This window comes from Alteromonas sp. ABH4_457 (genome assembly GCF_056160625.1).
In genome coordinates, this window is sequence record NZ_JBSWXN010000005.1 from 403,467 (window position 1) to 461,137 (window position 57,671).

Below are 57,671 nucleotides of genomic sequence, written 5' to 3' on the forward strand. Positions count from 1 at the left end.
TACCAACAGACAGTTAGTGGTTTTTACCACCGGTACCGCGGCGTCATTTAAGGTAAAGCCCATCATCGGGCCGCCCATGATGACCTGTGGCGTTGTCTGTTTTTCACCGAGGTAACCCGCCTGAGACAACACGTGATTCACTGGTGTCCCAAGGCGAACACGATAGTTTCCGGGGCGTTTAACTGCCTGACCTGTGACAGTGACGATCCTTTCGATCAGGGGTTTACCTTCAATAATGGCTTGTGCAACTGCAAAGCAGGTACCCACATTGAACATGGTCACACCCACATCAAGAGGTAATCCTTTGCGGGGCACTTCACGGCCGGTTACGACCTGAATAAGTTGTTTTTCACCGCCGGCAGGATACTTTGTCTCTACTGTTGCCACACGGATGTGGGGCAGGGTTTCAATCTGTTTTGATAAAACCCTGATGGCTTCTGGTTTGTTGTCTTCAATGGCGATCACCACGCATTTGGGTGACAGCAGGTGTACAAGAATTTCAATACCGGCCATGATGCCGTCAGCGTGCTCACGCATCAGCCTGTCGTCAGACGTGATGTAAGGCTCGCATTCCACGCCGTTGATGATCAGAAACTCAACAGGCTTGTTGGTATTCACCTTAATGTGGCTGGGAAAGCCGGCGCCCCCCATACCTGAAATTCCTGCATCACATAACTTTTCAGTCAGTGATACCTTTTCTTCTTTTGCATAGTCGGGGCAGGGAGAAAGAGGATACCAGGTATCATGGCCATCGGCTTTCAGCGTAACGCAAAGTTCATCCAGACCACTGGGATGAGCGGTAACATGCTGCGCGATGCCGGCTATGGTACCGGAAGTTGGCGCATGGACAGGCACAGAAAAAGGCTGGGTGGACTGGGTCAGTGGCTGACCCTTGAGAACCTTATCGCCCGGGCGCACCAGTAAGGTGCCTTCTGTACCAATATGCTGCCGTACCGGCACAACGTATTCCTTTGCCAGCGGCAGATCCACTATTTGTGTCTGGTTCGAAAGCCCTTTATGACCTTCAGGATGTACGCCGCCGGGAAAGCTGCTGAGCTGACCCTTATCCAGCCGGGCCAGAACATCTTCATAAACAGGAAACATCACGATTACGACACCATCTTAATTGGAATATCGCCTTTGGGCGTTTTATCAAAATCCCATTTCCATGACGCCGTTGTGGTTTCAACGGGCACCATGTCGATACAGTCAACAGGGCAGGGGTCCACGCAGAGATCACAGCCCGTACATTCCTGAGTAAGTACAGTGTGCATATGTTTTGCAGCGCCCAGAATGGCATCTACCGGACATGCCTGAATACATTTGGTACAGCCGATACATTCATCTTCGCGGATGAAGGCGACTTTTTTCACATCCTCTTCACCGTGGGCTGAATCGAGGGGTTTGGCTTCTTTGCCGGTCAGGTCGGCAAGTTTTTTAATCGTGGACTCGCCGCCCGGCGGACATTTATTAATGTCATCACCGTTTGCAATCGCTTCTGCATAGGGGCGGCAACCCGGATAGCCACACTGACCACATTGTGTTTGCGGTAAGATTTCATCGATTTGCTCAACCAGAGGGTCGGCTTCAACTTTAAAGCGGATGCTGGCATAGCCTAAAAGCAGGCCGAATGCGACCGCAAGCACGCCGATGGCGATAAGTGCTACTGATATCGTCATTATAATTTCACCAGACCGCTGAAACCCATAAATGCCAGCGACATAAGGCCGGCGGTAACCATGGCAATAGAAGCGCCTTTAAAAGCCACCGGAACATCTGCCGCGGCCAGACGTTCACGCATTGCCGCGAATAAAATAAGCACAAGAGAAAAACCAACAGAAGCACCGAAGCCGTAAATCAGGCTCTCAATGAGATTGTGTTGCTCTGTCAGGTTTAGCAGGGCAACACCCAATACCGCGCAGTTGGTAGTGATAAGAGGCAGAAATATTCCGAGTAGCCGGTATAAGGTCGGGCTGGTCTTGTGCACGACCATTTCAGTGAACTGAACCACGACGGCAATAACCAGGATGAACGCCAGTGTTCGCAGATAACCGATGCCCAGGGGCACAAGCAGCCAGGTTTCGACCAGATAACTGGTGACAGATGCCAGTGTTAAAACAAAGGATGTCGCCATGGCCATGCCAATGGCCGTTTCAAGTTTGCCGGACACGCCCATAAAGGGGCATAAACCCAGAAACTTAACCAGCACGAAATTGTTAACGAGTACTGTACCCACAAGGAGTAACAAAAAATCTGTCATAGTAAAAGCAGTGAACGCATATTGGACATTAGAAAATTTAAAAAAACAGCAGTGTCTGTCACGTTGCGTATTATCGCTTTTTGTCGCGCGATTAACAACTTAATACAAATGAGAATAATTTAAAGAAATGAATTTCTGCGATGAAACAAAGAGGGGAAATAAGAGTGGCTCCCCCTCCCCGACTCGAACGGGGGACCTGCGGATTAACAGTCCGTCGCTCTAACCAACTGAGCTAAGGGGGAACCGGATTTGTCGAAAGTTGGCTCCCCCTCCCCGACTCGAACGGGGGACCTGCGGATTAACAGTCCGTCGCTCTAACCAACTGAGCTAAGGGGGACCGGCTTTCAACGGAGGCGAATATTAATGACGTATCTTGTCACTGTCAACAAACGTTTTAAGGTTTTTATTCCGTTCGCTCAAAAAATAGCTTTTTTCTGATTTCCGAGACAAAAATTGCTCAAAGCGCTTAAAAAATACACTTGTTTACACCAGGTACAGACAGGTTGTTGAAAAATAAGTCAGATTTTTGACTATGCCTGAAATCGAATAAACACAAACAAAGCTTATAACTAAAAAGTTAGTCGAGTAATTTAAAGGGTATTAAAAATGCTTTGACTACTGTATTAAAGTACAGTTATTAATGTAACGGTAACGTGCATCAGCCAATCATAAGGTTAGTCTTCACTTACAAAAAAATCGGCGGGATCCCGGAAAATACACGTGAATACTGGCCTTTACGCACTTATCCACTAAATCTGTGGATAACTATGTTGATAGGTGAGGGGATCGTTGGAATTTGCAGCAATAAATCAGTTTGATTCGTTGATGCGATGGCGTAAGTTTGTCTGGTTTATTTATTAAATTCAACTGCTTATATTGTTTGATCGTGCCCGGTGGATAATATGATCTGCATTGGTCACACATTAACACACTTGTGTGTTAATTCGCTAACAGCGGTTAATAAGGCAACAGGATTTTGACGATCTTTTTTAGTGTTAACGGATAATTAACATAGTTCGCCGGATCCGCACAGGGATTAAAAGGGTTTTCCCACGCCGGTTATATGACACAAGCTGTCAAATAGCTGTCATCCCACTGTCATTTAAAATTGTGGAAAATCATAGGTATTTTTCATTTATAAAAGACGAACTTTTGACGGCTTAGTGACTGACAAGGCGATAAACCAAAATCTGTCAAATAAAAAAATAAAAATATTTCTTAAAAAAGAATAAAGGATAAGACGGGGGTTAGCCGTGGCGGATAGTCGTGCAACCGGGCAGTCACTCAAGTAGACTAAGCCTGTTTTATTTCCCATCGTCACTTCATGGCGAATCAGTTAAGAGACCGACGTGACCGAATCAAAAAATAACACGCGCGCTTCCAGTTTAACGCAAGGTAATGTAGCTACTATATTAAAGCGAATGACCGTACCGATGATCATGGGTATGGTTATGATGATGAGCTTTGGCCTTGTTGATACGTTCTTCGTCAGTTTACTGGGCACTGAACCTCTGGCAGCCATCAGTTTTACGTTTCCGGTTACCTTTACGGTTATCAGTTTAAATATCGGCCTCGGGATTGGTACGTCAGCCATTATCGGTAAGTTGCAGGGTAGCGGGAGTTATTCTGAGTCCCGGGAGTATGCAACCAGCTCGATAACCTTGTCTTTCGTGATGGTAGGTTTGCTTGCCGTTGCAGGTTATTTGTTGATTGACCCGATATTCAAAGCACTGAACGCCAGTGAAACCTTGATGCCCTACATTCATGACTATATGTCGTTGTGGTACTTATCAAGTGTGTTTCTGGCGCTTCCCATGGTGGGGAACAGTGTGCTGCGGGCATGCGGTGATACGCGCACTCCCAGTATAATTATGGCGGTTGGCGGCGCATTGAATGCAGCCCTTGATCCCATTTTTATTTTTGGCTGGGGACCGGTACCTGCGATGGGGATTCAGGGAGCGGCACTGGCGACGTTCCTCGCCTGGGTGGCGGGAGCCAGTTATATCATCTGGTTGCTGGCAGTGAAACGAAACCTGATGGTCCCCCGTTTATTGACCATTGCGGAACTGCGCAGAAGCTGTGCGCCCATCCTGAAAATCGGTCTGCCGGCTGCAGGGGCGAATATGCTCACACCTGTTGCCGGTGGTGTGATGACCGCAGTAGTGGCAAATTATGGTGCAGAGGCCGTTGCTGCATGGGGAGTAGGGAACCGGCTTGAGTCCATTGCGTCTATCGTTATTCTGGCATTGTCCATGACCCTGCCACCCATCATTTCGCAAAATGTGGGGGCCGGTTTGTATCAACGGGTTGAAGAAGCTTACCGGTTAACTGTGAAATTTGTGATTGGCTGGCAACTTGTCGTGTTCGCTCTCATGTGGTTGCTTTCCGGCTGGATAGCCCAAATGTTTGCTGAGGAAGCTGAAGTGGCCTGGCTCATTCATCTGTTCCTGATGATAGTCCCGCTGGGATATGGGATGCAGGGTATTGTGATTTTAACGAATTCGTCATTGAATGCCATGCACAAGCCAATGGCAGCGTTGATCCTGAGTGTCATCCGGCTGTTCGTTTTTTACGTACCTGTATCCTATGTGGCAAGTTTGTTCTTTGGTTTGAAAGGCTTGTTCTGGGGCGTCGTCATTGCCAATTTGTGTATGGCGACCATCTCTTATGTTTATTTTAATCGGGCGCTGTCTGAGCATCGCCGGCAACCGGGAGAAGAAGTAGCACAATGAGTAAAGGCTTCGAACTGGAATCCAAATATCAACCGGCAGGGGATCAGCCAAAAGCCATAGAAGCTCTGGTAGACGGGCTGGAAAGCGGTCTTGCCAGTCAGACATTGCTGGGGGTTACCGGCTCCGGTAAGACCTTCACCATGGCGAACATTATTAAGCAGGTGCAGCGTCCGACACTGATCATGGCGCACAACAAAACACTGGCAGCCCAGCTGTATGGTGAAATGAAAGAGTTCTTTCCGAACAATGCGGTGGAATATTTCGTTTCCTACTACGACTATTATCAGCCGGAAGCGTACGTTCCCAGTACCGATACTTTTATTGAGAAAGATGCGTCAATCAACGACCACATTGAACAAATGCGGTTGTCAGCGACAAAGGCACTGATGGAGCGGCGCGATGTTGTTATCGTGGCCAGTGTGTCTGCCATCTATGGTTTGGGTGATCCTGAGTCCTACATGAAAATGCTCTTGCATTTGCGCCAGGGCGATACTATGGATCAGCGGGATATTCTGCGCCGTCTTGCCGAACTGCAATATAAGCGTAATGACCTGGCCTTCGAGCGGGGCACATTCCGTGTACGGGGAGACGTGATTGATATCTTCCCTGCGGATTCAGAGAAGCAGGCCGTGCGGGTAGAATTGTTCGACAGTGAGATTGATAAAATCAGCCTGTTTGACCCGTTGACCGGTGCGGTGGATAAATCGGTGATCCGTGCCACGGTTTTTCCTAAAACCCACTATGTTACACCCAGAGAAAAGATTCTGGCAGCCATTGAAGATATTAAAGTTGAACTTAAAGATCGCAAGGCGCAATTGCAGGAGAGTAACAAACTACTTGAAGACCAGCGCATTTCACAGCGCACCCAGTTTGATATCGAAATGATGCTGGAGTTGGGTTATTGCTCGGGCATTGAGAACTACTCACGCTATCTCTCCGGCAGAGCGCCGGGTGAACCGCCCCCGACACTACTGGATTACTTTCCTGCTGACGGCCTGATGTTTATAGATGAATCGCACGTCACTGTGTCGCAAATCGGGGCGATGTACAAAGGCGACCGTTCGCGGAAAGAAACTCTGGTGGAATACGGTTTCCGGTTACCATCTGCCCTGGATAACAGGCCTTTGAAGTTTGAGGAGTTCGAGCAGATCTCTCCACAGACGATTTATGTTTCCGCGACGCCGGGTGAATATGAGCTGAAAAAATCTGACGGCGAAATTGTGGAGCAGGTGGTACGTCCCACCGGCTTGCTCGACCCTGAAATTGAAGTGCGTCCGGTGGCGACGCAAGTCGATGATGTACTCTCTGAAATTCAGAAAAGGGTTGCGGTAGACGAGCGGGTGTTAATTACTACGCTGACCAAGCGCATGGCCGAAGATTTAAGCGAATATCTGAATGAACATGGCGTGAAAGTGCGTTATTTGCATTCCGATATTGATACCGTTGAACGTATTGAAATTATCCGCGATCTCCGTCTGGGTAAGTTCGATGTGCTGGTGGGCATTAACCTGCTCAGGGAAGGTCTGGATATGCCCGAAGTGTCGCTGGTTGCGATTCTTGATGCGGATAAAGAGGGCTTCCTCCGCGCTGAGCGCTCACTGATCCAGACCATTGGCCGTGCAGCCCGTCACGTCAATGGCCGCGCCATCATGTACGCAGACGTGATCACCAAGTCGATGAAAAAGGCCATTGATGAAACTAACCGGCGCAGGGAGAAACAGGAAGCCCACAATAAGGCCAACGGTGTAGTGCCTCAACGGTTAAACAAACCCATTACGGACATTATGGACTTAGGTGACAGTGCCCATCCTGCTTCCGGTAAAGTGAAACTGCGTAAAGTTGCCGAGAAGAAAAAGGAAATGCAGGCTGCCAGTGCCACGGAGCTTATGGCGCAAATTGCTGATCTTGAAAAGAAAATGTTTGAGTTTGCCCGTGAGCTTGAATTTGAAAAGGCCGCATCAGTGCGTGATGACATCGAAACATTACGAAAGCAGGTCGTCGCCGTGTCTTAAGAGCTATGTCAGACATATCAGAAGCGTCCTTCGGGGCGCTTTTTTTGTTTCAGTTTAATTAAATCGTTAATTCCGGTGAATAAACTTGCAATTTGCCGTTGTAATCGGGCAAACAGTTACCTATTATGATTCTAAAGTATTTATAACTATACCTATAATTTCACGGATTGCGCCATGTTGAATCGTTTACAAGAATCAGATATTAAGCTGTTACGGGTGTTTTATGCGGTTGCGAGTTGTAATGGATTTACTGCCGCTGAGCCGGTGTTACGTATGCAACGCCCTAATATCAGTGCTGCGATTAAAAAATTAGAAGAACGTCTGGATCTGGTGCTGTGTCACCGGGGCCGTGGCGGTTTTCAAATGACAAAAGAAGGTGAAGTGGTTTTCCAGGAAACCAAACGAATCTTCAATGCATTCGATAACTTTGTTTTTAACTTGAAATCGCTTCACGACGATTACTCCGGTCACATTACCCTGGTAATGATGGCAGGCCTGCCGCTTTCCATGCATCTTGCAGTCAGTAAGGCTGTTAAGAGCACCATGAAGAAATTTGATGATATCCATGTCAATATTCAGACCCGACTTTACAACGAAGTAGAGCACGTTGCGTTATCCGGTGAGTGTCACCTGGTGATTTCTACTTACGACATGGTGAAACCCGAATCTGTAACGTTCCATCCGGTTGGTATTTCCTGCAAAGGCCGCCTGTACTGTTCACCGACGCATCCACTGGCAAAATTCCGCGATGTGTCACTGCCGGAAGACGTAAAAATTGGTGAGTATCCGGCTATCGGGATTTCCGGTCTGTCATCTGCCAATTATATTGAAGATGATCAGCGTCTGGCTATTCAGACGTTCTCCGATTCTTTCGAGGCGGCGCTTTCTGCCATTATGACCGGTGAATATATTGGTCTGCTGCCGGACTATATTGCTAAAGAGCAGGGCGCAAGTTTAGGACTGGTGCCTATTGCTAAAGGCAGTCTGTTTAACTTTGACCACGAGCTGTTTGTGATGAACGGTAAAAATACCCGCCTGAACCCGGTACTGCGTCACTGTATCAAAGAACTGACTTACTTTATTTCAGAAAGTCAGAAATAACAGGCATCATGCCGGTCAGATTGAATTGAAAAGGCCCCGCAATATTGCGGGGCCTTCTTCTTTCATTTCAGGACAACATTACTCATAGGTGAGAGGGTCCACAGCACCGTTATCACGAAACGCTTCCAGACGCTCCTGACAAGCACCGCAACCACCGCAGGCATGCTCTCTGCCGTTATAGCAGGTCCAGGTTTTACCGTAATCCAGTCCCATTTTAAGACCATCGGTGAGTATGGCCGTTTTGCTCACTTTGAGATAAGGGGTGACAATTTCAACCGCTTCATAATTCGCAATGGCACACACGTCATTCATTTTCTCAACGAATTCAGGGCGGCAGTCCGGATAAATAGCGTGATCACCGGAGTGAGCACCGTAATAAACTTTGGTGGCATTCTCGCTGACCGCATAACCTACTGCCAGTGACAACAGGATCATATTTCTGTTCGGCACCACGGTGGTTTTCATTGACGGCTCTTCATAATGTCCTTCCGGCACATCAATGTCGTCAGTCAGTGCCGAGCCGCCGACCAGTGAATTGATGGCAGAAATATCCACCACTTTATGAGGCACATTCAGCTCATTACACACGGCTGCGGCGTAATCGAGTTCTTTTTTATGCCGCTGACCGTAGTTAAAAGACAGGGCATAAGGTTTTTTCCCGTCAGCAATGGCTTTATGCAGTACGGTGAAAGAATCCATACCGCCGGAATAGATAACAATGACTTTTTCAGACATAAGTTCGTTTTTTTCGCGAAAAGATGCCAGAATTTTATGTGATTCTTGGTAAAATCCCAAGCCGAATCAACAACAGGTACACCACATTGCATCACACCCGTCTTAAAATTAATGAAATGTTCGAAACGATTCAGGGCGAAGGCGTAAAAACCGGCGTTCCGTCAGTGTTTGTGCGTTTACAAGGGTGTCCGGTGGGTTGTCCCTGGTGTGATACCAAACATACATGGACGCTGGACGAGGCGTTTTTGACAACATCAGATGAAGTCCTGTCGAAAACTCAGGAGAGTGAAGCGTGGTTCAGTATTGAAGATGAAGCGTTACTGACCTTATTTAAAGAAAACGGATATCAGGCCAAACACATCGTGATCACCGGCGGTGAGCCGTGTATGTATGATTTGCGTCCGCTCACCTCACTGCTGCATGCGCGGGGTTACACCACGCAAATAGAAACCAGTGGTACCTTTGAGGTACTGTGTCATGAAGATACCTGGGTTACGGTATCGCCTAAAGTCGACATGAAAGGCGGAATGCCGGTGCTGACTCAGGCGCTTGAGCGGGCGGATGAAATTAAGCATCCTGTGGCTATGCAAAAGCATATTGATGAGCTGGATAGTCTGCTGGCACGGCTGGACGGAAAATTACCGGCGCATATTTGTCTGCAACCTATCAGTCAGCAGCAACGTGCGACGGATCTTGCTATCGCCACCTGTATTGCGCGAAACTGGCGCTTATCGTTACAAACACATAAATATATCGGCATTGAATAGATTTATGCTGTCTGTTCAGGCACGACACTAAGGATTTTAACGATGGGAAAATGGTTGTTTCCGGTTCTTCTGCTCTTAAGTGCGAATGTGCATGCTGCACTATGGTCGATAACCTATCCGCGGCCCATAGATGAGCGTGATTTGCGCACTGAATATCCGCTGGCTTTACTTACCCTGGCGCTGGAAAAGACAGGCGTAAAATACAGTTTACTGCCGTCAGACCGGATCATGCTGCAAGGGAAAGCACTGCGTCAGCTGCGGGAAAACCGCGAAGTGAACGTCGTCTGGAGTATGACAGATGCCCAGCGTGAAAAAGACCTGTTACCAGTGCGCATCCCGCTGGCGAAAGGGCTGATTGGCTGGCGCGTATTTCTGATCAATGAAATGAACCGCAGCCGCTTTCCACAAGCGCTGAGCAAATCTGCCTTGCTGAAACTTGTGCCTATTTCCGGTGAAGAGTGGCCGGATACCAAAATTTTGCAGGCGAACGGGTTTAACGTGTTCACTGTGCCGGCATATGGTGATGCAGCGGAAGTACTGGAAACGAACAAGGCTGACTTCTTCCCCCGTTCAGTGATGGAAGCGCTGAATGAGCTTGAGAAGGGGAATTTGTCTTCAGACATCGTACTGGAAAACAATACAGCGATTTACTATCCCACGGCGTTGTATTTTTTCGTAAATAAAGGCAATACCACACTGGCACGGCTTATCGAGACGGGTCTGCAGATGGCAATTGAAGATGGTTCTTTCGACGCTTTGTTTTTGTCTACCTATGAAGATACGCTGAACGCACTGGAGCTCGAAAAGCGCACCACGATAGAGCTGGATAACCCGCTTTTACCACCCCTGACACCTGTGCAAAACGATGCCCTGTGGTATAAGCCCGCCAGTATTGATGCCACCATCGATGCTACGGAAGAGAATCCCTGAAATCTGGTGAATCTGGCAGTCAACGCGCCGGATTTAAACAGAGTTTGTTATCAAGCTGATACAAAAAAGCCCGGATTCACCGGGCTTTTGCATTTTTAACTCATGAATCAGTGGCTTTTGCCTGAGTGCACGTCTTTCATCGAACGACCTGAAGGGTCAGCATTATTCTTGAAGCTTGCATCCCATTCCAGCGCCTCAACGGTACTACAGGCGATGGACTTACCACCCGGAACACAGCGTGCAGCGCTTTCCTGCGGGAAGTAGCCTTCAAAGATAGTGCGGTAGTAATAACCTTCTTTGGTATCAGGTGTGTTCACCGGGAAGCGAAATTCTGCTGTCGCCAGTTGCTGATCAGACACTTCTGTTTCTACGAAGTCACGGATAGAGTCTATCCAGGAGTAACCTACACCGTCACCGAACTGTTCTTTCTGACGCCACAGTACTTCTGGTGGCAGTGTTTTACCGTCGTCGAAAGCTTTACGCAGGATCCATTTCTCCATACGGCCATCAACACACATTTTGTCCTGCGGGTTCAGGCGCATTGCTACGTCCATGAAGTTCTTGTCGAGGAACGGTACACGGGCTTCAACACCCCAGGCGCTGGTCGCTTTGTTGGCGCGGGCACAATCGAACATGTGCAGACGATCCAGTTTACGTACCGTTTCTTCGTGCAGTTCTTTTGCGTTTGGCGCTTTATGGAAGTACAGATAGCCACCGAAAATTTCGTCAGAGCCTTCACCGGACAATACCATTTTGATACCCATGGCTTTGATCTTACGGGTCATCAGGTACATCGGCGTTGCCGCACGGATGGTGGTGGTATCGTAGGTTTCCAGATGATAGATAACGTCACGAATCGCATCCAGACCTTCCTGAATCGTGAAGTGGATTTCGTGGTGAACAGTCCCAATCATATCAGCAACCTGTTTAGCTGCTTTTAAGTCCGGTGCACCTTCAAGGCCAACGGCGAAGCTGTGCAGGCGTGGCCACCAGGCGTCAGACTTGTCTTCGTCTTCAACACGCTTGGCAACATACTGGGCTGCAACGGCAGAAACCAGCGATGAATCCAGACCACCGGACAGCAGCACTGCGTAAGGTACGTCAGACATCATGTGCGACTTAACGGCTTTTTCAAAAGCCACTTTCAGGTCGTCCAGATTCGTTTCGTTATCTTTTACTGCATCGTAGCTCATCCAGTCGCGCTTGTAGTACTTAGTCAGCTCGCCGGTTTTGCTCCACAAGTAATGACCCGGAGGGAATTCACTGATGGTTTTACAGATAGGCGCCAGCGCTTTCATTTCTGACGCAACATAGAAGTTGCCATGTTCGTCGTAACCGGTATACAGCGGGATAATGCCGATGTGGTCACGGGCAATCAGATACGCATCCTGAGACTCGTCGTAGAGGATAAAAGCAAACATGCCTTCAAGCTCATCGATAAACTCAATGCCTTTCTGCTCGTACAAAGGAAGGATTACTTCGCAGTCCGAGCGGGTTTTGAAATCATAAGGCGTTGCCAGATCTTTGGCGAGTTGCTTGTGGTTATAGATCTCACCGTTAACGGCCAGGATCTTATTATTATCCTGGCTGATGAGCGGCTGTGCACCAGTGTCTACATCGACGATGGCCAACCGTTCATGGCACAGGATGGTATTGTCATTATTCCAGATACCCGACCAGTCAGGGCCGCGGTGACGCAGCAACTTTGTATAATCCAGCGCTTGGGTTCTGAGTTCAGACACATCGGTTTTGATATCAAGGATACCGAAAATACCACACATAAAACGGGTTCTCTCTTGTCACTTGTTGAAAAAAAGGATTGTTTATTCTGTCGGGTCGCTTAACGCGGCCGCGGGTGAGACTTTATTGTTTTTGAAGGGTGCAAACTCCGCGTCTGTTGAATGTGCCAGTATGAGAGAAAAAAGCAAGGAATAACTTGCCGGAAACTCAAATTATCCGTTATTCAGGGCGGGTAGTGGCGATTTTCGCGGAATATTGAAAGAAATGTTGCAAAACGGATGACTAAAAAAGTAACAGGCTGCCCGGAGGCAGCCTGTTTGCGTAAGTGCTTAGCGCTGGAATTCGCTGGCTGCATTCCATTTCGGCCAGCTGTCAGCATTGGCCACATCGGTACCCACTTCAAACAACATTTGCGTATCCTGGGCGATGCCTGATAAATCCCACTCCTTGCGGAATTCATCACAAACCTGATGATAACAACCGGTTACGATGACATTCATGCGTTTGCGGTAGCTAGCCGTTTCAGCATCCCAGGGTTCGTCTCCGCCTTCTGCGTACAGAGCCGGTACGCCTTTCTTGGCGAAGCTGAAGTGATCAGAACGGTAGTAAGAGCCGGCTTCCGGACGGTCTTCCTGTGTCAGATAACGGCCCTGACGGGTTGCTGCTTTTTCCAGATAGGTTTCCATTTCTGATTTACCCATACCGACAACACTGACATTTTTCGTTTTACCCAACACGTTCATGGCATCCATGTTGATGTTTGCAACGGTTTTCTCCAGCGGGATTACAGGATGATCAGCATAGTATTTTGAACCCAGCAGACCTTGCTCTTCAGCAGTCACAATCAGAAACGTTACTGAGCGGGCAGGGCGGGGCGTCAGTTCACCGAATGCTTTCGCCATCACAATAGCGGCTGCTGAACCGGTGGCATTGTCATGGGCACCATTGTAAATCTGATCACCTTTCAGGCTTTCATCTTTACCCAGGTGATCCCAGTGAGCAGTGTAAATGACGTGTTCATCAGGTTTTGTAGCGCCGGGAAGGGTGGCAATCACGTTATGGCTGACAGATTTCTGAAAGGTGTTCTTCACTGTCACAGATGCGGTTAAGCCCATGTCTTTGTGATAGGGCCCCTGCAATGCTGCCTTTTTCTCAGCATCGAAATCCAGGCCTGCGTCGGCAAAGACTTTCTTTGCCGCATCCAGTGTGAGCCAACCTTCTACTGCAACCCGGCTGGCGCCGCCATCCTGAGATACCAGGCCGTACTGAGGGCCACTCCAGCTGTTGGCAACAACTGACCAGCCGTAAGAAGCTGGTGCTGTTTCATGCACAATAATCGCACCGGCAGCACCCTGACGGCTGGCTTCTTCATATTTGTAACTCCAGCGGCCGTAGTAGGTCATGGTCGTGCCCTGGAACTTACCGGACTGAGGATTTTCGAAACCCGGGTCATTCACCAGAATCACCACAGTTTTGCCTTCTACATCCAGACCTTCATAGTCATTCCAGTCATATTCCGGTGCATTGACACCATAGCCGACGAAGACGAGTTCGGAGTCTTTCAGATCGATAACTGATTGTTCCCGTTTAGAACCGGCAACCATGTCTTCTTTATAACGGAACGTGTTATCACCAATGGTCATCGTCATGTCGGGATCGGCAGTGATTTCCATTAAATCCACAGGTTGCAGATAGCTGTCACCGTTACCCGGTGCTAGCCCGGCGGCTTTGAATTCTGAAACCAGAAAGTCCAGTGTTTTCTGTTCACCCGGTGTGGTGGGAAGGCGGCCTTCAAACTCATCAGAAGCCAGTGTTTGCAACGGTCCGCTGATGTCTTCAGCAGTGATCCCTGCGTATACGCTGTCAAAATTGGCTGTGCTGCCAGCCTGCGCGGTATCCGCCGGTGCGGGTTGATCACTGCTGCAGGCAGAAAGTCCTGCTGCAGAAAGACCGACCAGCGCCGGTACCATAAATGGCAAAAGAATTTTTTTCATTGTTAGTCTCTGTTTGCTCTACAATAACGTCCCAGTATAGAGAATCAAACACACCGAACCAATACATCGCTTATGAATTCCACCGCAGAGAGTTGGTCATCTGCCATAAATCGTTCCAATCTTGCTTTTTCTGTCCGTGAGCTGTTAACCCGCACCGGCCTTGACGTTGAAACAGAATTTCCGTCAGCGGCTGTTTTAAATGACGTTGTCCGCCGGCATCACCCTGTGAACTGGCCGGGTCCTGAATTTAAAGGGCAGTCTTCTTTTGCGCTTTCTGAACAACGTTATTATGAACAGATCATCTTTGAAGATAATGTCGTGCCCACGAGGGAAAACAGCTGGCATGATCTATTCAATGCATTGATCTGGTTGCAGTTTCCACTAACGAAGCGATGTCTGAATAATCTGCATATGCAGGATATCAGTCGTTTCGGCGTAAGCCCCCGTACACCGGCAAGAAATCGTATTACCCATTTTGATGAATGTGGTGTTGTAATTGCTGTACCGGACGATATGAAGGCTCAGGCTGAACCTTTACTCAATGCACTGGCGATGCATAACTGGCAACAGGTTCTGGTTGAACACAGAGACAAATGGGGTCAGTTATTGTTTCCGGTGATATTCGGCCATGCCAATCTCGAAATGTTATTGAACCCGTTTACCGGCCTGACGGGTAAATGGATGGCGGTCACAGTGCCCCGGGGATTTGCTTCTATGTCATTCGAACAACAATGCAGGGAGACGGATTGCGCAATGGAGCAGAAAATCGCTTCCTGTGATGTCTTTCAGAGTAAAGGCATGCTTCATCCTTTACCGTTACTGGGCGTGCCCGGCTGGTACCCGGTGCAGGACCGGCAGTTCTACGCTAATACGGATTATTTTCGGGCTGTATCCTCTAAAAAGCAGTTGCAGATGCCACTGATTTAGTACTGTCCGGCGGGTTTAAAAGTCACTGCTGTGCTTTCAACCCGCCAGTACAAGGTTAAAGCAATACGAAAACCAGCCAGATTCCGTAAATGATGGTGACAGGGGCGGCTGCAACCATCCAGGCTTTTTTGTTGCTGAAACTTGTCCACTGACCAATTGCCACCGCGGTAAGATAAATTGACCATAGCATATCGAACCGGAATTGACCGATATTGTAAAACGCTGAGTCCGGTGTCAATCCAAATATCCATGTAAAGGTAAGCGGGCTGAGACTGGCCGGGTCTATTTCGTGAGTGCTGGCCATCACCAGAACCAGCAGTGCCGCAAAACTGGTAAGCAGAGAGGGAAGTGCGGTCCACCATGTCATTCCGTACCAGTCGGTAAAACCCTGCACTGATTTTTCATCATTGCGGGCCATAAATGTGAGGTATCCGGCATAGATGGCATTCAGGATTATGACGCCAAGAAATACGCTGACGATCGTGCTCCACATTACGAATCCCTGAGTCATCCGTTCTGTAAACGCCTCTTTTTCTGCCGGACTCACGTCGCCCAGTTGCATGTCTGCAATAAAGTTTCTGTACCAGTCGAAATCAATGGTCTGGAAATACAGATAAACCGGAACAAGGCTCATACTCATTAAGATGAAAAACGGAACCCATGACCAGTTGTCAGTGGTAGCCAGCTTTCTGAAAACGCCGTTAGGGCGAAAGAAAGTCTCGCTGATGGCCTGAAAGGGATTAGATATTTCCTGCATAATTACTCCTTTATTTGCGTACAGATGCCATTTTTTTCCTTAATTAACAATGCTGGCACAGGGAACTTTCTTTGTTACCTTAGAGAAAAATGCTGCCTTTGTATACTGACCCTGTACAGAAATATTCTGTCGCATTTTTTTGCTTGAAGAGTGTAATAAAGTTGATTCAAAGTAGACTAGGTTTACTTCTCTTCCGGTAAACAGATAACGGAATTAATAATATCAACAAAGGAAACGCGATGATTGAAATCAGTCAGCTGGCGAAAAAATTCACCATCGAAAACCCGAAAAAATTGAGTGAACAGGAGAAAAAGGATCCCCGGCTGAAAGGGAAATTTTTCCATTCTGTGCAGGATGTTTCGCTAAATTGTGCTTCTGGTGAAGTACTCGGGCTACTCGGGCCTAACGGTGCCGGAAAAACCACCACATTACGTATGCTATCGACAGCGCTGAAGCCCGATACAGGAAGCATCACCATTAATGGTGTTGATGTACTTAAAAAGCCGGTGCTGGCACGCCAGAAAATCGGTTTTTTATCCGGCTCAACCGGCCTGTATGGTCGTCTTACCGGCAGAGAGAACATTGCCTATTTCGGCCAGCTTCACAATATGTCGAAAACCCGTATTGAAGAAAGAATTCAGTCGCTGGCCGATTTGCTGGATTTGCACAGTTTCCTGGATCGACGGTGTGAGAATTTTTCTACCGGTATGAAACAAAAAACGGCAATTGCCCGGGCGGTTATCCATAGTCCCGAAGTGGTCATTCTGGATGAACCCACCACGGGATTGGATATCATGGCCGCGCAGACAGTACTGAACTTTATCCGCGGTTTGAAAGAGCAGGGGATCCCGGTGATTTTCTCCACCCATCACTTAGAGGAAGTTTCGGAACTGTGTGACCGGGTGACCATCGTCAATCATGGACGTACGGTATTTAACGATGATATTGCCACTTTCAGAGCGCTGTCGCCGGGTTCAATGAGCAGTGCATTTTTATCGGCTTTAGGGACGGAGGCGTAATATGTGGTTGGTATTTTTAAAAGAAATTAAAGAGTTAGTACGGGACAGAAAAACACTGTTTTTCATGATTGCTCTGCCTCTGCTGGTGTTTCCTGCTATTTTCGGGGTGGTAACATTTGTTTCTTCAAAGGCTATATCAGATGCTCAGTCTGAAGTGCTTGACTATGCCATCAGTGGTGCAGAATACGCGCCCGAACTGGTATCAAAAATTGCGGAGTCAGAAGACTTTAATCTGGTAGCGTTACCGGAAAACGAAAACATAGAAAGCTGGGTTAAGAATGAACAGGCTGATTTCGTGCTTGTGATCCCGGAAAACTATAATGACGATATTCTCTCCGGCGGACAGATTACCCTTAAGGTTTACTTAAATGATGCAGGTCTCAATTTAGTCCTCTCACGCCTGCAGGCTATCGTAAACGAAATTTCAGAACGCAATCAGCAGGCTGCTTTTGCGCAACTGGGTCTCATCGAAAGTCAGCAGACAGCGCTCATTGAGCCCATGGTCATTGAAAAAGTAGATGTCGCTGACCAGCGGGAAAACTGGGGTGAGAAGATTGGTGGTTTTATTCCCTATATTATTTTTATGTTGTGCCTGCAAGGCGCCATGATACCGGCAACAGATTTAGGCGCCGGGGAAAAAGAAAGAGGTACCCTGGAAACACTACTCATATCGCCTGTACCCCGCCATCATCTGGTGATGGGGAAATTTTTTGCCATTGCCCTTGCCGGGGTGACCTCAGCCATGGTTACGGTAGCAAGTATGGCTGTATGGGGCATTGTGCTGAGTCAGGGCATGGCCATACAACTGGTGGCTGAATTTATGGGGGCCATCAGCGGCACAGATTTTTTACTGATTTTCTTCATGCTCATACCGGTGGTGGCAATTTTCTCATCCATTCTTTTAAGTTTGTCTATTTATGCCAGAAGCTTCAAAGAAGCGCAGGGCTATATGACACCGCTGGTGATGTTTACCATCGTGCCGGTGATCATGGCAATGTTACCCGGTGTCGAGTTGAAAGGTGGCTGGGCATGGGTTCCGCTAACGAATGTGGCGCTGGCGATAAAAGAGCTTATTAAAGGCACAATGGATTATGTGCAGCTGATAGCCATTTTCGGTTCCACCGCACTCATTGCAGCGGCGCTTATCGGTTTTTGTGTTTACTGGTTCAACAAAGAAAAAGTGTTGTTCAGATAATCAGGTAAATTGTTACCGGCATTAAAAAGCCCCGTTCACCATGGTGAACGGGGCTTTTTGCTATTCAACCGTTATCAGAAATACGTCATGTTCAATAACACCAGCACAATGGTGCTGTATGTGATGGAAATGGGTAGTCCGATTTTGATGAAATGTGAGAAACGATAATTCGCCGCATTAAATACCAGCAGGTTAGTCTGGTAACCGTAGGGCGAAATAAAGCTCGCACTGGCAGCAAATGCAACAGCAAGGGCGAATGGCATCAACGGGGCACCGATAAGTCCGGCAACGCCATAGGCGAAGGGGAACATCAGGGCTGCCGCAGCATTGTTGGTCACAAACTCTGTTAACACCAGGGTAGCCAGATAAACTGTACACAGGGCGACGAACCAGTTTGTATCAGAAAGATACGGCATCAGAAAATCAGTACTCAAACTGATAACCCCGGCATTTTCCAACGCACTGGCCAGACTGAGGGCACCGACAATGACCACAATCAGATTCAGTGGCAGATTACGTTTTATCTCTCCGTTACTGGTGACTTTCGCACCTACCAGTATGGCAGCAAAGAACAGTAATCCGATACCAAGGTTTAATGTATCCGTTGCTGACAAAGCCACCACCAGTAAGAAACCACCCATAGTGATCCATTCCTGCCAGTTGGTGAGTGGTCTGGATATTTTCTGCTCAGACAGAATGAAGAAATTCTTCGACAGGTTCTGTCTGGTCTGGAAATCAGGACCGGTTGCCAGTAACAGGAAATCACCGGCTTGCAGCTTAATTTCCCCCAGTTTACCGGAAAGCTGCTCACCATCACGGCGAATAGCCACAACGGCGGCATCAAACAAGGCCCTGAAACCCAGTGCTTTAATCGTTTGTCCGATAATCTGCGCACGGTTAGAGATGATCACTTCTGTGAGGTTTTCCCGCAGTATGCCGTCAGCTTCAGCGAACATGGTTAAGCCTTTAATATGGCTTAAGCTGTCCAACTTCTGTACATTGCCGGAAAAAATCAGCTTATCACCCTGATGGATAATAAGTTCCGGTGAAACAGGGCTGATAAGTTGTCCGTCCCGCACAATTTCCACCAGAAAAAGCTCAGGCAGGTTCCGCAGATGGTTTTCCTCGACGGTTTTGCCAATCAACTCAGAGCCCGGCTCCACTTCTGCTTCCACAATGTAAGCGCGGTAGTCGGTTTTCTTATTGGCGATATCCGGCAATAAGGTCGACAACACAAACATCAGGAAGCCACAGCTTAATCCGGCAGCCAGACCATAGAGTGTAAAGTCCCAGAATGCGAAACCCGGATGGCCGTGTTCCTGCAAAAATGAGTCTACGATCAGGTTCGTTGACGTACCAATCAGCGTGACAGTGCCACCTAAAATGGCCGAGTAAGACAACGGAATTAGCAGGCGCGATGCCGGGTGATACTGGTTTTGTTTTACCGGCCCGATCAGGCTGGCCACAATTGCGGTGTTGTTAAGCAGGGCTGACGAGAAAAACGACAGACCGAACAACCGCCAGTAGGAAACAGTAAAACTGGGCGTGATGAGCTTACGTCCTATTTGCTTAATCAATGCTGTTTTATCAATAGCACTGCTGACCAGCAGTAAAAGGACCAGTGTGATCAGGCCTTTATTGGTTAAGTTATTGAGGATCTCATCGAAGGTGATTTGTTGGGATACAAGTAAAATAAGCATCGCCACCGCGAAAATGGTGGAAGGACGCATATTCGACGCAACTAGTGCAAAAATGGTGCTGAAGAAAACCCCCAGCACCATCAATTGGTTGACATCCATATAAACCGTTCCGGCTCGTTACAGTTTACTGATGTCGATCGCGTTCCAGTGTGGGAAGTGCTTGCGAACCAATTCGTTGAATTCCAGCTCAAAAGCAGAGAACTCAGGCGTTTTGTGTTGCTTGTCTTCGGCCAACTGGTCGATGATCATACCTGCACCAACGGTACCGTTAGTCAGGCGGTCAATTACAATGAAAGCACCGGTCGCACGGTTGCGCTCGTAGCTGTCACAGGCAACTGGCTGAGTGAATTTCAGGTCAACTACGCCAATTTCGTTCAGGTTTAGATGCGCACCCGGCTTCTGTTCCATGGTGTTTACATCAATCTGATATTCTACTTCTGATACAGAACCTGAAGTCGATTTGGTCGCAAATTTAAACAGATACTGTTTATGCGGCATCATCGGCTCTTCAGCCATCCATACCAGGTGAGATTTAAACTGGCTCGACAGCAGCGGCAAATTATCAGACTTAACAATCATATCACCGCGTGAAATATCGATCTCATCTTCCAGTGTCAGGGTAACCGCCTGCGGTACGTAAGCACGTTCCTGATCGCCCTCGAAAGTCACTACTGACTTAACCTTAGACGTTTTCATTGAAGGCAGTGCAGTGATTTCATCGCCAGGTGCAACTTGACCAGATACTACGGTACCCGCGAAGCCACGAAAGTCCAGGTTAGGACGGTTTACATACTGAACCGGGAAGCGGAAGTCGTCTTTGTTGTCATCGTTACCGATTTCAATGGTTTCCAGCATTTCCATGAGAGGTTTGCCAGTATACCAGGGCGACTGTTCGCTGCGGTTTACCACGTTGTCACCCTCAAGGGCTGACAGCGGAATAAACTGAATATCAGGGATATTCAGATTTTCCGAGAACTTCAGGAAGTCAGCTTTGATGTCTTCAAATACTTTTTCACTGAAGCCCATCAGGTCCATTTTGTTCACAGCAACAATAACGTGCTTAATGCCCAGCAGGCTGGCGAGGAACGAGTGACGGCGGGTTTGAGTTTTCACTCCGGCGCGTGCATCAACCATCAGGATGGCCAGGTCACAGGTAGACGCACCGGTAACCATGTTACGGGTGTACTGTTCGTGTCCCGGAGTATCCGCAATGATGAACTTACGCTTATCGGTAGAGAAATAGCGGTACGCTACGTCGATGGTGATACCTTGCTCACGCTCAGACTGCAGACCGTCAACCAGCAGCGCCAGGTCAACTTTGTCACCGGTGGTGCCGCTCTTTTTACTGTCTTTAGTAATAGCAGCAAGCTGATCTTCATAAATCATTTTTGAGTCATGAAGCAAACGGCCAATCAGCGTACTTTTACCATCGTCTACGCTACCGCAGGTCAGAAAGCGCAGCAGGTCTTTCTTTTCGTGCTGTTCCAGGTAACCCAGAACGTCTTCTTTCAATAATTCGTTATCTACATTCATTGCTTATGCGCTCACTAAGAAATAGGGGTTCAACACAGATTCTTTCTGGTTATACGTCAGGTCCGGGGCATCTTCAGCCAGCGGGTTTGCGCCATCCAGCACGGTGACTTTTGCTCCCGCTGCAGTGGCAACCGCGTGGGCTGCGCCGGTATCCCATTCAGATGTCGGACCTAAACGGGGATAGAGGTGGGCTTCGCCAGAAGCGACCAGGCACAGTTTCAATGAACTGCCCATGGCAACCAGTTCCGCTTCACCGCCGAGATCTTCCAGCAGTTTCTGGATTTCAGGACTCTGATGAGAACGACTGCCTACCACTTTCCAGACTTCACCGTCTGCGTGTTTCTTCGCGGAAATTGAAGTGAATTCGCCATTGGACTCCATCCACGCACCCTGACCATCAATACCCACGTAAGAACGTTTAAGGGCAGGCGCGTAAACCACACCCATCACAGGTTTACCGTTATCGATAAGCGCGATGTTCACTGTAAACTCTCCATTTTTCTTGATGAATTCTTTAGTGCCATCCAGAGGGTCAACCAGCCAGTATTTATCCCAGCCACGACGCTCATCCCAGGGAATATCCGCAGATTCCTCTGAAAGGATTGGCAGGTGAGATACTGCTTCCAGGCCGGCAACAATCACTTTATGTGCAGCCAGGTCCGCTTCTGTCAGCGGGCTGGTATCTTCTTTTTCATAAATAGCGAAATCTTTCTCGTAGATTTCCATGATTTTGTCACCAGCTTGTTTGCTGATGGCGAGAATTTTTTCTGCTAATGGATCAGGTAATGCCATTACACAAGTCCTTTTTCTTCAAGCATGGCGTACAAACGTTCCGCAGTTTGTTCTGCCGGTTCGTCTTTATACGTCAGGTGGATCTCCGGGTTCACCGGTGCTTCATAAGTGGAAGAGATACCGGTGAAATGTTTGATTTCACCTGCACGGGCTTTCTTGTATAGCCCTTTTGGATCCCGTGACTCACACACGTCCAGCGGGGTATCAATGAACACTTCCACAAACTCACCTTCTTCAAGCAGATTGCGACAGTAGTCGCGGTCAGCCTGAAACGGAGAGATAAATGCAGTCAGTACAATCACACCAGAATCGACAAACAATTTGGCCACTTCACTTACGCGACGAATATTTTCAACGCGGTCTTCATCGCTGAAGCCCAGGTCGCCACATAAACCGTGACGAACGTTATCGCCGTCGAGCAGATAAGTGTGTTTGCCCTGTTCCTGGAATTTTTGTTCCAGCAGGTTCGAAATGGTGGATTTACCGGAACCGCTGAAGCCTGTCAGCCACAGTACACGTGGCGTCTGACCAAGGCTTTCGGCACGGGTCTTTTTATTGACCTCGTACTTGTGCCATACGATATCCGTCGACATCAGAAGTATCCTTCCATTTTCTTCTTCTCCATAGAACCAGAGCTGTCGTGGTCGATAACACGGCCCTGACGCTCGGAAGTCTTGGTCAGCAGCATTTCCTGGATAACTTCAGGCAGGGTCGCTGCAGTAGACTCAACAGCACCGGTCAGCGGATAACAGCCTAAGGTACGGAAACGTACTGAACGCATTTCTGGCGTTTCACCTTCTTCCAGCGGCATACGGTCGTCATCAACCATAATCAATACACCATCACGCTCTACTACAGGACGAGGTTTCGCCAGATACAGAGAAGGAATATCGATGTTTTCCAGGTAGATGTACTGCCAGATATCCAGCTCAGTCCAGTTAGACATAGGGAATACACGGATGCTTTCGCCTTTGTTTACGGATGAGTTGTAGATGTTCCACAGCTCAGGACGCTGGTTTTTCGGATCCCAGCGGTGGTTGCTGTCACGGAATGAGTAAACACGCTCTTTCGCACGTGATTTTTCTTCGTCACGGCGGGCACCACCGAATGCAGCATCGAATTTATACTTGTTCAGTGCCTGCTTCAAAGAAGCGGTTTTCATGATGTCTGTGTGCTTTGCACTACCGTGGCTGAACGGACCAACACCGGCATCAACACCTTCCTGGTTGATATGCACTAACAGATCAAAGCCATGTTTTTCTGCTTGCTGGTCACGGAACTCTATCATTTCGTGGAATTTCCACGTGGTATCAACGTGTAGCAAAGGGAAGGGGATTTTGCCTGGCGCAAAGGCTTTGCGGGCAAGGTGTAACAGCACTGAGGAATCCTTTCCGACAGAATATAACATGACCGGATTATCAAATTCCGCAGCAACTTCGCGGAAAATGTGGATGCTCTCGGCTTCGAGTTGTTTCAAATGGGTAATAGACGGTATATCAAGTGTCATTTTCGAGTCCGATAGTTAAGGTTATATGCTAAACGATTATATATATAGAACCCTAACATATTTAGATCACAAAGTAGTAATTCCGATTTGCTATACGAAATAGCCGTTTTATTACCTTGAAACGAATTTGTCATAACAAAAAGCCGCTTATAAAAAGCGGCTTTCTGGTTGCGTATTAACGGTGTAATTCGTGCTTAAGCTAGACGTGCTTTGAGGCCTGAAGCTTTTCATTAAAGCTGTCGAAAACCTCAGTAACACCTTCCCGGGGGGAACCGCTTTTACTGAGCACAATGATAGTTAAGCTGGATAAAATAAAGCCCGGTACGATTTCATACATCCAACTGCTTAAACTTTGTCCGTCAATGGTGAAAGGCAGGTAAATCCAGAGCAATACAGTGACGGCGCCCACAATCATTCCGCCAAGTGCTGCACGGCGGGTCATGTCACGCTTAAACAGGCTGAACAGCACCAGTGGGCCGAATGCCGCACCGAAACCTGCCCAGGCATTACTGACCAGCGAGAGAATCGTGCTGTCACGGTCGTAGGCCAGGTAAATAGCCACTAATGCGACAATAACAACGGAAATCCGCCCGGCAAGTACCAGCTCTTTATCTGACGCATCACGTCTCAGGAACGCTTTGTAAAAATCGCTGGTGAGGGAACTGGATGTAACCAATAACTGTGATGAGATGGTACTCATGATGGCGGCAAGAATAGCTGCCAGCAGGAAACCACCCACAAGTGGATGGAACAGTAACTGAGATAAATAGATGAATATGGTTTCCGGATCGATGCTATTACCGTTTTGCGTCACGTAAGCCAGTCCGAACAGGCCTGTCATTAACGCACCGATGATGGAAACGATCATCCAGCTCATACCAATGTTACGGGCAGTGGGCACATCTTTGACTGAACGGATAGCCATGAAACGCACAATGATGTGAGGCTGTCCGAAGTAACCAACACCCCATGCCATCAGTGACAGAATACCTATCAGTGAAAGTGCGTCACCACTTTTGGCGTCGGTAAAGGCGTCAAATAACGCCGGGTCGATGGATTTAACTGCATCTACCGCTTCGCCCGGACCGCCTAACTGCATCACGACGACTACCGGTACCATCACCAGAGACACAAACATAATACAGCCCTGGACGAAGTCAGTGATGCTCACTGCCATAAAGCCGCCGAACAGGGTATAAGCCACAACTACACCGGTAGTGACATACAGTCCGGTTTCATAGCTCAAACCAAAGGATGATTCGAACAATTTACCCCCTGCAACCACGCCGGATGACGTATAAAGGGTAAAGAATATGACAATCACCACCGAGGCAATAACACGCAGCAACCGGGAGTTGTCTGCGAAACGGTTTTCGAAATAGTCGGGGAGGGTAACAGCGTTGTTAGCAATTTCTGTGTATAAGCGCAGGCGCGGGGCAACAAGTATATAGTTTGCGAAAGCACCAATGATGAGACCAAGTGCAATCCAGCCTGCGGAGATCCCGGAAACATACATAGCGCCCGGCAGGCCCATCAGCATCCATCCGCTCATATCAGATGCACCGGCAGACAGTGCGGTTACCGCCGGGCCCAATTGTCTTCCGCCCAGCATGTAACCTTCCACGTCACTATTAGTCTGGCGGTAAGAGAAAAGTCCGATGCCGAGCATGGCCGCAAAATAAATGCCCAGAGAAATCAGCGTACCTGTTTCCATATTATTCCTTCCTGTTTTTTCTCTTATGCTAACAGGAAGTAGATACAGTCTCTATGGCAGTCTGATTTATCTGTCTTTTCAATCGGGCATTTAACTTTGCACCTGACCGGTTTGCATGAAATTCACACAAGCCGGCAGATTATGCAGAAAAGCTGATACTGCTTTTTACTTTTTTCACCAGCGGGTTCAGATCAGCACCTTTATCGCCTACCACCATAATGCTGGCGTTTTGCAGGGACCAGCTTTCGCCGTGATACTTTTCATCGGCGAAAGCAGACGGCACCGGATTACTGTCATTATGGGGCATAACAAACACCGACATTTTCCCCTGCTCTGTGTTTAAAATCAGATGCAAAGTTTGCTGGCGGTTAAGGTGACAGTAGTTTGCTACAGCCACATCACCGATAGACTGTAAAAATGTACCGCCGAAACCGGCCAGTTTCGCATTGACCTGCTGCATGCCAACCTCAATGCCGGAATGGGGTGTTTCAATTTCAGCGTAGCGCATGTGTGCCAGTGCTTCTGTGCCGATATCTGCAGGGGCCTGATTGAATACCATGGTGCCGGTAACGCCGGCCATAAATGCCACGGAAGCGGCCATGGCAATAAACCACCGGCTGCGGCGCTTATGACGGTTGAATTCGCCGGTAGCCTGCTGCCATATGAGCTTATGCGCCAGATCGTCGGGTACAGGCACTTTGGCTGCCTGCAGCAATTTACCGTCAAGTTGCTGAAGTGACGATTTCAAAGCGGCTTTGTCGCTGTCGCCTTTAATGGCATCCAGCATGTCTTTGTCTGTCGTATTGGGATCGGCATAAATACGACGGCGGAATTCTAAATCATCCATTATGGCGACCTCTCTGGTGTGCTGAATCACTATCCAGCATGTCTCTGAGTTGATTACGGGCGCGGAATAACCGCGTCATCACGGTATTCTTATTCAGCGACAGTTGCTCTGCGATTTCCTCACCGGAATAGCCGAAAATGAGCTGCAGGATCAATGGCTCCCGGTAATCTGCCGGTAATCTGGCAATGAGTATCCGGAGTTCTTCTGTGTCATCCCCGTTTCCGGCATGAAATGCTTCGTCAGCCACCGGCACATCATCAATATCCACCGTCTCGAGCTGTTTGCGTTCAAATCGTCTGGCATTCTCCCGCCTGACGATGGTGATAAGCCAGGATTTAGCTGATTTCTCATCCTTCAACCCGTCCAGTGAACGCCATGCCCGCAGAAAAGTTTCCTGAACAATATCTTCAGCCACCGCCGGGTCGCGGGTGAGCCAGTACGCATAGCGATAAATATCGCCATGAAATGCGTGAACCAGTGCTTCGTAACGTTGTTGTTTTTCTTTCATGACAGTTAAGACCTGTCGCATGTCAGAAAACTTTCAGTGTGAGAGAATATTTTTAGCCTGGCAGGATTGAGAGAAGCAGGCAACCTTAAATGGTTGCCTGTTTAACGTGTTGGCTTTTTTACAAAGATTGTTGCTGTTCAATCCAGCGGTTAATCTTTTCTTCCAGTACTGACAAGGGCACCGGACCGTCTTTTAACACTTCATCGTGGAAGCCCGCATAAGTGAATTTATCACCCAGCGCCTCTTGCGCCTTGCTACGCAGTTCCATGATTTTCAGTTTGCCAATCATATACGCTGTGGCCTGGCCCGGCATGGCGATGTATCTCTCAATTGCTTTAACCACGTCAGGTTCAGGGTTGGGGGTGTTTTCCAGTAAGTACTGAATCGCTTCTTCCCGTGACCACTGTTTAGCATGCATGCCCGTGTCTACCACCAGACGGCATGCGCGCCAGAGCTCCATAGCAAGGCGGCCGAAATCTGAATAGGGATCTTCATAAAAGCCCATATCTTTCGCCAGCTCTTCCGTATAAAGGCCCCAGCCCTCGGTATAGGCTGTGGCACTCAGATACTTTTGAAATTCAGGAATACCATCAAGCTCCTGAGCAATAGCCCGCTGCATGTGGTGACCCGGGATCCCTTCATGGTAGGCCAGTGCTTCAAGCTGATAGGTGGGCATGGCGTCCATGGTGTAAAGGTTGGCGTAATAGGTACCGGGGCGGCTGCCATCCTGAGAAGGACTTTGATAGAACGCCTTGCCGGCAGATTGCTCGCGGAAGGGTTCAACACGTTTTACTATCATGTCTGCTTTCGGAATTAAGCCGAAATAATCCGGCAGCGCTTTTCGCATTTCGTCAACTGCCTGCGTTGCTGCCTGCAAGTATTCTTCACGGCCGTCATCCGTGTTCGGGTAATAAAACTGAGGATCGGTGCGCATGAATTCGAAAAATTCCTGTAACGACCCGTCGAAACCGACCTTGTCTTTGATGGCTTCCATAGCTTTGTGGATTCGTTCTACATTATCCAGCCCGATCTGATGTATTTCTTCAGCGTTAAGATCTGTCGTCGTGAACCAGGCGAGGCGGTTTGCATACCATTTGTCACCGTCGGGCAGGCGCCACACGCCGTCACCTTCCGGTGAAAGGGTTTTCTGGTGAGCGAAAGCGGCCATAATCGCTTCATAAGCCGGCTTAACAGAGGTAACCAGAGCAGCTTTGGCTTCGCCCAGCAGTGTCTGTTTTTCAACATCATCAATGGGCAGCGCGTTTACCTTGTTCTGAAAATCTTCCCAAATGGTCGAAGGTGTCTCTGAAGTATCGAAAGGCGCGCCGGTAATGACATTTTGCGCGGCGGCAATCATCTGGTCGTAGGCCCATTTCGGTGGATACACGCCGGCTTTTTCCCGCAGTGCCATTTGCTCTATAACCTGATCGAAATATTCATCTACCTTATCCAGACGGGAAATGTAGGCTTTAGCGTCAGACACATCACTGACGCGATGAATATTGATCAAAAAACTTGGTACGCTGGTGTGCGCCGCACGGAACTGATGAACAACATAAGTATGGTGTCTGAATTCATCGTTAGCGAGTTCACGCTCTATGCCCGTACGGTAAAGACGTAAACTGAGCTTTTCCTGCTCAGTGAGTGTTTCAGGGTTAAAGCTGTCCAGTTCTTCAAGACGATTTTTCTTAATGGCGATGGTCTGTTCTTTATGCTCTTCGCTCAGATCATTCCATTCGCCGTAATTCCATTTTTTCCCGAGCCGGCTTTGAAATTCCGGTGAGCGCTTCAAATCTTCTTCAAACGTCCGTTCAAAAAACGCGTTTAAACGCTCAGATTCGCTTTGATTGGCCAGGGTGCCGGCTGGTGGCTCCGGTTGTGCTGGTGCAGCAGTTTCCGGTGCCGGTGAACAGGCCGTCAACGCTGCAACAATCAGCGCCAGCGGCGTAAATTTAAATGATGAAAGTGTTTTCAAACTGAGTCTCCCGGTAAATATTGTGCTTGTACGGAAGACGCAGAGATCAGGATGACTGGCCTTCCGGATACAGAGGTGGCAGCGCTGAATTGCTCTGCTTCGTGTTCTGTTGCCTGATGGCCTGAATACTCTGTAACAGTGCCTTTCTATCCCATTGTTGTGGTTTATCGCTATATTGACTCGATAACATGGCATCAATTTGCGGTTGAAGACCGGATTTTCTGAGATAAATGTCTGCCGGCACGGCGGGACTATGTTGTTTGCCAGCCAGAAATGCCCACTGTCTGAGCGCTTTTTGTACCTCTCCCGGTGCACCGGACTGAATGACTTTTTGCAGCGTATTAAACGCCTGCTTTTCGTCATTGCCTGCAGAGCCGCGCCCATCTGATGGCTTTTCACCTTGCATCACCGGACGACGTCTGAAGTAAATAACAGTAAAAATCCAGCCGGCAAGCGTCACTATCCATAATGCACAGACAATCCACAGCAGGGTATCGTTACTTTCTGCCGGTGCAGATTGCGGCACCGTTCCTTGAGCACCTTGCGGTATATCCGGCTGTGTAGCGGGGGCGGGCAGGGCTGTATTATCAGATTGCGCCTGAGTAAGCGGTGCAGACTGAACTGGCGTTGCCGTTGCTGAAGCCGGCGCTACGGTAATTTTCTTCGCCGGTAACCGGGCAGTTTCCGTTTTACCGGTCAGCACATTAAACCAGGGCACAGTTACCTCAGGTAGAATGAAGTCGCCGGCCTGAGTGGGGATCATCGCCAGTGTCTCGACCCGCTGGGCGATGAGCGTATTGTTTTTGTTTACGGTAGCCGTACTGGCCTGGTCAGGGTAGAGCTTGAATCCGGGCGGATACATCTGAGGTAGTTCAGGTAACTGCTCTTCCACTACACCCATTGCTGTCAGGGTGATAGTGCGGGTAACCGGTTCACCTACAGTAAAAGACGATTGTTGCGGCCACTCTTCGTTCAGTGACACATATTCGCTGGGTAACCAGTGGTAATCAATATCAGCAGGCACGGGCTTAACGTGAATAGTAATATCCGGACCGAGGCGGTTGATTTGCTTTGTGCGGTTGAAGAAACCAAAGCGGGTATTCGGATCCTGAGCCAGAACTTCACCGGCGAATACCGGTCCCTTAATAGTAAATTCGCCTGAGCTTTGCGGCACAATTGCAAACGTACGCTCAATAACCTGATACCGCTTACCGTTCACAATATCAGAATATTGCTTGTCGTCACCTAATTGCTGAATTTGCGCATCTTTAAGTTCCGGTGCCTGCAGGCTGCCACGTTCAATATTGGACGCCAGATATAATTTGGCAGTGTAAAGTAACTGCTGGTGAAGATAGACCTCACTGGTGTCCACATCCGTCGTCAGATAATAATCTCTGGCGGGTTCATCCTGACCGGCTTGTACCGGAATCACGTTTACCGTCAAAGGTTTTGTTTGTTTTCCTTCTACAGTCAGCGCAGGAATCGTAAAGTTACCTTCACCACGGGGAAACAGAGTAGTCGTCCAGGTAACGGTTTCTTCTTTATCAAAATTGATAATACGTGTTTGTGTACTCACCGATGTGCGGCCAACCACAAAGTCTTTCAGTAAGGGGGAGCTGTCGAACGCTTCTCTGGCAGGATCGCCCTGAGCGGTGACAGTTAATTGTATCGCTTCGTCCACCATCACCGGGTTTTTATCAATGGTTGCTTCAACCCGGGTGACGTCAGCCAGGGCCGGATGTGCCAGGCACAGAAAGAGGAAGATTGAAAAGAGAGATTGTTTCATTACCACTCGCTCCGGTTTGATGGCGGTCCCTGACGACGTCGTTGTTGTGCTTCAAGTTGCATTTTGCGTTTAAGCAGAAATGCAGGATCATCAGGGATCTTCTTCATCAAATTATCCAAACGTTGCATTTTTTCTTTTTCTTCGTCTGTCAGTTCGCCGGTCTGAGCCTGCGCTGACTGATTTTGCTGTTGCTGTTCACCTTCTTCTGCCTGTGCAGGAGACTGTGACTCACTTTCTTTGCTTTCCTCTTCCTGACCGTCAGCTTGTTCATTCTGCTGTTCCTGGCCGGGCGACTGAGACTCTTCATCGCGATTTTCGCTCTGTTGATCTTCTCCTTCACCGCCTTGCTGTTGCTGGTCACCGGAAGATTGTGACTGATCGTTCTGTTGCTGTTCGTCGCTGCCGTTATTCTCATCATTCTGACCCTGCTGGCCGTCCTGAGGCTGCTGGTTATCCCCGTTCTGATCCTGCTGGTCCTGATTTTGTTGCTGGTTTTGCTGCTCCTGCTGTTGCTTTTCCTGCTCCTGTTTCATTTGCTCAAGCAGGGCTTTATTGGCTTTCGCATCAGCATGCTCCGGATCCCGCTTTAATACTTCATCGTAACGGGCAATGGCGTCATCCAGCTTCCCCAGTTGCGCCAGCGCATTGCCCTGGTTGTACACGGCATCTGTACTGTCTGAGCGGGAAAATGCATCCAGCGCCTGTTCATAATTACCGGACTCGTAAGCTGCAGCGCCTTGCCATTCTGCTGATTTGAAGGTATCAGCAGCGGTACTAAAATTGCCAGCGTCGTATTCCTTTTCTCCCTGCTGGTCGGCATTCAGAAACGGCGTTTCATACCAGGTGATTACAGGAGTCTCTGCTTCCGGTTCCCCGTCTGTGGCCGGCCCGCTGGCCTGTGCAAAGACCGGTTGCGGCGTGGCTGCAAGCAATGGAACCAGTAATAGGGTGAGTACAACTCCGCGACGGAAAGCGTAAGCGGCAACGGGTAAAATCATCAACAACAGCCAGGGGCCCAGCTCTGCCCACTGATCGCCATCCTGAGACGTTTGTTCTCCGGTTTCTTCTGCGTTGTTGTGCAGTAAATTCCGGCCTGTAAGACGTTTAATATCACCGTCGCCTGCAGACAGCTTGCTGTACGCACCGCCTGATGCACTGGCGAGATTTTGCAGTTGCTGACCCCGTAGTTTGGGGATAACAATCTGACCGCGCTGATCTTTTAATAACTGCCCGTCAAGCTGACGGATTGGCGCACCTTCTTCCGTGCCTACGCCTAAAATATTGACCGTATAAGGCAGTTCACTGATAAGAGAGCGCAGATCCTGAGCCTGTGGCAGGGTAATACCGTCGGTCAGCCAGTAGATATTCCCTTGCTGATAGCCGGCGTTTTGCAGCAAATCTGCCGCTTCCTGAATGCCCCGGTAAGGATCACTGCCGGCGACAGGCATAATCTCAGGGCTTAAACCGGGTAACAGGGCAACCAGGTTGCCGGCATCCGCAGTCAGCGGACTGATAGTGAATGCATCACCGGCGTAGGCGACCAGTCCCGTTTCGCCTTCATCAATGCTGTTTATCAGATCAATCGCTTTATATTTGGCACGGGTTAATCTGTCCGGCGACACATCGGTTGCGCGCATCGACAGCGACATATCAATGACCACCACATGGCCTTCCTGCACCTGAAAAACAGGCTGGGGCAAACGCTCCCAAACCGGTCCTGCAAGGGCAACCACACAGATAAACCAGCACAAAGCAAGAAGACTGAGCGGAGCCTGCTTTCCTGCAACGGCTTTGCCGGCAATCAGATGCTTATACAGGTGAGATGGAATAACACTTTGCCAGCCTGACTGACTGCGACGATATTGCCTGATAAGCATTATCAGCAGACACAGGGGGAGCAGGGCGGCAAACCATTCCGGGCGGAGAAAATGAAAATCGTGAACAGGAAAATTCATGCTTGTCCTCCTGCGCGTGTACGGCCGTTTACCCGGTACCAGATATTTTTAAAGCAATATAGCAGTGCCGGTAATACTGTTAACAGTAAGGCCAGCGATAAGGGATAAAAGAACAGGGCAGTACGTGGACGGAGTTTTCTTGCTTCCCCTTCGACGGGCTCAAGTTTGTCCAGCGTCTCATAAATACTGTTCAGTTCCTGTACATTGCGGGCACGGAAATACTGACCACCGGTAGATTCCGCAAGATCGGTGAGCATATCTTCATCCAGTTCCTGAGAAGGGTTGACCTGACGGCTACCAAAAAAGCTGCGGATGAGCATTTTATCTGCCCCTACGCCAATGGTATACACTGTCGCGCCACTTTCAATTGCCAGTTCTTTAGCCTGCTCCGGTGTGATATTTCCTGCCGTATTCTGACCATCGGTCAGCAGAATAACCACTTTGTTGGAGTCTTCACGTTTTTTAAAACGTTTTACAGCAAGGCCAATAGCATCGCCGATAGCCGTTTGCTCCCCGACCAGACCAATGACAGATTCATCCAGCAGGGTAGCAACGGTCTGACGGTCGTAGGTAAGCGGTGCCTGAAGGTAAGCGGTGTCTGCAAACAGAATTAAACCGAGACGGTCGCCGACACGGCGTTCAATAAAATCGTGGAGGACAGATTTTATCATGACCAGGCGGTTCACCTGACGGCCGTTAACTTCCATATCATCAATTTTCATACTGCCGGACAAGTCCACCGCGAGCATTAATTCCCTGCCTTCATTCGGGATACTCACTGGTTCGCCCAGCCATTGGGGGCGGGCAGCGGCGCAGACCAGTAAAACCCAGCTTATGATGGCAATGAGCGTCAGCCACCGGGAGCGGCCGTGTTTATTCACAGCGCTTTCGTTACCCGGAATTAATGCGGGCACTTTAAGTGCCGCGCCCTGAGAGCGTGGCTGTGCCGGAAGCAACATAAATAATAAAGGTAACGGAAGGGCGAACCATGCCCACCACCATGCAAATTCAAACATTGCGGGCTGACTCCTTTACAGAACTGCGTAAAGAAAAGGTATAAATACGCGCTTTTCGCACCCATAACAGGGCAGCGGATTTCATTGCTTCTGCCTGTTCCGGTGTGACGCCTTGCGGACGGTACATGTTACTGTTCGCCGGTGAAAATCCTGCGGTAAATGATGTGCGTTCTTTTTCGGGCAGGGCTGACGTTAAGTAGTGCTGCCATTCTTCTCCCGACCCGGATGAAGCCATTGCCTTTTCATCATAGTGACGGCTGACCCGCTTCAGGATGGCATTGATATTTGCCGGGGCAGTGCTTACTTGCGTATCTGTGCTGGCAAGGAGGGTGAGGGCTTCCCGTTTCGCACCGTTAAACCTGCGGTGTTTCCGCCACATGATGACGGCACTGATAAGAATAATAAGTACAGCAGCAATCAGCGCCCACCAACCCCAGGCAAGCGGCCACGCGCTGACTTCAGCCGGTGTGTGAATAGCTTTTAACTGATCTAACGGATTTTGTCCGGCAGTAGGTGTCATCGTGGCTGCCTCCCCAGCATTTCAAGCTGTTGCTCCAGGGGTAAACCGGCGGAAACCTGGCTGAATTTGATCATCTTCGACTGGAAGAACCTTTCAATACTCGTTCTTACTTCTCCCCGCCACTGACTGTATTTTTTACCCAGAGACTTATCGCCCAGCAGCCAGCTTTGTTCATCTGCGCCATTGGTCACGCTGACTTGCTGAGATACCGCTACGTCGGGCAGATGGGTATCCATGGGATCGCCTACGCGGATAGCATGTACGTCGCAATGTCTGGCGAGATGACTGAGGGGCTGTTCTGCGGCTTGCTGCAGGTTTTCAAAATCGGAAATTAAATAAACCAGGCTGCCCGGTCTGGCTAAACGGCGTAGCCTGAGGCAGGCATCTGAAAATGCCTGTGACGTCTGTACGTCTTTTTGAGCGGCCCCCTGTTGCACGCGGATCAACTCGTGACACAGAGATAACACAGCACGCTGACGGGAAAGCGGCTTACATTCCCGGTGCATGGTGTCGTTAAAAATAAATGCACCGACTTTATCGCCCCTTGCGGCGGCAGACCAGCTCAGCAGGGCGGCGATATGGGCAGCCTGAACAGATTTCAGCAGCAACTGACTACCAAACTGCATGCCGGCGGTTAAATCGCATAAAATAAATACCGGCCGTTCCCGCTCTTCACGGTATATTTTCGTGTGGGTTTTGCCTGTGCGGGCGGTGACCCGCCAGTCGATTGCACGGATATCGTCGCCCGGCTGGTAATGCCTGGCTTCATCAAACTCCATGCCTCTGCCTTTGTGCCGGCTCAGGTAACCACCGGACATCAGCGCCCTGGGCGGTGTAGCAGGTTTCAGATTTAGCAGTTTGGTTAGTTGCTGGTAACGGATCAACTCACTCAGCGACAGGTTTACTCCGTCGCTTTTCAGTGCCGCCAGCGTATCATGTACGGCGTTCATCAGCTTAAGGTACTGCCACCAGGTTTAAAATGTTGTCCAGTACCTGATCCACAGTAATGCCTTCCGCTTCGGCTTCGTAGGACAAAATAATCCGGTGACGTAACACATTATGTGCCACAGCCTGAATGTCATCCGGCCCGACGAAATCACGTCCGGCCAGCCACGCGTGGGCACGGGCACAGCGGTCAAGGGCAATGGTGGCCCGCGGGCTTACGCCAAATTCTATCCAGTTGGCCATTTTTGCATCAAACGCTTCAGGCGTCCGGGTCGCCATAACGATCTGAACCAGGTACTGCTCCAGTTCCGGTGCCATATGTAAAGACAAGGCAGCATTTCTGGCAGTGAATATATCCTGCTGACTCAGAGAAGGTGGAGCAACGGTGGCTTTTTTCAGCTCTTCATCCCGGGTTAGACGCAGAATCGACAGCTCAGTATCAGCGCCAGGGTAATCAATACTCACGTGCATCAGGAAGCGGTCAAGTTGAGCTTCCGGCAACGGGTAGGTCCCTTCCTGCTCGAGGGGGTTTTGTGTGGCCATGACAAGGAACAGAGGCGGTAACGCATAAGTTTTATTTCCTACTGTAATTTGACGTTCGGCCATGGCTTCTAACAGCGCAGACTGCACTTTGGCAGGCGCCCGGTTAATTTCGTCAGCCAGTACCAGGTTATGGAAAAGGGGGCCCTGCTGAAATACAAACTCACCGGTCTCAGGACGATAAATGTCTGTCCCGGTTAAATCTGCCGGTAACAGGTCAGGGGTAAACTGAACACGGTGGAAGTCGCCGTCAATACCATGAGCAAGTGCATTAATCGCCCGGGTTTTTGCCAGCCCCGGCGGGCCTTCAACCAGCATATGTCCATCGGCTAAAAGCGCAATCAACAGGCTTTTCGTCAGTTCACTCTGACCAATAATCTGGGAGTCTAAATAAGTATGAAGTTGTTGAAACTGCTCTGCAGACATAGTGATTTAATCCACTTTTATTTTTTGAAACCAGCGCACAATTACGTTGACCGGCTACCTGATCACTCAGTTGTACCTGTGTTCTGTGCAACCTTGCAAATGAACCGTCAGGGCAGACAACGCAATGCAATCTTTTACATAGCCGGATGAGTACTTATACATAATAAGGCCCGAATCCTGCGCTTCAAGCCACCGGCGTAAATTTATTGTATAGCCGTTAATGGGCTTTGTGATGTTCTTAAACTACATTAGTTTCAGGCTCTTGGATAAGCTGGCAATTTTTCAGGATGAACTGCCTGCAGGGGAAATTTGCTATTTTGTTCATTGTTTGTAAAAATCTAACTCTTTACAGGTCTGACCACTTAGGGTCATTTAATTCAGGTGCAACATGACAGCTAAACAATCAGTCACAACCCGTAACGGTGACAGAATCGCGATAGTCGCAGGATTACGTACGCCATTCGCGAAAATGGCAACGTATTTCCACGGTGTGCCCGCCGTTGATCTGGGCAAGATGGTGGTCAATGAACTGCTCATCCGTAATGGCGTATCACCAGAGCTGGTGGACCAGGTGGTGTACGGACAAGTTGTGCAAATGCCGGAAGCGCCAAACATTGCCCGCGAGATCGTTCTGGGTACTGGCATGAATGTGCACACCGACGCTTATAGTGTGTCCCGTGCCTGCGCTACCAGCTTTCAAAGCACGGTTAACATTGCAGAGAGCATGATGGCCGGTACCGTAGAAGTTGGTATTGCCGGTGGTGCCGATTCAACATCTGTATCACCAATTGGCGTGTCGAAAAAACTTGCCCGTGCACTGGTGGATCTGCAAAAGGCAAAGACAGTCGGTCAGAAGTGGGCGATTGTTAGAAAGCTGGGATTAAAAGATTTAATGCCTGTGCCGCCTGCAGTTGCAGAATATTCCACAGGCTTGTCCATGGGGCAGACAGCAGAGCAGATGGCCAAGACTCACGGTATCTCACGACAGTCTCAGGATGAACTGGCACACCGTTCTCATTCTCTGGCGGCAGCAAGCTGGAATGAAGGTAAGCTGGATAATGAGGTAATGACGGCCTATGCAGAGCCGTTCAAAGGCGCGCTGGGTAAAGATAACAATGTTCGTTTTGACTCAAAGGTGGAAGGCTACGCCAAACTGCGCCCTGTATTTGATAAGAAATACGGCTCTGTGACGGCCGCTAACGCAACGCCGCTGACTGATGGTGCATCTGCAGTATTGATGATGACGGAAAGCAAAGCTAAAGCACTGGGTTATACCCCGTTAGGCTACATCCGCAGCTATGCCTTCGCAGCTATTGATGTGTGGGAAGACATGCTGATGGGACCATCTTATGCCACGCCAATGGCGCTGGACAGAGCCGGTATGACGCTGAACGACCTCACTTTGATTGAAATGCACGAGGCATTTGCAGCCCAGACACTGGCCAATGTGAAAATGTTTGCCAGCGACAAATTTGCAAAAGAAAAACTGGGTCGTGATAAAGCTACCGGTGAAATCGACATGGACAAATTTAACGTGATGGGCAGCTCTATCGCCTATGGTCACCCCTTTGCTGCTACCGGCACCCGGATGATCACCCAGATGCTGAATGAATTACAGCGCCGTGGCGGCGGAAGCGGATTGTTGACCGCATGTGCTGCCGGTGGTTTAGGCGCAGCCATGATTGTGGAGACAGAATAATGAGCGAACAGGAAAATCAGGACGTGGTTATGAGTGATTCATCTGCCAAAGCATTTACCCTCACAAGACAGGACAATGGTGTTGCCATTCTGACGATGGATGTCCCGGGCGAGTCAATGAATACGCTGAAAGCGGCTTTCGGAGACGAAATTTCTGCGGTACTGGATGAAATCGAGAGCGACAGCAGTATTAAAGGTGTTGTGCTGACAAGCGGAAAGCCTTCTTCCTTCGTTGCAGGGGCTGACATCACTATGCTTGCAGCCTGTGAAACCGAGGCTGATGCCAGAGCGCTGGCGGCCGGTGGTCAGGCTGTGTTTGATCGCATTGAGAATATGAAAGCTACTTTTGTTGCCGCTATTCATGGCCCTGCGCTGGGTGGTGGACTGGAACTGGCACTGGCTTGCCATTATCGTATTTGTACCGATTCACCAAAGACACAGTTGGGCTTGCCAGAAGTTCAGTTAGGCTTGCTGCCCGGCAGTGGCGGAACCCAGCGGTTACCGCGCCTGATTGGTGTACAGCAGGCAATGAAAATGATGCTCACCGGCGCGCCGGCCCGTGCTAAGCAGGCGAAGAAGTATGGGATTGTTGATGACATGGTACCGCAAAGTGTGCTGCTTGATGTGGCTGAACAATTTGCGCTTAAAGCAAAGCCACACCGTGATGCCCCGCAAAAAGGCCTGGTGAATAAAGCGCTGGAGCAAAATCGTTTCGGCCGTAATCTTTTGTTTAAGAAAGCCAGAGAGCAAACTTTTGCGAAAACAAAAGGCAACTATCCGGCACCGGCGATGATCATTGATGTCATTGAAACCGGTCTGAATGACGGTATGAAAGCCGGACTTAATGCAGAAGCTGATGCCTTCGGCAAGCTGGTGATGACACCGGAGTCATTCCAGTTACGTCAAATTTTCTTTGCCACCACAGAGATGAAGAAAGAACATGGTGTGGAAGGCGTAAAGCCTGCCAAAGTGCATAAAACCGGTGTGCTCGGCGGTGGCCTGATGGGCGGTGGTATTGCTTATGTCACGGCAACCAAAGCCGGTGTCCCTGCACGGATCAAAGATGTTCGTGAGGAAGGTATCGCCAATGCGATGAAGTACAGCTACGACATTCTTAACAAGAAAGTGAAAAAGCGCTTCATGCTGAAAAGTGAGATGCAAAAACAGCTTTCCTTACTCACCGGAAGTCTTGACTACCGTGGTTTTCAGGACGCTGATATTGTGATTGAAGCGGTATTTGAAGATCTTGCTCTGAAGCAACAGATGGTGGCTGATGTTGAAGCCAACTGCAAAGCTGAAACGATTTTCGCTTCAAATACATCCTCCATTCCGATCACTGACATTGCTGCGAAGGCACAACGGCCGGAGAATGTTATTGGCCTGCATTACTTCTCTCCGGTAGACAAAATGCCGCTGGCGGAAGTTATCGCTCATGACAAAACGTCAGACGAGACTATTTCAACCACAGTAGAGTTTGCCCGCAAGCAGGGGAAAACCCCGGTAGTGGTGAAGGACGGGGCAGGGTTCTATGTGAACCGTATTCTTGCTCCTTATATGAATGAAGCGGCCTGTTTACTGCTGGCTGGTGAGCCGGTGGAGTATATCGACAAGTCACTGGTGAAATTTGGCTTTCCTGTGGGGCCGGTTAAGTTACTGGATGAAGTCGGCATTGATGTCGGGACCAAGATTATCCCATTTTTGGTTGAACAGTTTGGCAGCCGCTTCGAGGCGCCTGCGGCATTTGACAAAGTGCTGGCCGATGACCGTAAAGGGAAAAAGAATGGTAAAGGCTTTTATTTGTACGAAGGTAAGAAACCCGGTAAGGAAGTGGATGATTCCATTTACGCCGTGCTTGGTGTGACCCCGTCGAAGAAACTCAGCGAAAGGGCCATCGCGGAACGCTGTGTACTGATGATGCTGAATGAAGCTGCACGTTGTCTGGACGAAGGGGTGATACGCAATGCCCGCGACGGCGATATCGGGGCAATCTTCGGTATCGGCTTTCCGCCATTCCTCGGAGGGCCTTTCCGCTACATGGACACATTGGGACTGGATACCGTAGTCAACAAGCTGACGCAACTTGCGGGCAGTGTTGATCCGAAATTCACGCCGGCTGAATGTTTACAGGAAATGGCAAAAGAAAACAAAACGTTTTACTAATGTTTTAATAGTGTTAAAAAGTCGGGCTTTGCCCGACTTTTTTGTTTTAAGCGCTGTTTTAACTGGCTTTCGTGGTCAAAATAAGTACACTGCAACCGGTTTGGTTATTTTGTAGTCAATTTTTTGGCGTAGTTAATCAAGAGGTTATTTTTCCTATGATGGTTTTTCTGGCTTTAATGGTGTTTGGGTGTTGTGCTGCGGGATATTACGTTGCAGCAATGAAAGCCGGAATGAATGCGAAACGCTGGGCAGTAGGTGGTTTATTACTGGGGCCGGCACTTTTCCCGCTGTTTAATATGAAGCGGTACTTACTGTGGCGTGAAATTGCAGGGTATCGTGGACCCGTGTTTGCCGCTTAGCCTTAAATGGCTATGTATCGCCTTCCGTGGCGAATTTCAGGCATAAAAAAAGTCAGACTGTTCTGACTTTTTTGTGTTAAGACCAAAATTAGTCTAAATCACAAGCATTCAGGTGTGTGCAAGGCTTCATCTTCTGGAACTGAGTCGTGGCTTCCTTTTGTTTCTCAACAGGCTTGGCGCCTTCTTCTACAGTGACAGGTGCAGTTGTGGAAAGTGCTAGTGCTACAGCGGCTGCTTTTAACATTATAAATATCCTCTGATTTTTTATTTGAACAAACAACACCGTTCTCGCCGGTGCACCAGAGATATTGCTATATGCGTGCCAACCTAAACCTTTAGTAGTATGAAAGTTTTAAAACTCTTATTTTTCAGTAATTTAAACGTGTTGTTTTTAAACTGAATTTTGATGGTGCCAGAAAAAAAGATTTGCAATAAATTAAGATGTGTACTACGCCTTATTTTTGACGCAGGGGAGTTCAGTAAGAATTCTGACCGATGAGGTTATAAAGCTTTTGATTTTCCTGAAGTAATTTCTCAAATCGTTCAGCATTCAGTGGTTTTGAATACAAATAACCCTGTAACATTTCACATTCGTAGCGACGTAAAATCGTCAGTTGTTTTTCCTGTTCCACACCTTCAGCGACCACTTTTAGCCCCAGATTATGGGCAATATTGATGATAGCGGCAGCCATATGCCGGTCTGTGCTGCTTTCTGCAATGTCGTCAATGAACGCTTTATCGATTTTCAGCGTATTCAGCGGGAAGCGCTTAAGATACGCCAAAGAAGAGTAGCCTGTTCCGAAGTCATCCAGTGCCAGGTGAATACCCCGGTCCCGCAGACGCTTCATCATTTCCAGACCCTGATCCGGATTCTCCATCAGCGTGCCTTCGGTAATTTCACACTCCAGATGGAGCGGGGATAACCCTACTTCCTTCAGGATTTGCTCAATCCGGTCGTCCAGGTTTGGCAACTCAAACTGCTTGGCAGAAATATTCACCGCTACACGGCCGGAGAACAAGCCGGCGTTGACCCAGCGTTTGGTATCTGCACAGGCCTTACGCAGTACCTGTTCACCAATTTCAACAATTTGCCCTGTTTGTTCTGCCAGCGGAATAAACTGACCCGGACTGACAATACCCTTTTGCGGGTGTTCAAAGCGCACCAGGGCTTCCATACTCACCAGCTTACCCGAGGCAATATCAACTTTAGGCTGGTAATAAACCGTGAACAGATCGTCTTTTATGCCCTGACGGATCAGGTTTTCTATCTGCAACTGGCGCACGGCGTTCTGGTTCATTTCACCACTGAAGAACTTATACGTATTACCACCATTGTTTTTCGCAAAGTACATAGCGGTATCTGCGTTTTTCAGCATTTCCTGAGGTGTTTTACCGTCATCAGGATAAAAGGCGATACCGATACTGGCACCAAGTACAAATTCCTGCTTATTAATAATGAAAGGCCGTGACAGGTTATCCAGAATGTCCTGTGCATAATGGGTAATAGTGTGGATGTCTGCCTGATCTTCCATCAGAACACTGAATTCATCACCGCCAAGACGGTAACAGGTTGCCGTAGTGCCGGTAATACGCTGTAAGCGCTTGGCGATTTGCTTAATCAGCACGTCGCCGGTCTGGTGGCCAAGGGAATCATTAATCTTCTTAAAGTTGTCCATGTCCAGACAGAGCAGGGTATGAGACGCTGCTTTACGGACCAGGTTTTGATGGCTGGCCTGGAAGAAAGAGCGGTTAGGGAGTTCTGTCAGCGGGTCGGTATTCGCCAGCTTCAGCAATTCTTTTTCTGTGCTCTTACGGGATGTGATGTCAGAGAATACACCCACAAAATGACTGATACGGCCATCGTCATCATGTACGGCATCGATATTCAGTTCCATCTCGTAGCGCTCACCGTTCACCCGGGCTGATTCGACTTCGCCAAACCAGTTACCTTTAGTGCGCAATGTTTTCTTAATTTCTTCGGTAAAGGCATCCGGATACTGGTTAAAGTACATGTACGAAGCCAGTGCCTGATCACGGCTTTCTCCGGTATAACCGCAATAGGCGTTATTGACCGAGATGTAGCGGAAATTGGTATCGGTAATGAATACCCCTTCGGAGATATTTTCAATAGATCGTTTGAACAGGTTTAACTGTTCCTCAGCTTCTTTCAGATGATGAATGTTTTTCAGTGTACCCGTCATCCGCATGGGTTGCTGATTATGGTCCCGCTGCACAACCTTGCCGCGGTCGAGTACCCAAATCCACGAGTTAGAAAACGTTTTTGCCCGGTAGGCCAGCTCATAAAATTCAGATTTACCTTCCAGGTGAGCCTTTAAGGCTTCCTGAACACGCATGACGTCATTGGGATGAATATTGGCATCATAAGCACTGGACGTGCGGATGTTGTCCTGAGGGAAATCCAGCGTGCCCCATGTGTTAGCACGATAAACCTGACCACGGTAAACGTCCCAGTCCCAGAGTTCGTCGCCGGAACTCCACAGGGTAAGTTTCAACCGTTCTTCCGACTCTTGTATAGCCCGCTGACCCTGCTTACGTAACTGGTACTGGCGCAGAATGTAAAAGAGTACGGAGAGTGCTATAAAGGCGTAAAACACCAGTGCTGCACTATGTAACCAGAAAGGCCGGCCAACAGATATTTTAAAGCTGGTGCTGTCTGACCAGGTTTTATCCCCTTCCTTGGCCTGCACTTCAAAGACATAATTGCCGAAATGCACGTTATTAAATTGTGCCAGTCTGCTGGTATCAGCCGGGAACCAGTCATCTACATTCCCTGGCATGCGATAACGGTAAACCACATCTTCAGCGGTTACCGGATTAATGAGACCAAAAGTAATACTGAAACGGGATTGTTCGTAATCCAGAGAATACCCGGACTTTTCTAAAATGCTGGTATTAGTCAATTTTGTTTCATCATCAAAATCGCTAATTGAAGATGAGCCAAATATTTTAAGATCAAAAAGATGTGGTGGACGTGTTTGAGAAGTCTGAACTAAATCTCTTTCAATAAAAGTTTTAGTTAGTATATTGAATCCTTTCGAACCGGCAAAAACCAGTGCTTCATCAGAGGTAAGTAGGGCAGCACTCTCACTGAACTCATTATATCCCAATGCTTCCTTTGAAATATAATCTTTGGATTCAAGAGTAAAAAGATCTACACGCGTTATACCCAACCTGTTGGTGTACCACACTGAACTGTCACGACCCTGAGCAGAGAAGGTCACTCCTGCATCCTGCAAAACTTGTTGGCGGTCTTCAATCTCGAGACTATGGGCATTAATTTTAATAACACCGTTATAAAAAGTGGTGACCCAATAGAAATTTCGCCAATAGTGAACATTCATGGCCCTGAAGCTGTTATTTGTCGGGTCTTCAATGACTCTGACAACCTCACCGGCAACGGGGTCGAAGACCAGTATTTTATCAGGTGTTGATACCCAAAGCCTCTGTTCACTGTCCGTGAATATAGGAAAAACAACAGTATCACTTTGTACAATTTGGTAATCTGTAGAAAGGGTTTCCAGTTCGCTGATACTTTCTGCCTCACCTAGCATTGAACTGGGTATAGAAGTCAACTCACCATTATTCAAACTTAACCAAACATATTTGCCATCAAAATACAGGCTTTCCAACACCTTGTTCTTGAAAAGTGTTGTAAGTAAATTGAATTTTCCGTTCTGATATTCATATATTAGCAGGCCGCTAGTACTTGCAATCCAAAAGTAGCCATTGTCATCAATAATCAAATCCCAAAGGTTACTCTTGGAATTTTCGATAAAGTAGTCGATTGTTCCAAGATCCCGGTCAAACTTACCTAATCCTTCATTTTGCGTGACAAACCATAGATCACCATTCGCATCTTCATCGATGGCCCAAATGGTTGACGAGATGGAAGCTTTCTGAAATTCTTTTCTGTTTTCAAACGTGCGGACAGCACTAAGTTTTGGCTGGTATCTGAATAAGCCTGAATAGGTGCCAACCCACACGCTGCCATTACTGTCTGCCTGAATAGAAAAAATTATTTTCTGTGTTAAGCCGGTAAGTTCTGCGCTTTTCTGGCCTGCTGCGATAAATTGTCTTTTTCTCAGGTCGTAGATAGCCAGACCTTTGAAAGTGCCTATCCAGACGATATCTCCGACCTGTGTCAGTGCAGACGTGGTAGATAATTTAATTGGCTGGTTGTCTTCTGAACTGCCCAAATAAGAGATTTCGCCGTTATTGGCAATCCTTGTAATTCCGTCTCCTGTTGCCAGCCAGTATTCCCCGTCGATTACCTGGATGTCATGCACACGGTTTTGAGCAACTGAATAACCATAGGGATTCACTTTTGAAAGCGGGAATATCTGATCACTGTTTTTATTCAGAATGAAAGCACCGTGGTTCTTTGTTCCTATCCATAAACGGTGTGCTTCATTATAAATAACCAGCATATCGTCGGGTAACTTTGTGCCACGAAAAGCCGGGATCAGTACCTTCCCATCGGGTTGCAGGCGATAAATTTCGTCATAGGTACTGACAAGCAAGCGACCGTTTTCGTCTGCTATTATTTTTCTGATGTATTTAGATTTTGACGTATTGGCTTCAAAAGCGATGACGGTAAAGTCGTCAGTCTGGGCATTGTATTTCGCCAGGCCCTGGTCTGTGCCTACCCAAAGGGTGCCCTTATCATCGATAAACAGATCGTTTATCCATGTCGAAGGCAGAGAGCGGGGATTTGAAGTTAGAGGGTGATACTGTTTAGCACCTTCTGAATAACCGGTATAACGGTGCAGGCCGGTGAGTGTGGCAATCCACAAGCTTCCGTTCTTGTCTTCAACAATATCCAGAATGCTATGGTCTGAAATACCATCTTTTTGCGAGATATTCTGGAAGTAAATGTCTGTGATTGATACAGCCTTACTCTCCGCACAGAGTAGATACCCCGGCAGCAGAATGCAGCTGACAAAAATCCAGATTAAGGTTGAGCGCACCAATACACCTTTGGCCGTATTATTTTATCGTTTTAATTACGTTTATTATCGGCAGCATCCATTCAAACCGAAGGTTCAATATGCCGAAATCAGCCAATATCTACAAGTTTTTTTCCGGATAGGGGACAGAGGAGGTTAATTCTTGTCCACTTTAAAGTTTACACCCTATTTATCGTGAAAAATCAGTCAAAATAAGGTGTTTGCTTTTTGAACGATGACAGGTCGCTGAGCAATCTGTCCTGAGGTACATCGATACCTTTGAATTTACCGGGTGCAAACAATACCAGTTCGCCGAACAATCTTCGTTTGGCCAGCGCGTTGGCGTAGTCCTGTATATCGGTAAAAGACAGTCTGCAGATCAGGTCGGCAAGCTTGCTGTTCCTGTCAAAACCATGATCCTGAATGCCCAGGCTTACCCACAGCCTCTGTGATTTCATCGACAGTGATAAATCACGCTCTTCCATCTGTTTTAGCAGATTCTTTTGAATCGTTGACCAGTAGAACCGGTAAAAATCAATTTCATTAAGTTGCTCAAACAGAAAGGAGGTCATTTCTTTAAGCAGAACTTCCGGTTCGTGAGACGGACTTTGAATGTAGAAAGCCATACCCGGATGCTGATTATGTGGCACATAGCCGGTGCCGACCACGTACCCGAGTTGCTTTTCTGTTCTGAGTACATTGAAAAACGGGGCGGCGAGCATTTGTTCCAGCACCATACACATGGCAGTGTCTTTCAGGCTGTTTCCCGGCGCCTGTAAATAAAGCACTACTGCCGCGTCATCGTGTTCACATATGACTTCGTGATAGAGGGCTTCGCCAACAGGTAATTGGGTCACAGCGCGGGACAATGGCTGACAACCGGCGCCGGGACAGGCACCTTTTAAATGCTCTGCAAAGGTTGAGGCTTCTTCTGCCGGCCAGTTGCCATGCATAAAGCTCTCGACGAAATATTTATTCAGCGCCTGCCGGCAAATGTCTGTCATATTTTCGAAAGAACATTCACGGACTGCCTTAAGCAGTTCCACCGGCGCCTGGGTGTTGCGCTGAACAATCACGCTGAGCCGTGAAAACAACCGGTTGGTAGGCTTATTCATCAGGGCATTTTCAAGGGTCTGAATCTGCATGGCTTTCAGACGCTCAAATTGGGATGCTTCAGGCATAAATTGATGGATAGTTTCCAGCAGCTGACCAGCCAGCTTGACCTGATGATTTGAAAATCCGCGAGTATGGAGGGTAAAACCAGCCTGATGCCCGTAAATCCGGTAATGCAGGCCGGCAATTTCTGCGCGGTAATATTTCGCCTGCAAATGGTCATTCAGCGCTGCGAGCCAGATACGTTTTGCCGCTACTGCAATCAGGTTGTCAGTAAATGCAGGTGCATCGAAAGAAATATAAATATCGCCTTTCGGGCTGTGGAACTGGTTGTCCTGCGCAAACCAGAATGCGAAATGTTCTTCTCTGACCAGTGCTCCTGGCAGTAAATAATCATCGCCCGGAATAGTAAGGTGATAATCATCACCCAGATAAGGATTGGGCGGAGGTAACTGTAAACCGTCGTAAGCTTCCGGCTCTGCCAGCTTGTGCAATAAGTCCTCAGGCAAAGGGCGCATCTGATAGCGGGCGTTATAGTGCCGGCACACCGAATCTGTGGGAAGGTCCGGCGCAATCATTTTTACCCGCATTGTACGGGGGGTAAAAAAGGACAGTGCGTGTTCCAGCTTCTGCTTGTCAAAACTGTCGATAATGATTCTGAAGAGCTTAATTTCTTCGCTGTCAAAGGTGAACAGATGCTGGGAATATTCACAAACAATACTTTGCAGCTTGGGATTCTCTTCATACTGATAAGCCAGTGCGCCAAGATGCGCTTTTTCCTGATACCGCCACTTCTCATCAATGCTGTTTTTAATGAGCCTGACGAATGCGAATAAGGCTTCCAGTATGCTGTCTCTGTTGTTCAGACCTTCTTCGGTTAACTGAAAGCTGACATTGAAATCTTTAAAGTCATCGCCTTCAATCCCGCTGCCTGCTATCAGATTGGTGACCCAGTTTTTAGCCTTCAGACAGGCCAGTAAGCTGCCTTCACCTTCATCGCCGATGAGGTGACTTAAATAGTTAAGCGGTTTGGTGCGGTAATCCAGGTGGAGTCCGGGCAGAGCAAAGGTGACAATCATCCGCCGCGCGGTTTGCAACGGAATGATATTAATATCTACCGCAAGTTGTTCTTCGTTATAAAGTGGCGGCCATTCTTTTGGCGCTTCTTCACCCTGACGGAATGCACTGAAGCTCTGCTGTGTCAGTTCCAGCACATCTTCCGGATCTTCACTGGTAAAAATGGCCAGGCACATATTGCTGGCAGTGTAGTACTGACAATGATAATCATGTAACGCTTTATGCAGTTCATCTTCCGGTAAAGAGCGGAAAATATTGGCATTGCCTACAGAAAATTTACTGAAGGGATGGGCCGGATTCGCAGTTTCTTTATGGATTTGATAAAGACGGCGCAAATCATCTTTACGTTTAAATTGAAATTCCGCCTCGATAGCGTTGATTTCTTTATCCAGAGTGTCTTTATCTAACAAAGGGAGTCTGAGCATATCTGCAAAAGCGGGAAGAATGCGTTTGAGTTCCGCGCTTCTGCAATGAAAATGGTAATTAGCAAACTCAGTGCCGGTCCAGGCGTTAATACTGCCGCCTGCACTGTCCACCATATCATTAATGCTGTTGGGCTTAGGCAAGTGGCGACTGCCAAGAAACATCATGTGCTCGAGGAGGTGAGATAAACCTTCACACTGTTCGGGATCATAAAAATGGCCGGCACGGACAGACATGGAAACATAGGTGGAGGGTGTCAGTTCATGCTGGTAAATCATGACCCGCAGGCCATTTGGAAGCGTATGGAAAGTGGCTTTTTCCAGATTCAGTGGTGTTGTCAAAATGCTCTCTTTATTTATGTTTTTTACTGCATTTCTTAAAAGGTAACTTTCCGGCGCTTGCGCTTCCTGAATTGATTACACGTCCGTATCACCTAAAGTCTTACATATTTATACTAGGCTAGTCTTTTCCGGTCTGCTATGGTTACAGTGTAGTCTTTCATCATATTCATTAAACTATGCCACGTCAAAATTCCAACGCCGACATTTTATTGTTTATCATGCGCCACGGTGAGGCGGAATCATTACGGGTTGATGACAAAAGCCGGCAACTTACCGATTATGGAAGGGCTCAGGCATCAGTCAGTGCTAACTGGCTTATTGATAACTACTGCCAGGACCGGCAAATAGATCTGGCTCTGATCAGTCCTTACCGTCGTGCTCGTCAAACATTTGACATGGTCAGTCTGGATATCAGTGCTAATAAAACGGAGTTGTGTGAAGACATTATTCCGGAAGGCAATCCAAAGCTCGCACACGACTATGTAGACACCCTGTTCACCGCTACACAGAGTAGAAGTCAGCCTGTTGAACGTATGCTGCTGGTCAGCCACATGCCCTTTGTCAGCTATTTTCTTGATGAGGTGTGTGTCATACCCAGTAACAGCCTGTTTGCCACCGCTTCAGTTGCTGTCGTCCGCTATAATGTGCAGAAACAGCATGGCGAACTGCTAGCACATTTCCAGGGATAACCCTAAGCCAAAGATTCTTAAGGCTTTCTCAATAAAATCAAAAAAATGCTTCAGAAGTTGGTTTATTAACCGATAAACAGGTTAGTGAGAGTGTAACCAGCTGCGCAGGGCAGTATTCCTAATGACGACCAAATCTATTCCGGATTTGCTCCGTCGATCTCTGGAGAGTCATATGGCGGAAGCCGATCTCAGAGATGATGAGGAGCTAAAAGATATCCTAGGCAAACTGAATGTGTTGTCGGGTAAAGTTGCTGCGGCGAAAGCGCAGGTACTGGCCCGCAGAGCGCAGGCCAAAGAGAAATCAGAGTAAATTAAATATCTGAAGCGTTATCCCGCGGCTCAGTGAAGTATTCGGGTAGGATACGCACGGTTTTCACCATATTGTCTTTTATATCCACGATCTCCATAGGATAACCGGCGAGACGCACACTGACCTGATTTTCCGGAATTTCTTCCAGGTACTCCAGAATAAGACCGTTAAGGGTTTTCGGGCCGTCAACAGGCAACTTCCAGTCCATTTCCTTGTTTAAATCACGCACGTTAGCACTGCCATCTACCAGCACACTGCCATCCTGTTGAATGTTCGCTTCTTTACTGTGATCCGGCACCATGGACGTGGTGAAGTCACCGATGATCTCTTCAAGAATATCTTCCAGCGTGACCAGGCCCATAATATCGCCGTATTCATCGACCACCAGAGCAATACGTTCTTTTTCTGCCTGGAATTTGTACATCAGAGTATGTAGTGGAGTGGACTCCGGTGTGAAGTAAATTTCACGCACTGCGCGTAGCAAACTCGACTTAGTGAATTGATCTTTTGATAACAGACGAAGGGCGTCACGACAATGCACGAAGCCCACGGCATCATCAATGCTGTCACGATACAGAAGTACACGGGTGTGCTGGGCATGGGTAAGTTGCTTCTGGATTTTCTTCCAGTCATCGTTGATATCGATAGCGACAATGTCTGCTCTGGGAACCATGATATCTTCGGCGGTGACATTCTCTAAATCAAGAATACCCACCAGCATATCCTGGTGCTTTTTCGGTATCATCGTGCCGGCCTCGTATACCACCGTCCGTAATTCCTCCCTGCTTAGGGAGTCATCGTTACCATTTGTCGGGTTAATACGCAGCAGGAACAAAATACTGTTAGTGATGGAATTGATGAGTGCAACAAACGGATAAAGTACAAATAGCAGAGGCAGCAGTATGACTGAGCTCGGGAACGCGACTTTTTCAGGGTACAACGCCGCCAGTGTTTTCGGGGTGACCTCAGCAAATATCAGCAGGACCAGAGTAAGGCCAAATGTGGTTGCAAAAAATCCCCAGTAATCGCCAAACAGGCGGGTGCAGATAATTGTTGCGATAGAAGACGCCGCAATATTAACCAGGTTGTTACCAATCAGGATCAGGCCGATGAGACGGTCAGGACGTTCAAGTAACTTTTGCACCCGTAAAGCTGCACGGTTACCTTCGTTTTGCAAGTGTTTGAGCCGATAACGGTTTATCGACATCATGCCTGTTTCAGAGCTGGAGAAATAGGCAGATAAAAAAATCAGCACGCCAAGTGCAATAAATAGCGTACTCGTTGATATGTCGTCCAAAAATCCGGGTTCCTTTACCTGTGTGGACTATCCAATTTAGTTATTCAGACAGCGGGTTTCAAGTGTAAGTTAATGAATCTTTATTATAACTGGCCTTTTCGGGCATTTTATCTGCATTTTAAGACATTAAGAAGCCTTTAAAGCAGTATTTCTCTGACAAAGCGGCTTCCAAAATAAGCGAGTGTGAGCAGCATCAAACCAATAACGGTGAGTACGATAACCTGTTTGCCGCGCCAGCCCCAAATATGCTGACCGGTAAGCAGGACAATATAAACTGCCAGGGCAATTATCGACAGGACAGTTTTATGGGCATACATGGTACTGAACATATTGTCGAGGAAGACGAACCCGCTTACCAGCGATAAAATCAGCAGGAATGTGCCGACAAGCAGTAGCTTAAACAACATGCCCTCTACCAGCATTAACGGAGGTAGCGGCGAATTCAGCAGAGATGCGCCTTTCTGTTTCAGCTTAAACGTAATAAACGACATTTGTAGCGCGTAAAGAAAAGCGATCACCAGCGTGCCGTAGGCAAATAACGAAAGGGTAATGTGGATAACCAGACCAGGCTGCATTTCTATGTGCATGATATGACTGACCGGCAGTACCTGAGCGGCCGCAATTGTCATCGCAGAAAATCCAAACACCACGGGCAGCAGAATGATATTAGGCATGACCGATGCGCTAATAAGCATAGATACAGTGATGAGCCAGGATACCAGTGACAATACATTGGTAATACTCATGTTCTGGCCAGGGGCAATAACAATGGCCTGTGACAGGTAGCATATATGGGCAGCCGCACCTGCCAGAGACAGGATCATTGCCAGTTTCTTGTTTGGTGTTTGCTGATTGACAATCTTGCCCATCAAAAGAAAAGCGGCAGCAAGATAAAAAATTATGCCGGCTACGGCAAATACGGTGGTCATCCCAATTCCTGTACGAAGGGGTGCTGTGTGACTTTTTCCTGCACCCGTTTTACTGGCTGTATTGATACTGCAAGTGCAAAGGAAATTCAACCAGAACCATTGTTTTTACACAGATTAAGACAATATAAACAGAGAAACACATATCAAGGTTCGTTGTGAACGCCTTTTTCGCTATAATGGCGGGAATAATGAGTTAACCGATTTGAAGAAGCTGCCTTATGTTTGAGAATTTATCTGAACGCCTTGGTCAGACGTTACGCAACGTTAGTGGCCGTGGCAGACTGACCGAAGACAACATTAAAGACACGCTCAGGGAAGTGCGGATGGCACTGCTTGAGGCGGACGTTGCCTTACCGGTAGTCAAAGAGTTTGTCGCCCAGGTCAAGGCCCGTGCTGTAGGCACTGAGGTGACCAAAGCCCTGAAGCCCGGTCAGGTCTTCATAAAAATTGTACAGTCTGAACTTGAGTCTGTCATGGGGGAGGCCAATGAAAAGCTGAACCTCTCTGCTCAGCCACCGGCGGTCGTTTTGATGGCAGGTTTGCAGGGTGCCGGTAAAACCACCAGTGTGGGTAAACTGGCTAAGTATCTGACTGAGCGCGAAAAGAAAAAAGTGCTGGTGGTCAGTGCGGATATTTATCGTCCTGCGGCAATCAAGCAGCTGGAAACACTGGCTACAGATGTGGGTGTGGGTTTCCATCCTTCCTCTATTGAACAAAAGCCCATTGATATTGTTAACGGCGCCATCGATGCGGCGAAAAAACAATTTTACGATGTACTTTTAGTGGATACAGCCGGTCGTTTGCACGTTGATGCAGACATGATGGATGAAATCAAAGCGCTTCACGCTGCGGTTAAACCTGTTGAAACCTTGTTCGTGGTAGATGCCATGACCGGTCAGGATGCGGCAAATACAGCGAAAGCCTTCAATGATGCATTACCACTTACCGGTGTGATCCTGACTAAAGCCGACGGTGATGCCCGTGGTGGTGCCGCGTTGTCGGTGCGTAAAATCACCGGCAAACCCATCAAGTTCATTGGTATGGGTGAAAAGGTTGATGCCCTTGAGCCGTTCCATCCTGAGCGTATTGCCTCGCGCATTCTGGGGATGGGTGATGTACTCAGCCTGATTGAAGAAGTTGAGCGTAAAGTTGATAAAGACAAAGCGCAGAAACTAGCGAAGAAAGTTCAGAAAGGCAAAGGTTTTGACCTTCAGGACTTTAAAGAGCAGCTTGAACAGATGCGCAATATGGGCGGCATGATGGGGCTGATGGACAAGTTGCCGGGTATGGGCGGCATGGCTGACAAAATTAAAGATCAGGCCAATGAAAAGCAGTTCAATCAGATGGAAGCCATTATCAATTCCATGACGCCGGCTGAACGCGAGCGTCCTGACATGATCAAAGGCTCCCGCAAACGTCGTATTGCTGCCGGTTCCGGTACGCAAATTCAGGATGTTAACCGTCTGCTGAAGCAATTCACCCAAATGCAGAAGATGATGAAGAAAATGTCCGGCGGCGGCATGAAGAAAATGATGCGCCAGATGAAGGGCATGATGCCTCCCGGCGGAATGGGTGGCATGGGCGGTGGCGGCGGAATGTTCCCGCCACGGTAAGCCACAGAGATAAAACGAAAAAGAGACGGCATGCCGTCTCTTTTTTTATTGGGCCGATGGTCATTTCCCGTGTTATAACATGACACAAATCTGCGCCCACACCGACATTGTCTAATGTCAGAGTCTGATTCGCCATTACATCCCGTGAGGGCCACACTTGCTCCAATCAGCAGAGCCAATAGTTTGTTATCTATGTCTTTATCCTCGCACAAGAAATACGTTAAGTATTCATCAGCGTCACAGCCAATTATGTTATTAATTGTAATTTGGGTCGTCAGAATGTAATGGCGTTGAGGGCGTGTCGGGTATGCCAGACTATTGTGTTGTATAGCCTGATATAACTTCTACAATGTATAGGATATTGACGTGAAAACTATTTGTTATACATTGTAGATCAAACCAAACACAGGAGGCGCTATGAGTAAGGAAAAATACCTCGGCGAATTTGAGCAGTATGTGTTGCTGGCAATTTTGAAACTTGGTGATCAAGCCTATGGCACCACCATTCGTCAATTGCTACACGACAGCATTCAGCGGGATGTGAGCATCGGCGCACTGTATACCACGTTGACCAGAATGGAAGATAAAGGGCTGCTCACCAGTGCAATGGGAGAAGCGACAGCAGAACGGGGCGGACGGGCAAAAAAATACTTTCAGGTGACCGCTGAAGGGCAGGCGGCAGTGAAACGCTCTCGTCAGGCGTTGCAGACTATGTGGCAAAACATCGCACTAAGCGATAAGGCCGCACAATGCTGAGTATATTGCAGAAGCCACCACGACTGGCCCAAAGTCTGTTAGCAAGAATAGTACCCCAACACCTGCAGGAGCCGATGCTGGGCGATCTGGATGAAACGTTTTATGCCAGGCAAGCACAGCATAATGTACTGGCAAACGCATTCTGGTATTGGCGACAAAGTTTATTAACCTCCATTCACTTTATTAATGACACACAAAAGGTAGTAATTATGTTTATTATCAGCGTCGGTTTATTTTTAGCGTTAACCCTTTTCGCTATGGCGTTGGGGGGAGAAATCAGCATGTTCATTGATGTACCGTCAATGCTACTCACATTGCTACCCGCGGCACTGTTTACAATAGGCGCAACATCATGGAAAACTTGCAAACTGGCCATTAAAACGGTGATGTTGGGAGACATGGAAACCAATACGCAGGCCATTTCTAGCCTACGAGTATTTACCTTGCTAGGTAACAGTATCATGTGGCTGGGTATACTGATGACTGTGCTGGGGTGGATTTCCATGGGCGCATTTATGGAAGATCTTAGTGTCTTCGGTCCGGCGTTCGCCGTGTCCATGCTGACAGTGTTCTATGCACTTATTGTGAAAACACTTTGCTATGTGGCTATCCAGCGTATCACCTTCCTGCAGGAAACGCTGTCAGGTGAAGATCTTTAAGGCCTGACGATCGTTTGTGGTGCACTGTTTGATATTCACTCAAACAGTGCACCGGAATACCGACAAAATCACATCCACACTGGGCAATTTTGCCAATTCATAATACACTGCTACCCCGCTTAAACGATGGATATCGCTGGCGACAGGGATGACTTGAAGAAAAGACTCGGGCCAGACTCTTGCAGGCCGGAATGCTGGTTTGCAACGCCTGACATATTTCCCCTCCCGACAGCGGTATAACAATTTCAGCAAGACGTATACCGGCAGTCACGACGATAACAAAAAAGACATGCCGGTACGAAGACAGGATTATTATGGCCGGTTTAAAACGCATCATTCTTATTGATACCCACCTGCCGGGTGTCGTTGAACTCAAACTGGATGGACATACCAATATCTGCGGTACCAACGCTTCCGGTAAAACCACGCTGCAGCGGCTGATACCCGTTTTTTACGGCGAGTATCCCAGCCGCGTTGTACCGGCCACCCGTGATAGTTTTGAGCGCTGGTATTTACCCCGCACCTCCAGCTTTATTATTTATGAGTTCACCCGCGCTGAAGGGGATTTATGTCAGGCGGTATTGAGTTCTAACGGAACGGGGGTTAATTACCGCTTTATCGGTAAGCCTTTTGATATCGACGATTACCTGTTGCCGCAAAAAAACGGTAAACGGGTGAGTATCAGCAGCGCCGAGCTTGCCAGAGCGATGAAACGCAACAACGTGCTGGTGACCAGTTTACTGACCACAAAAGACTTCCGTGCCATTTTGCAAAACGATCACGGTGTACTGAACCAGAGCAGCAATTCACGGGAATTGTTGGGTTACGCCCGTATTTTCAGTTTGTGTCAGCCTAATTTGCATGTACGTCACATCGAGAAGCTGGCCAAAGCCGTGCATTCTAAAGAAGGCAAGATGGAAACCATCAAGGCCATGATTGCCGCTATTCTCGAAGAAGACGGTGTGCAGCCGCCCACCTCAAATTTAAGCCGTAACCGTGTGGATGACTGGCTGCGCGAATGTCAGCTCATTAAGCAGTTTGATCGTATCCGGCCCGAGTTCGGCAAACTTGAACAGGCCGATATGGCACTGGGAACGACAGAGAAGCAGCTTGGCGGTTTAAAGCAGGTGTTTGAGGCGGATAAGAGTCATTTATCGGCGGCTGTCGAAACGGCTAAGAATCAACTGGAAGAGAATCAGTTCCAGCGCAAGCAGAATGATAACCAGTGGTCTGAGACCCGTGACACGCTCAATCAGACGGTGTCATCTGCCCGTGCGGATGTAGAAAAATACACCTCGGAACTGGATGCTGTGGAAGAAGAATTCCAGAGCTGGCAGGAACAGGATATTGAACAGTTAAAAGAAGATGTGGCGAATCTTGGTCAGTGGCAGAACGAGCTGGAACTGGTATCCGGCCGGTATACCTTATTGACCGAAAAACATCAGGATATTGAGTCCACGTTTAACCGCCGTATCGCTGAACTGGGTGAAAAGCTCAGTATGAACCTGGAGCAGCTTTCAGCCAGCCGTCAGGAAGCGGCTGATAAGCGCAGTGACCTGCAGCAGAAAGAGCGTGATGCATTGCAAAACATCCGCGACGATTATGCACAGCAAATTCAATCGTTAAATCACGCACATCAAAACGCCCTCAGCGACCTGAAAGTTGGAGAAGCCGAACTGAAAGCCGGACTGAATAACGCCGGTTATAACGAGTTTGAGCAGTCTCAGCTTGATTTACTGGATGCCGCAATCAAAGAAGCCAGCATCAATGAAGATGCTGCGCGCAGCGAGTATCGTCAGGCACAGCAGGCCCACAGTCAGGCGGTACTGCATCGTCAGTCAGCCTCATCGGCACTGGATAAAGCCCGCAACCAGCATCGGGCACAGGAAAAGCATGTCGACGGTATCAATCAGCTCCTGTACCCCGGAGAAGGCTCCCTGCTGGAGTTTCTGCGTGGCAACCTGGATAACTGGGAACATACGCTGGGTAAGGTCTTGCGTCCCGAATTGCTGGAGCGCAAAGATCTCGTTCCTCAACTGGCTGAAGGTGAAAGCCTGTTTGGTATCAAGCTGGCACTGGAAGCACTGGATACGCCGGAATATGCCCATACTGAACAGGAGCTTAAAGCCCGTTTAAGTGCTGCAGAAGAATCTCTGGCGCTGGCGTTAGCGGCTCAAAACGAGTGTGAAGCGGTATTGTCGAAAGCCAACGAAGACGTGCGTAACGCTGAGCTGGCGATGACCCAGAAAGATAACGCTGTACGCAGTGCAGAAGCCACCCGTAAGCGTGCCCAGCAGGACCGTGATGCAGTACTGAGTGAATATCAGCAGGCGTTGTCGGCCCGCAAACAAAAAGCACGCAGCAAACTGGATGATAACGTTCAGGCCAGAAAACAGCTGGTGGCACAGTTTGAACTTGACCGCGATGAGATTAAAGATCAGCAACGGGAAGCCGAAACGGAGCACAGCTTCCACTGGCAGCAGCTTATTGCTGACACTGATGCCCGTATCAGTCAGCTTGATTCAGATATGCGTAAAGCCAGAGATAATGCGGCAAAAGACCGTCGTGACACTGAGCAGTGGCTGGAAAATGAGCTGAATAACCGCGGCGTGGACGTGGATGAAATCGGTGAGATGAAAAAGCGCATTAAAGTGCTTAAAGAAGATATCTACCGCACAGAAACCCATCGTCATAAAGTTGCTGACTACGAACGCTGGTATCAGACGGTGTTCACCGGCCACAAAGTTGCCTGGCAAAACAGCCTGGCGAAAGCCCGTAAGTCACTGGCCGAATCTGAGCGCGAGCTGGCTGCAAAACAAACCGTGTACCGGGAAACGCGGGAGCAGCTTAAAGATCAGCATGGTCAGTTAGAAACGGCACTGAAAACCTCATCCGACCAATATGAGCAGGTGGTTAACTTTGCTAAATCGCTGGCAAAAATTGCTCTGCCGGCGGTACAGGCCGAAGAGGCTGTACGCCATGATGAGTTATCCGTTAATCAACGCTTATCTCAGGTGCAGAGTGCCCTGCAGGAGCGTGAAGGCTTAATGTCTGATGTGAAAGCTTATGTTGAACGCTTTGATCAGCTTATCGCCGCGCAGGCGGGAACCGGTTTGTCAGATACCTGGGAACGGGCCCGTGAAGAATGTGCCGTGATGAACGCCCAGGGCGTGAAGAGCGTTGACCACCGCCGCATGGTCGGCCATCTGGCGCAGCTGCTGAATGTTATTGTGCCGCAGAAATTACAGGGCCTGAAAGAGCAGGGACGTATCTTTGGTGCGGATCTGAGTCAGTACTATTACGTACTGGCAGATATCGATAAACGCATCGTCAGTCAGAGCCGCCGC

44 protein-coding genes and 2 tRNA genes (2 of these 46 cut by a window edge) are annotated in these 57,671 nt (G+C 48.4%); 17 read left to right on the forward strand and 29 right to left on the reverse strand.

The annotated features are described in order from the left end of the window. The 5 genes from rsxC to ACXAGR_RS14605 all read right to left on the reverse strand — a co-directional run. A protein-coding gene (gene rsxC / locus ACXAGR_RS14585; RefSeq protein WP_474851171.1) for an electron transport complex subunit RsxC crosses the window boundary here: on the reverse strand, window positions 1-1,104 show its beginning. 1,152 nt of this gene lie to the left of the window's left edge; 1,104 of the gene's 2,256 nt are visible here — the first part of the coding sequence; its start codon is at window positions 1,102-1,104; the stop codon falls past the left edge of the window. 5 nt (window positions 1,105-1,109) lie between these two features. Further along, window positions 1,110-1,679 (reverse strand): electron transport complex subunit RsxB, encoded by a 570-nt coding sequence (gene rsxB, locus ACXAGR_RS14590; protein ID WP_119500688.1) that lies wholly within the window; start codon window positions 1,677-1,679, stop codon window positions 1,110-1,112. Further along, window positions 1,679-2,260 carry an electron transport complex subunit RsxA gene (gene rsxA, locus ACXAGR_RS14595; RefSeq protein WP_119500689.1) on the reverse strand — a complete coding sequence of 194 codons (582 nt, stop codon included), beginning with the start codon at window positions 2,258-2,260 and terminating at the stop codon, window positions 1,679-1,681. Before rsxA ends, rsxB begins: the two co-directional genes overlap by 1 nt. Window positions 2,261-2,425: 165 nt before the next feature. Next, a tRNA-Asn gene (locus tag ACXAGR_RS14600) sits at window positions 2,426-2,502 on the reverse strand. 18 nt (window positions 2,503-2,520) lie between these two features. After that, window positions 2,521-2,597, reverse strand: a tRNA-Asn gene (locus ACXAGR_RS14605). A 1,012-nt stretch (window positions 2,598-3,609) separates the two neighbouring features. Here ACXAGR_RS14605 and ACXAGR_RS14610 point away from each other — a divergent pair. The 3 genes from ACXAGR_RS14610 to ACXAGR_RS14620 all read left to right on the forward strand — a co-directional run bounded on the left by ACXAGR_RS14610 (window position 3,610) and on the right by ACXAGR_RS14620 (window position 8,105). Beyond that, the gene (locus ACXAGR_RS14610) at window positions 3,610-4,992 is read left to right on the forward strand and encodes an MATE family efflux transporter (RefSeq protein WP_474851104.1); all 1,383 of its coding nucleotides are present in this window, start codon (window positions 3,610-3,612) and stop codon (window positions 4,990-4,992) included. Beyond that, entirely contained in the window at window positions 4,989-7,004 is a 2,016-nt protein-coding gene (gene uvrB / locus ACXAGR_RS14615) for an excinuclease ABC subunit UvrB (protein WP_474844748.1), read from the forward strand. Before ACXAGR_RS14610 ends, uvrB begins: the two co-directional genes overlap by 4 nt. 174 nt (window positions 7,005-7,178) lie before the next feature. Next, window positions 7,179-8,105 carry a LysR family transcriptional regulator gene (locus tag ACXAGR_RS14620; protein ID WP_474844749.1) on the forward strand — a complete coding sequence of 309 codons (927 nt, stop codon included), beginning with the start codon at window positions 7,179-7,181 and terminating at the stop codon, window positions 8,103-8,105. A gap of 78 nt (window positions 8,106-8,183) precedes the next feature. Here ACXAGR_RS14620 and queC read toward each other — a convergent pair whose 3' ends face one another. Then, window positions 8,184-8,840 (reverse strand): 7-cyano-7-deazaguanine synthase QueC, encoded by a 657-nt coding sequence (gene queC, locus ACXAGR_RS14625; RefSeq protein WP_474844750.1) that lies wholly within the window; start codon window positions 8,838-8,840, stop codon window positions 8,184-8,186. Window positions 8,841-8,956: 116 nt separating this feature from the next. Here queC and queE point away from each other — a divergent pair, with 116 nt between their 5' ends. Together queE and ACXAGR_RS14635 are read left to right on the forward strand one after the other, a co-directional pair. Next, a complete protein-coding gene (queE, locus tag ACXAGR_RS14630) occupies window positions 8,957-9,607 on the forward strand; it encodes a 7-carboxy-7-deazaguanine synthase QueE (protein ID WP_474844850.1) in 651 nt (216 codons plus the stop codon). 42 nt (window positions 9,608-9,649) lie between these two features. After that, a complete protein-coding gene (locus ACXAGR_RS14635; protein WP_474851105.1) occupies window positions 9,650-10,537 on the forward strand; it encodes a type 2 periplasmic-binding domain-containing protein in 888 nt (295 codons plus the stop codon). 107 nt (window positions 10,538-10,644) lie between these two features. Here the strand turns inward: ACXAGR_RS14635 and asnB are convergent, their stop codons facing one another. Both asnB and ACXAGR_RS14645 read right to left on the reverse strand, forming a co-directional pair. Next, window positions 10,645-12,318 carry an asparagine synthase B gene (gene asnB, locus ACXAGR_RS14640; RefSeq protein WP_119500748.1) on the reverse strand — a complete coding sequence of 558 codons (1,674 nt, stop codon included), beginning with the start codon at window positions 12,316-12,318 and terminating at the stop codon, window positions 10,645-10,647. A gap of 288 nt (window positions 12,319-12,606) precedes the next feature. Beyond that, entirely contained in the window at window positions 12,607-14,271 is a 1,665-nt protein-coding gene (locus ACXAGR_RS14645; RefSeq protein WP_474851106.1) for a M28 family metallopeptidase, read from the reverse strand. Window positions 14,272-14,343: 72 nt separating this feature from the next. Here ACXAGR_RS14645 and ACXAGR_RS14650 point away from each other — a divergent pair, with 72 nt between their 5' ends. Then, a complete protein-coding gene (locus tag ACXAGR_RS14650; protein ID WP_474844753.1) occupies window positions 14,344-15,198 on the forward strand; it encodes a DUF3025 domain-containing protein in 855 nt (284 codons plus the stop codon). 55 nt (window positions 15,199-15,253) lie between these two features. On the opposite strand, the gene ACXAGR_RS14655 is transcribed toward ACXAGR_RS14650, so the two are convergent. Next, complete coding sequence (locus ACXAGR_RS14655) at window positions 15,254-15,955, reverse strand: YIP1 family protein (RefSeq protein ID WP_474844754.1); 702 nt, start codon at window positions 15,953-15,955, stop codon at window positions 15,254-15,256. 239 nt (window positions 15,956-16,194) lie between these two features. Here ACXAGR_RS14655 and ACXAGR_RS14660 point away from each other — a divergent pair, with 239 nt between their 5' ends. Both ACXAGR_RS14660 and ACXAGR_RS14665 read left to right on the forward strand, forming a co-directional pair. Further along, window positions 16,195-16,974 carry an ABC transporter ATP-binding protein gene (locus ACXAGR_RS14660; RefSeq protein ID WP_303575030.1) on the forward strand — a complete coding sequence of 260 codons (780 nt, stop codon included), beginning with the start codon at window positions 16,195-16,197 and terminating at the stop codon, window positions 16,972-16,974. 1 nt (window position 16,975) lies between these two features. After that, on the forward strand, window positions 16,976-18,169 hold the full coding sequence (locus ACXAGR_RS14665; protein ID WP_474844755.1) for an ABC transporter permease: 1,194 nt from the start codon (window positions 16,976-16,978) through the stop codon (window positions 18,167-18,169). 74 nt (window positions 18,170-18,243) lie between these two features. Here ACXAGR_RS14665 and ACXAGR_RS14670 read toward each other — a convergent pair whose 3' ends face one another. From ACXAGR_RS14670 to ACXAGR_RS14740, 15 genes are all read right to left on the reverse strand, one after another. Beyond that, a complete protein-coding gene (locus tag ACXAGR_RS14670; RefSeq protein WP_349585380.1) occupies window positions 18,244-19,968 on the reverse strand; it encodes an SLC13 family permease in 1,725 nt (574 codons plus the stop codon). A gap of 18 nt (window positions 19,969-19,986) precedes the next feature. Continuing rightward, window positions 19,987-21,402, reverse strand: a complete 1,416-nt coding sequence (gene cysN, locus ACXAGR_RS14675; protein WP_474844757.1) for a sulfate adenylyltransferase subunit CysN — start codon at window positions 21,400-21,402, stop codon at window positions 19,987-19,989. Window positions 21,403-21,405: 3 nt separating this feature from the next. Continuing rightward, the gene (gene cysQ / locus ACXAGR_RS14680; protein WP_474844758.1) at window positions 21,406-22,194 is read right to left on the reverse strand and encodes a 3'(2'),5'-bisphosphate nucleotidase CysQ; all 789 of its coding nucleotides are present in this window, start codon (window positions 22,192-22,194) and stop codon (window positions 21,406-21,408) included. Further along, entirely contained in the window at window positions 22,194-22,787 is a 594-nt protein-coding gene (gene cysC, locus ACXAGR_RS14685) for an adenylyl-sulfate kinase (protein ID WP_119500757.1), read from the reverse strand. The genes cysQ and cysC overlap by 1 nt, the downstream gene beginning before the upstream one ends. Beyond that, window positions 22,787-23,701, reverse strand: coding sequence for a sulfate adenylyltransferase subunit CysD (gene cysD, locus ACXAGR_RS14690; protein ID WP_119500758.1), 915 nt, complete (start codon window positions 23,699-23,701; stop codon window positions 22,787-22,789). Before cysD ends, cysC begins: the two co-directional genes overlap by 1 nt. A 199-nt stretch (window positions 23,702-23,900) precedes the next feature. After that, window positions 23,901-25,415, reverse strand: coding sequence for a sodium/proline symporter PutP (putP, locus tag ACXAGR_RS14695; protein WP_474844759.1), 1,515 nt, complete (start codon window positions 25,413-25,415; stop codon window positions 23,901-23,903). Window positions 25,416-25,554: 139 nt separating this feature from the next. Beyond that, entirely contained in the window at window positions 25,555-26,262 is a 708-nt protein-coding gene (locus ACXAGR_RS14700; RefSeq protein ID WP_474851107.1) for a DUF3379 family protein, read from the reverse strand. After that, complete coding sequence (locus ACXAGR_RS14705; protein WP_474844761.1) at window positions 26,255-26,770, reverse strand: sigma-70 family RNA polymerase sigma factor; 516 nt, start codon at window positions 26,768-26,770, stop codon at window positions 26,255-26,257. Before ACXAGR_RS14705 ends, ACXAGR_RS14700 begins: the two co-directional genes overlap by 8 nt. A gap of 118 nt (window positions 26,771-26,888) precedes the next feature. Next, entirely contained in the window at window positions 26,889-28,745 is a 1,857-nt protein-coding gene (locus ACXAGR_RS14710; protein WP_474851108.1) for a DUF885 domain-containing protein, read from the reverse strand. Window positions 28,746-28,791: 46 nt separating this feature from the next. Then, window positions 28,792-30,531, reverse strand: a complete 1,740-nt coding sequence (locus tag ACXAGR_RS14715) for a BatD family protein (protein ID WP_474844763.1) — start codon at window positions 30,529-30,531, stop codon at window positions 28,792-28,794. Next, entirely contained in the window at window positions 30,531-32,486 is a 1,956-nt protein-coding gene (locus ACXAGR_RS14720) for a vWA domain-containing protein (protein WP_474851109.1), read from the reverse strand. The genes ACXAGR_RS14715 and ACXAGR_RS14720 overlap by 1 nt, the downstream gene beginning before the upstream one ends. Next, window positions 32,483-33,502 (reverse strand): vWA domain-containing protein, encoded by a 1,020-nt coding sequence (locus ACXAGR_RS14725; protein ID WP_474851110.1) that lies wholly within the window; start codon window positions 33,500-33,502, stop codon window positions 32,483-32,485. Before ACXAGR_RS14725 ends, ACXAGR_RS14720 begins: the two co-directional genes overlap by 4 nt. Beyond that, the gene (locus tag ACXAGR_RS14730; protein ID WP_474851111.1) at window positions 33,495-34,022 is read right to left on the reverse strand and encodes a DUF4381 domain-containing protein; all 528 of its coding nucleotides are present in this window, start codon (window positions 34,020-34,022) and stop codon (window positions 33,495-33,497) included. The genes ACXAGR_RS14725 and ACXAGR_RS14730 overlap by 8 nt, the downstream gene beginning before the upstream one ends. Further along, window positions 34,019-34,972, reverse strand: a complete 954-nt coding sequence (locus tag ACXAGR_RS14735) for a DUF58 domain-containing protein (RefSeq protein WP_474851112.1) — start codon at window positions 34,970-34,972, stop codon at window positions 34,019-34,021. The genes ACXAGR_RS14730 and ACXAGR_RS14735 overlap by 4 nt, the downstream gene beginning before the upstream one ends. 4 nt (window positions 34,973-34,976) lie before the next feature. Continuing rightward, complete coding sequence (locus ACXAGR_RS14740) at window positions 34,977-35,933, reverse strand: AAA family ATPase (RefSeq protein ID WP_303575015.1); 957 nt, start codon at window positions 35,931-35,933, stop codon at window positions 34,977-34,979. Between the two features lie 388 nt (window positions 35,934-36,321). Here ACXAGR_RS14740 and fadI point away from each other — a divergent pair, with 388 nt between their 5' ends. The 3 genes from fadI to ACXAGR_RS14755 all read left to right on the forward strand — a co-directional run bounded on the left by fadI (window position 36,322) and on the right by ACXAGR_RS14755 (window position 40,150). Continuing rightward, the gene (gene fadI / locus ACXAGR_RS14745; RefSeq protein ID WP_474844768.1) at window positions 36,322-37,632 is read left to right on the forward strand and encodes an acetyl-CoA C-acyltransferase FadI; all 1,311 of its coding nucleotides are present in this window, start codon (window positions 36,322-36,324) and stop codon (window positions 37,630-37,632) included. Then, complete coding sequence (fadJ, locus tag ACXAGR_RS14750) at window positions 37,632-39,791, forward strand: fatty acid oxidation complex subunit alpha FadJ (protein ID WP_474851113.1); 2,160 nt, start codon at window positions 37,632-37,634, stop codon at window positions 39,789-39,791. Before fadI ends, fadJ begins: the two co-directional genes overlap by 1 nt. Before the next feature lie 155 nt (window positions 39,792-39,946). Continuing rightward, the gene (locus ACXAGR_RS14755; RefSeq protein WP_303575013.1) at window positions 39,947-40,150 is read left to right on the forward strand and encodes a hypothetical protein; all 204 of its coding nucleotides are present in this window, start codon (window positions 39,947-39,949) and stop codon (window positions 40,148-40,150) included. 88 nt (window positions 40,151-40,238) lie between these two features. Here ACXAGR_RS14755 and ACXAGR_RS14760 read toward each other — a convergent pair whose 3' ends face one another. The 3 genes from ACXAGR_RS14760 to ACXAGR_RS14770 all read right to left on the reverse strand — a co-directional run bounded on the left by ACXAGR_RS14760 (window position 40,239) and on the right by ACXAGR_RS14770 (window position 48,071). Next, complete coding sequence (locus ACXAGR_RS14760) at window positions 40,239-40,394, reverse strand: hypothetical protein (protein WP_474851114.1); 156 nt, start codon at window positions 40,392-40,394, stop codon at window positions 40,239-40,241. 232 nt (window positions 40,395-40,626) lie between these two features. After that, complete coding sequence (locus tag ACXAGR_RS14765) at window positions 40,627-45,138, reverse strand: EAL domain-containing protein (RefSeq protein WP_474851115.1); 4,512 nt, start codon at window positions 45,136-45,138, stop codon at window positions 40,627-40,629. A gap of 182 nt (window positions 45,139-45,320) precedes the next feature. After that, complete coding sequence (locus ACXAGR_RS14770) at window positions 45,321-48,071, reverse strand: insulinase family protein (protein ID WP_474844772.1); 2,751 nt, start codon at window positions 48,069-48,071, stop codon at window positions 45,321-45,323. 176 nt (window positions 48,072-48,247) lie between these two features. Here ACXAGR_RS14770 and sixA point away from each other — a divergent pair, with 176 nt between their 5' ends. Both sixA and ACXAGR_RS14780 read left to right on the forward strand, forming a co-directional pair. Continuing rightward, entirely contained in the window at window positions 48,248-48,760 is a 513-nt protein-coding gene (gene sixA, locus ACXAGR_RS14775) for a phosphohistidine phosphatase SixA (protein ID WP_474851116.1), read from the forward strand. A gap of 121 nt (window positions 48,761-48,881) precedes the next feature. Beyond that, window positions 48,882-49,070, forward strand: coding sequence for a hypothetical protein (locus ACXAGR_RS14780; protein ID WP_119500773.1), 189 nt, complete (start codon window positions 48,882-48,884; stop codon window positions 49,068-49,070). A gap of 1 nt (window position 49,071) precedes the next feature. On the opposite strand, the gene ACXAGR_RS14785 is transcribed toward ACXAGR_RS14780, so the two are convergent. Beyond that, complete coding sequence (locus tag ACXAGR_RS14785; protein ID WP_474844774.1) at window positions 49,072-50,367, reverse strand: HlyC/CorC family transporter; 1,296 nt, start codon at window positions 50,365-50,367, stop codon at window positions 49,072-49,074. A gap of 137 nt (window positions 50,368-50,504) precedes the next feature. Continuing rightward, window positions 50,505-51,296 (reverse strand): cytochrome C assembly family protein, encoded by a 792-nt coding sequence (locus ACXAGR_RS14790; RefSeq protein WP_474844775.1) that lies wholly within the window; start codon window positions 51,294-51,296, stop codon window positions 50,505-50,507. Window positions 51,297-51,514: 218 nt separating this feature from the next. On the opposite strand from ACXAGR_RS14790, the gene ffh reads away from it, so the two are divergent. The 4 genes from ffh to ACXAGR_RS14810 all read left to right on the forward strand — a co-directional run. Then, window positions 51,515-52,909, forward strand: coding sequence for a signal recognition particle protein (gene ffh, locus ACXAGR_RS14795; protein WP_474844776.1), 1,395 nt, complete (start codon window positions 51,515-51,517; stop codon window positions 52,907-52,909). 417 nt (window positions 52,910-53,326) lie between these two features. Next, window positions 53,327-53,665, forward strand: coding sequence for a PadR family transcriptional regulator (locus ACXAGR_RS14800; RefSeq protein WP_474844777.1), 339 nt, complete (start codon window positions 53,327-53,329; stop codon window positions 53,663-53,665). Next, window positions 53,659-54,324, forward strand: a complete 666-nt coding sequence (locus ACXAGR_RS14805) for a permease prefix domain 2-containing transporter (RefSeq protein WP_474844778.1) — start codon at window positions 53,659-53,661, stop codon at window positions 54,322-54,324. Before ACXAGR_RS14800 ends, ACXAGR_RS14805 begins: the two co-directional genes overlap by 7 nt. Window positions 54,325-54,638: 314 nt before the next feature. Beyond that, window positions 54,639-57,671, forward strand: partial view of an ATP-binding protein gene (locus ACXAGR_RS14810; RefSeq protein WP_474844779.1) — the 5' portion only. 648 nt of this gene lie beyond the right edge of the window; the window shows 3,033 of its 3,681 coding nt (coding positions 1-3,033); it begins with the start codon at window positions 54,639-54,641; its stop codon lies beyond the right edge, outside the window.

Coding starts and splice junctions, on each gene's coding strand:
- ACXAGR_RS14730 (WP_474851111.1), bottom strand. CDS start 34,022: ATGACACCTACTGCCGGACAAAATCCGTTAGATCAGTTAAAAGCTATT.
- asnB (WP_119500748.1), bottom strand. CDS start 12,318: ATGTGTGGTATTTTCGGTATCCTTGATATCAAAACCGATGTGTCTGAA.
- ACXAGR_RS14645 (WP_474851106.1), bottom strand. CDS start 14,271: ATGAAAAAAATTCTTTTGCCATTTATGGTACCGGCGCTGGTCGGTCTT.
- fadJ (WP_474851113.1), top strand. CDS start 37,632: ATGAGCGAACAGGAAAATCAGGACGTGGTTATGAGTGATTCATCTGCC.
- cysN (WP_474844757.1), bottom strand. CDS start 21,402: ATGAATGTAGATAACGAATTATTGAAAGAAGACGTTCTGGGTTACCTG.
- rsxA (WP_119500689.1), bottom strand. CDS start 2,260: ATGACAGATTTTTTGTTACTCCTTGTGGGTACAGTACTCGTTAACAAT.
- ACXAGR_RS14740 (WP_303575015.1), bottom strand. CDS start 35,933: ATGTCTGCAGAGCAGTTTCAACAACTTCATACTTATTTAGACTCCCAG.
- ACXAGR_RS14735 (WP_474851112.1), bottom strand. CDS start 34,972: ATGAACGCCGTACATGATACGCTGGCGGCACTGAAAAGCGACGGAGTA.
- ACXAGR_RS14655 (WP_474844754.1), bottom strand. CDS start 15,955: ATGCAGGAAATATCTAATCCCTTTCAGGCCATCAGCGAGACTTTCTTT.
- ACXAGR_RS14790 (WP_474844775.1), bottom strand. CDS start 51,296: ATGACCACCGTATTTGCCGTAGCCGGCATAATTTTTTATCTTGCTGCC.
- ACXAGR_RS14700 (WP_474851107.1), bottom strand. CDS start 26,262: ATGGATGATTTAGAATTCCGCCGTCGTATTTATGCCGATCCCAATACG.
- rsxB (WP_119500688.1), bottom strand. CDS start 1,679: ATGACGATATCAGTAGCACTTATCGCCATCGGCGTGCTTGCGGTCGCA.
- ACXAGR_RS14650 (WP_474844753.1), top strand. CDS start 14,344: ATGAATTCCACCGCAGAGAGTTGGTCATCTGCCATAAATCGTTCCAAT.
- queC (WP_474844750.1), bottom strand. CDS start 8,840: ATGTCTGAAAAAGTCATTGTTATCTATTCCGGCGGTATGGATTCTTTC.
- ACXAGR_RS14635 (WP_474851105.1), top strand. CDS start 9,650: ATGGGAAAATGGTTGTTTCCGGTTCTTCTGCTCTTAAGTGCGAATGTG.
- ACXAGR_RS14665 (WP_474844755.1), top strand. CDS start 16,976: ATGTGGTTGGTATTTTTAAAAGAAATTAAAGAGTTAGTACGGGACAGA.
- ACXAGR_RS14660 (WP_303575030.1), top strand. CDS start 16,195: ATGATTGAAATCAGTCAGCTGGCGAAAAAATTCACCATCGAAAACCCG.
- putP (WP_474844759.1), bottom strand. CDS start 25,415: ATGGAAACAGGTACGCTGATTTCTCTGGGCATTTATTTTGCGGCCATG.
- sixA (WP_474851116.1), top strand. CDS start 48,248: ATGCCACGTCAAAATTCCAACGCCGACATTTTATTGTTTATCATGCGC.
- uvrB (WP_474844748.1), top strand. CDS start 4,989: ATGAGTAAAGGCTTCGAACTGGAATCCAAATATCAACCGGCAGGGGAT.
- ACXAGR_RS14755 (WP_303575013.1), top strand. CDS start 39,947: ATGATGGTTTTTCTGGCTTTAATGGTGTTTGGGTGTTGTGCTGCGGGA.
- cysC (WP_119500757.1), bottom strand. CDS start 22,787: ATGTCGACGGATATCGTATGGCACAAGTACGAGGTCAATAAAAAGACC.
- cysD (WP_119500758.1), bottom strand. CDS start 23,701: ATGACACTTGATATACCGTCTATTACCCATTTGAAACAACTCGAAGCC.
- ACXAGR_RS14670 (WP_349585380.1), bottom strand. CDS start 19,968: ATGGATGTCAACCAATTGATGGTGCTGGGGGTTTTCTTCAGCACCATT.
- ACXAGR_RS14705 (WP_474844761.1), bottom strand. CDS start 26,770: ATGAAAGAAAAACAACAACGTTACGAAGCACTGGTTCACGCATTTCAT.
- ACXAGR_RS14800 (WP_474844777.1), top strand. CDS start 53,327: ATGAGTAAGGAAAAATACCTCGGCGAATTTGAGCAGTATGTGTTGCTG.
- ACXAGR_RS14620 (WP_474844749.1), top strand. CDS start 7,179: ATGTTGAATCGTTTACAAGAATCAGATATTAAGCTGTTACGGGTGTTT.
- ACXAGR_RS14760 (WP_474851114.1), bottom strand. CDS start 40,394: ATGTTAAAAGCAGCCGCTGTAGCACTAGCACTTTCCACAACTGCACCT.
- ACXAGR_RS14715 (WP_474844763.1), bottom strand. CDS start 30,531: ATGAAACAATCTCTCTTTTCAATCTTCCTCTTTCTGTGCCTGGCACAT.
- fadI (WP_474844768.1), top strand. CDS start 36,322: ATGACAGCTAAACAATCAGTCACAACCCGTAACGGTGACAGAATCGCG.
- queE (WP_474844850.1), top strand. CDS start 8,957: ATGTTCGAAACGATTCAGGGCGAAGGCGTAAAAACCGGCGTTCCGTCA.
- ACXAGR_RS14780 (WP_119500773.1), top strand. CDS start 48,882: ATGACGACCAAATCTATTCCGGATTTGCTCCGTCGATCTCTGGAGAGT.
- ACXAGR_RS14805 (WP_474844778.1), top strand. CDS start 53,659: ATGCTGAGTATATTGCAGAAGCCACCACGACTGGCCCAAAGTCTGTTA.
- cysQ (WP_474844758.1), bottom strand. CDS start 22,194: ATGGCATTACCTGATCCATTAGCAGAAAAAATTCTCGCCATCAGCAAA.
- ACXAGR_RS14725 (WP_474851110.1), bottom strand. CDS start 33,502: ATGTTTGAATTTGCATGGTGGTGGGCATGGTTCGCCCTTCCGTTACCT.
- ffh (WP_474844776.1), top strand. CDS start 51,515: ATGTTTGAGAATTTATCTGAACGCCTTGGTCAGACGTTACGCAACGTT.
- ACXAGR_RS14720 (WP_474851109.1), bottom strand. CDS start 32,486: ATGAATTTTCCTGTTCACGATTTTCATTTTCTCCGCCCGGAATGGTTT.